Annotated in this window: 40 protein-coding genes (2 of these 40 cut by a window edge); 5 read left to right on the top strand and 35 right to left on the bottom strand. The window is 43.5% G+C overall.

Annotation, left to right across the window (positions count from 1 at the left end):
• Both LKX84_RS16030 and LKX84_RS16025 read left to right on the top strand, forming a co-directional pair.
• Nucleotides 1-597, top strand: the 3' portion of a protein-coding gene (locus LKX84_RS16030) for a sensor histidine kinase (RefSeq protein ID WP_228238385.1). The gene continues 486 nt to the left of window position 1, outside the view; the window shows 597 of its 1083 coding nt (coding positions 487-1083); its start codon lies beyond the left edge, outside the window; its stop codon occupies nucleotides 595-597.
• Entirely contained in the window at nucleotides 594-1286 is a 693-nt protein-coding gene (locus LKX84_RS16025; protein WP_228238383.1) for a LytR/AlgR family response regulator transcription factor, read from the top strand. The genes LKX84_RS16030 and LKX84_RS16025 overlap by 4 nt, the downstream gene beginning before the upstream one ends.
• A gap of 68 nt (nucleotides 1287-1354) precedes the next feature.
• Here the strand turns inward: LKX84_RS16025 and LKX84_RS16020 are convergent, their stop codons facing one another.
• The 16 genes from LKX84_RS16020 to LKX84_RS15945 form a co-directional block, all read right to left on the bottom strand.
• Entirely contained in the window at nucleotides 1355-2266 is a 912-nt protein-coding gene (locus LKX84_RS16020) for an alpha/beta hydrolase (RefSeq protein WP_228238381.1), read from the bottom strand.
• A 70-nt stretch (nucleotides 2267-2336) separates the two neighbouring features.
• A complete protein-coding gene (locus LKX84_RS16015; protein WP_228238379.1) occupies nucleotides 2337-3380 on the bottom strand; it encodes a UDP-glucose--hexose-1-phosphate uridylyltransferase in 1044 nt (347 codons plus the stop codon).
• A complete protein-coding gene (gene galK, locus LKX84_RS16010) occupies nucleotides 3373-4503 on the bottom strand; it encodes a galactokinase (protein ID WP_228238378.1) in 1131 nt (376 codons plus the stop codon). The genes LKX84_RS16015 and galK overlap by 8 nt, the downstream gene beginning before the upstream one ends.
• A gap of 39 nt (nucleotides 4504-4542) precedes the next feature.
• On the bottom strand, nucleotides 4543-6987 hold the full coding sequence (locus LKX84_RS16005) for a glutaminase family protein (protein ID WP_228238377.1): 2445 nt from the start codon (nucleotides 6985-6987) through the stop codon (nucleotides 4543-4545).
• A gap of 17 nt (nucleotides 6988-7004) precedes the next feature.
• Entirely contained in the window at nucleotides 7005-8192 is a 1188-nt protein-coding gene (locus LKX84_RS16000; protein ID WP_228238376.1) for an aldose epimerase family protein, read from the bottom strand.
• Between the two features lie 40 nt (nucleotides 8193-8232).
• A complete protein-coding gene (locus tag LKX84_RS15995) occupies nucleotides 8233-9291 on the bottom strand; it encodes a cellulase family glycosylhydrolase (RefSeq protein ID WP_228238374.1) in 1059 nt (352 codons plus the stop codon).
• A gap of 247 nt (nucleotides 9292-9538) precedes the next feature.
• Nucleotides 9539-11149 (bottom strand): DUF2961 domain-containing protein, encoded by a 1611-nt coding sequence (locus tag LKX84_RS15990; protein WP_228238372.1) that lies wholly within the window; start codon nucleotides 11147-11149, stop codon nucleotides 9539-9541.
• A 41-nt stretch (nucleotides 11150-11190) separates the two neighbouring features.
• Complete coding sequence (locus LKX84_RS15985; protein ID WP_228238370.1) at nucleotides 11191-12933, bottom strand: RagB/SusD family nutrient uptake outer membrane protein; 1743 nt, start codon at nucleotides 12931-12933, stop codon at nucleotides 11191-11193.
• Between the two features lie 9 nt (nucleotides 12934-12942).
• The gene (locus LKX84_RS15980) at nucleotides 12943-16086 is read right to left on the bottom strand and encodes a SusC/RagA family TonB-linked outer membrane protein (RefSeq protein ID WP_228238369.1); all 3144 of its coding nucleotides are present in this window, start codon (nucleotides 16084-16086) and stop codon (nucleotides 12943-12945) included.
• 11 nt (nucleotides 16087-16097) lie between these two features.
• Nucleotides 16098-17711: a glycoside hydrolase family 32 protein gene (locus LKX84_RS15975; RefSeq protein ID WP_228238368.1), complete on the bottom strand. Its 1614-nt coding sequence runs from the start codon at nucleotides 17709-17711 to the stop codon at nucleotides 16098-16100.
• Nucleotides 17712-17716: 5 nt separating this feature from the next.
• A complete protein-coding gene (locus LKX84_RS15970) occupies nucleotides 17717-19066 on the bottom strand; it encodes a sugar porter family MFS transporter (RefSeq protein ID WP_228238367.1) in 1350 nt (449 codons plus the stop codon).
• Nucleotides 19067-19368: 302 nt separating this feature from the next.
• Entirely contained in the window at nucleotides 19369-22137 is a 2769-nt protein-coding gene (locus LKX84_RS15965; RefSeq protein ID WP_228238366.1) for a substrate-binding domain-containing protein, read from the bottom strand.
• 331 nt (nucleotides 22138-22468) lie between these two features.
• Nucleotides 22469-23179 (bottom strand): galactosamine-6-phosphate isomerase, encoded by a 711-nt coding sequence (locus LKX84_RS15960; RefSeq protein ID WP_228238365.1) that lies wholly within the window; start codon nucleotides 23177-23179, stop codon nucleotides 22469-22471.
• On the bottom strand, nucleotides 23179-23730 hold the full coding sequence (locus LKX84_RS15955) for a gluconate 2-dehydrogenase subunit 3 family protein (RefSeq protein ID WP_228238363.1): 552 nt from the start codon (nucleotides 23728-23730) through the stop codon (nucleotides 23179-23181). The genes LKX84_RS15960 and LKX84_RS15955 overlap by 1 nt, the downstream gene beginning before the upstream one ends.
• Nucleotides 23731-23760: 30 nt before the next feature.
• Nucleotides 23761-24840: a Gfo/Idh/MocA family protein gene (locus LKX84_RS15950; protein ID WP_228238362.1), complete on the bottom strand. Its 1080-nt coding sequence runs from the start codon at nucleotides 24838-24840 to the stop codon at nucleotides 23761-23763.
• Nucleotides 24841-24858: 18 nt separating this feature from the next.
• Entirely contained in the window at nucleotides 24859-26550 is a 1692-nt protein-coding gene (locus LKX84_RS15945) for a GMC oxidoreductase (protein ID WP_228238360.1), read from the bottom strand.
• A gap of 338 nt (nucleotides 26551-26888) precedes the next feature.
• Between LKX84_RS15945 and LKX84_RS15940 the strand changes: the two genes are divergently transcribed.
• Nucleotides 26889-27947 carry a PAS domain-containing sensor histidine kinase gene (locus LKX84_RS15940; RefSeq protein ID WP_228238356.1) on the top strand — a complete coding sequence of 353 codons (1059 nt, stop codon included), beginning with the start codon at nucleotides 26889-26891 and terminating at the stop codon, nucleotides 27945-27947.
• A 163-nt stretch (nucleotides 27948-28110) separates the two neighbouring features.
• Here LKX84_RS15940 and LKX84_RS15935 read toward each other — a convergent pair whose 3' ends face one another.
• From LKX84_RS15935 to LKX84_RS15905, 7 genes are all read right to left on the bottom strand, one after another.
• Nucleotides 28111-29448, bottom strand: a complete 1338-nt coding sequence (locus LKX84_RS15935) for a family 16 glycosylhydrolase (RefSeq protein WP_228238355.1) — start codon at nucleotides 29446-29448, stop codon at nucleotides 28111-28113.
• Nucleotides 29426-31186 (bottom strand): cellulase family glycosylhydrolase, encoded by a 1761-nt coding sequence (locus LKX84_RS15930; RefSeq protein WP_228238353.1) that lies wholly within the window; start codon nucleotides 31184-31186, stop codon nucleotides 29426-29428. Before LKX84_RS15930 ends, LKX84_RS15935 begins: the two co-directional genes overlap by 23 nt.
• 12 nt (nucleotides 31187-31198) lie before the next feature.
• Nucleotides 31199-32668 (bottom strand): glycoside hydrolase family 30 protein, encoded by a 1470-nt coding sequence (locus LKX84_RS15925; RefSeq protein WP_228238351.1) that lies wholly within the window; start codon nucleotides 32666-32668, stop codon nucleotides 31199-31201.
• Between the two features lie 24 nt (nucleotides 32669-32692).
• The gene (locus LKX84_RS15920; protein WP_228238349.1) at nucleotides 32693-34177 is read right to left on the bottom strand and encodes a glycoside hydrolase family 30 protein; all 1485 of its coding nucleotides are present in this window, start codon (nucleotides 34175-34177) and stop codon (nucleotides 32693-32695) included.
• 107 nt (nucleotides 34178-34284) lie between these two features.
• Entirely contained in the window at nucleotides 34285-35142 is an 858-nt protein-coding gene (locus tag LKX84_RS15915) for a hypothetical protein (RefSeq protein WP_228238347.1), read from the bottom strand.
• A gap of 20 nt (nucleotides 35143-35162) precedes the next feature.
• Nucleotides 35163-36668 carry a RagB/SusD family nutrient uptake outer membrane protein gene (locus LKX84_RS15910; RefSeq protein WP_228238338.1) on the bottom strand — a complete coding sequence of 502 codons (1506 nt, stop codon included), beginning with the start codon at nucleotides 36666-36668 and terminating at the stop codon, nucleotides 35163-35165.
• Nucleotides 36669-36678: 10 nt separating this feature from the next.
• Nucleotides 36679-39801, bottom strand: coding sequence for a SusC/RagA family TonB-linked outer membrane protein (locus tag LKX84_RS15905; protein WP_228238336.1), 3123 nt, complete (start codon nucleotides 39799-39801; stop codon nucleotides 36679-36681).
• A 339-nt stretch (nucleotides 39802-40140) separates the two neighbouring features.
• Here LKX84_RS15905 and LKX84_RS15900 point away from each other — a divergent pair, with 339 nt between their 5' ends.
• Entirely contained in the window at nucleotides 40141-43005 is a 2865-nt protein-coding gene (locus tag LKX84_RS15900) for a triple tyrosine motif-containing protein (protein WP_228238334.1), read from the top strand.
• Between the two features lie 44 nt (nucleotides 43006-43049).
• On the opposite strand, the gene LKX84_RS15895 is transcribed toward LKX84_RS15900, so the two are convergent.
• The 5 genes from LKX84_RS15895 to LKX84_RS15875 all read right to left on the bottom strand — a co-directional run bounded on the left by LKX84_RS15895 (nucleotide 43050) and on the right by LKX84_RS15875 (nucleotide 52069).
• On the bottom strand, nucleotides 43050-44156 hold the full coding sequence (locus tag LKX84_RS15895) for a formylglycine-generating enzyme family protein (RefSeq protein WP_228238332.1): 1107 nt from the start codon (nucleotides 44154-44156) through the stop codon (nucleotides 43050-43052).
• A 508-nt stretch (nucleotides 44157-44664) separates the two neighbouring features.
• Nucleotides 44665-45555: a type IX secretion system membrane protein PorP/SprF gene (locus LKX84_RS15890; protein ID WP_228238330.1), complete on the bottom strand. Its 891-nt coding sequence runs from the start codon at nucleotides 45553-45555 to the stop codon at nucleotides 44665-44667.
• Nucleotides 45556-45585: 30 nt separating this feature from the next.
• Complete coding sequence (locus tag LKX84_RS15885; protein ID WP_228238328.1) at nucleotides 45586-50427, bottom strand: gliding motility-associated C-terminal domain-containing protein; 4842 nt, start codon at nucleotides 50425-50427, stop codon at nucleotides 45586-45588.
• A gap of 11 nt (nucleotides 50428-50438) precedes the next feature.
• Nucleotides 50439-50987 carry a DUF4347 domain-containing protein gene (locus LKX84_RS15880; RefSeq protein WP_228238326.1) on the bottom strand — a complete coding sequence of 183 codons (549 nt, stop codon included), beginning with the start codon at nucleotides 50985-50987 and terminating at the stop codon, nucleotides 50439-50441.
• A gap of 476 nt (nucleotides 50988-51463) precedes the next feature.
• On the bottom strand, nucleotides 51464-52069 hold the full coding sequence (locus LKX84_RS15875) for a Crp/Fnr family transcriptional regulator (protein WP_228238324.1): 606 nt from the start codon (nucleotides 52067-52069) through the stop codon (nucleotides 51464-51466).
• Nucleotides 52070-52247: 178 nt separating this feature from the next.
• Between LKX84_RS15875 and LKX84_RS15870 the strand changes: the two genes are divergently transcribed.
• Nucleotides 52248-52460 carry a response regulator gene (locus tag LKX84_RS15870; protein ID WP_228238322.1) on the top strand — a complete coding sequence of 71 codons (213 nt, stop codon included), beginning with the start codon at nucleotides 52248-52250 and terminating at the stop codon, nucleotides 52458-52460.
• Between the two features lie 193 nt (nucleotides 52461-52653).
• Here LKX84_RS15870 and LKX84_RS15865 read toward each other — a convergent pair whose 3' ends face one another.
• The 7 genes from LKX84_RS15865 to LKX84_RS15835 all read right to left on the bottom strand — a co-directional run.
• On the bottom strand, nucleotides 52654-53052 hold the full coding sequence (locus tag LKX84_RS15865; protein WP_228238320.1) for a hypothetical protein: 399 nt from the start codon (nucleotides 53050-53052) through the stop codon (nucleotides 52654-52656).
• 15 nt (nucleotides 53053-53067) lie between these two features.
• A complete protein-coding gene (locus tag LKX84_RS15860; RefSeq protein WP_228238318.1) occupies nucleotides 53068-53295 on the bottom strand; it encodes a hypothetical protein in 228 nt (75 codons plus the stop codon).
• Nucleotides 53292-53717: a response regulator gene (locus tag LKX84_RS15855; RefSeq protein WP_228238317.1), complete on the bottom strand. Its 426-nt coding sequence runs from the start codon at nucleotides 53715-53717 to the stop codon at nucleotides 53292-53294. The genes LKX84_RS15860 and LKX84_RS15855 overlap by 4 nt, the downstream gene beginning before the upstream one ends.
• An 11-nt stretch (nucleotides 53718-53728) precedes the next feature.
• The gene (locus LKX84_RS15850; protein ID WP_228238316.1) at nucleotides 53729-55186 is read right to left on the bottom strand and encodes a PAS domain S-box protein; all 1458 of its coding nucleotides are present in this window, start codon (nucleotides 55184-55186) and stop codon (nucleotides 53729-53731) included.
• A 33-nt stretch (nucleotides 55187-55219) separates the two neighbouring features.
• Nucleotides 55220-55618 carry a hypothetical protein gene (locus LKX84_RS15845; RefSeq protein ID WP_228238315.1) on the bottom strand — a complete coding sequence of 133 codons (399 nt, stop codon included), beginning with the start codon at nucleotides 55616-55618 and terminating at the stop codon, nucleotides 55220-55222.
• A gap of 10 nt (nucleotides 55619-55628) precedes the next feature.
• Nucleotides 55629-56042 (bottom strand): hypothetical protein, encoded by a 414-nt coding sequence (locus LKX84_RS15840; protein ID WP_228238314.1) that lies wholly within the window; start codon nucleotides 56040-56042, stop codon nucleotides 55629-55631.
• A gap of 183 nt (nucleotides 56043-56225) precedes the next feature.
• On the bottom strand, nucleotides 56226-57671 hold the end of the coding sequence (locus LKX84_RS15835; protein ID WP_228238313.1) for a PAS domain S-box protein. It continues 2502 nt past the right edge of the window; the window shows 1446 of its 3948 coding nt (coding positions 2503-3948); its start codon lies off the right edge, out of view — the gene reads right to left on this strand; its stop codon occupies nucleotides 56226-56228.

Genomic DNA, 57671 nt, shown 5'->3' with positions numbered 1-57671 from the left:
AAAGAACAATTGGAAACAGAATTACGATTTTTACGAGCGCAGATTTCTCCCCATTTTTTCTTCAACACATTGAACAATATATACTCTTTGAGTTTGGAGAAATCCGATCGCACCCCAGAGACCATCATTAAACTATCCGACCTGATGCGCTATGTACTCTACGAAACAAAGGAAAAAAACCAAAGCCTTAAAAAAGAGATCCATTTTATCCAAAACTATTTAGATCTGGAGCAAATCCGGTACAATGAAAACCTTGATCTTGAATTTAACGTAAAAGGCAATTCCAAAGGTCACAAAATTGCGCCGTTACTCTTGGTACAATTCATAGAAAATGCCTTTAAACATGGTGCCAACAAGAATATCGGAAAAGTTAAGATCCATATTGATATAAGTATTGAGGAAAAGTTTCTGTACTTTCAGGTCCGCAATACCAAACCCATGGAACACAATCCAGATACATCCAAAAAAGCGGGTGGAATTGGATTACCCAATGTGGAAAAAAGATTGAAATTGAGATATGCCGAAGACGAATATCAATTGAGCATACAGGACGAGTCAGATGAATATGTTGTTAATTTAATGCTCAAGCTTAGATGAATTTAAAATGTGTGATCATTGATGATGAACCCCTTGCGGTAAAAGTCATCGAAAACCATATTTCCCAGATCAAGGAACTCCAATCCGTCGCCGTGTTCAACAACGCCATAGACAGTTTGGAATATTTAAGGGAAAACAAACCGGATCTTCTGTTCTTGGATGTGAACATGCCGATCATTGATGGGTTCAGCTTTTTGGAAAGTTTGGACGATAAACCTCTGGTCATCATCACCAGTGCCCATGCCGAATATGCCGCCAAAGGTTTTGATCAGGAAGTACTTGATTATTTGGTAAAACCTATTTCGTTACCACGATTCATCAAGGCCATCAACAAGGCCATGGCCAAATTGAGGCACGACACAAAAGGGGATGCTACCAGGGAGCACATCTTTGTGAAAGTGGACAAGAAAAAGATGAAAAAAATCTATTTGGACGAAATCGTACTTATAGAAAGTTTAAAGGATTACATCAAGATCATCACGGCCAAAGAAAACCATATTGTTCACAAAACCCTGAGTGCTTTTACCGATGAACTTTCGGATGAAAAGTTTATCCGGATCCACCGTTCCTATACCGTTTCCATTGATAAAATTGATGCTTTGGAAGGCAACAGTGTGGAAATAAAGGGAAAACGATACGTAATCGGGCGTAGTTATTTGGAAGATGTGAAGGCACGGATCCTTGAATAGGACATTGGGTTCTCACCCCATGCATCTTTGTAGGTTTGGATTATTTGTACTGTCTATCAACAATTAGTTCAAAAACAATCATATAGCCATTTGATAAAATCATCAAGCCACCCTTTTAAATGATCGTTCTTCCTACCAATGGCATACCCATGCCCACCGAATGGATAAATATGCATCTCCACAGGTACTTTTTGCATTTTTAGGGCATTGAAAAAAAGCAAGGTATTTTCTACGGGCACAATGTCATCATCAACCGAATGGATTAAAAAAGTGGGTGGGGTGTTTTCGGTCACGTTCAGTTCATTGGAAAATTCTTGAACAAGTTTTTCGTTATCGCCCTCTCCTAAAAGTGCTGTTCTTGAGCCAAGATGTGTCAATGGTTTCTTCATTGTGATAACAGGATATACCAAGGCCATAAACGAGGGTTTTGCACTAACCGTATCGAGCTCATCCACAGGCAGATAAACTTTTTTGGAAAAGCGGGTTCCCAACGAGGAAGCCGCATGGCCACCGGCGGAGAAACCCATGATGCCTATTTTATCGGGGTTTATCCCGAATTCATCAGCTTTACCCCGAATAACCCTTATGGCTCGCTGTGCATCCTGCAACGGCACATTTTGTTGCTCTACCAAAGATGTTGATATGGGCAACCTATACTTGACCACAAAAGCAGCGATACCCTTGGCACTCAATGCCTTGGCCACATCGAGTCCCTCCCAGCCAATTACCAATTCCCGATAGCTTCCACCCGGAAAAATCAGAACGGCTTCACCCGTAGCACTTCGGCCACTTGGCAAATATCCCTCAATAGTGGGGTTTTGTACGTTAAAAACAGCCGAGTAATCTGTCTTTACCCGCCTCTCTTTTTCCGTTGATTCCAATTGGTTCGGAATCTTATCGTTCCAGAGTTGGATAATGGTGTCCTGGGCATGTAATCCCATTGAGAATACCAAAAGAAGGTATGGAGCAATTGATTTCATATTCGCATTTTCTTGTTTGAACGCATTCTTGATCACCACTGAACTCTTGGTCTTTCAGTTTCAACGCAGACTATTTCAACCTATAATGTGTATCTGACAGGTTTCTCAAAATATCCGCGGCATATTCGGCAGTTATGTCCCTTTGCGGATTGGCAAACATTTCGTAGCCAACCATAAATTTCTTGACTGTTGCAGACCGCAATAAAGGAGGATAAAATGACATGTGAAAATGCCATTCCGGATATTCCCCACCATCAGTAGGCCGTTGATGGATTCCAGAAGAATATGGAAAAGAGGTTTGGAACAGGTTGTCATACCTGACCGTCACATTTTTGACCATCTCGGCGAATCCCTTCTTTTCCACATTGTTCATTTCCAAGATATCCCGCCGGTGTTTTCGGGGTATGATCATGGTCTCATAGGGCCAAACTGCCCAATACGGAACCAATGCCACAAAATGTTCATTTTCCCAAATTATCCGTTCCCCTATCTCCAACTCCTGCTTCAAATAATCCCCCAAAAGGCTTTTATGGTTTTCTATCCAATAGTTTTTCTGGTACTTGGTTTTTTTCACCACTTCCTGCGGAATGGAACTTTGTGCCCAAATTTGCCCATGTGGATGTGGGTTACTGCACCCCATGATATCTCCTTTATTTTCAAAGATTTGGACATGATGGATATCTTCCTTCTTACCAAGTGTACGGTACTCTTGCTGCCAAACCTCAATGATCTTTTCAATATCCTGAACTTCCATTAAAGGGAGGGTCAGTGAATGATCGGGCGAAAAACACACCACCTTGCAAATTCCTTTTTCACCTTGGGCCTTTAAAAGCCCGTTTTGATGTGTTGAAATCGGGGTATCATCAAGCAGTGCGGAATAATCGTTTACAAAACTGAAAACCTGTCCATATTGGGGATTTAATTCCCCGCTCGCCCTCCTGTTTCCCGGACAGAGGTAGCAATTGGCATCATAGGAAGGCCTATCCAAGACAGGATGCCCTTCCTGTTTGCCCTGCCATGGCCTTTTGGTCCGATGGGGCGAAACCAAAACCCATTCCCCGGTCAGGATGTTGTACCTGCGATGGGGATTGTCATAAAATTCCCTTTCACCCATTTCTTTTTAAGATTGAGGTTCCTTTGCTTGGAACGGTCTGGAATGCCGAAAGTTCCAATGAAAATTTTTCCTTATACACTTTACCTGCCTCTTTGACAAAGGACGCTATGGCTTCTTTATGGACGATGTTCAAGGTGCATCCTCCAAATCCGCCACCCATCATTCGGGCCCCTAGGACTTCCTCCCAATTTTTGGAAAAATCCACCAAAAAATCGAGCTCGGGACAGCTGACCTCAAATTGTTCACTCAATCCTTTATGGGTCTGATACAACAACTCCCCAAAGGTCTCCATTTTATTGGCACGAAGGGCCGCAACAGCTTCAAGTACCCGTTGGTTCTCTTGTACCACATAGGAACATCTATTGTAGATTACGTCCTCCATTTCTTTTTTACAATCGTCCAACATCTGCATCGTCACATTTCTAAAGGTCCCTCCAATTTGAAATTTATTCCCTACAATGGTCAATCCTTGCTGGCACTGTTCCCTTCGAACATTGTATTCGCCAAAAGCCAGGTTGTGCTTTACATTCGTGTTCAACATTAAAATCCTGTATGGCTCAATATTAACTGGGATATATTCAAAAGCCAAGGTTTTGCAATCCAACAACATCACCTGTTCGTCCTTGCCCATCACGGATGCGAATTGATCCATAATCCCACATTTGGTCCCCACGTAATTGTGTTCTGCCCTTTGTGACAATTGAATGATGTCCCATTTTGTCAACCCAAGTCCAAACAGTTCATTCAATCCGAAAGCGAGGCCGCACTCCAATGCAGCGGACGAACTTACTCCCGATCCAATGGGAAGATGGCTCTCGATGGAACAATCAAAACCTCTTAGTTTATCCGTTAACAATATGAGTTCATGTAACACTCCAAGGATGTAGTTTTCCCAATCGTTGTTACTTTTAGCGATGTTGCCCAAATCAATATGCACAACCTCCCCAAATCCCTCACTTTGGATCCTGCATTCATTTGTAGTCCCATTTTTTCCCAATTTCAGGATAATGACCTTATCTATGGCCGCAGGAAGCACAAAACCGTCATTATAGTCTGTATGCTCGCCAATCAGGTTGATCCTTCCGGGGGAAGTGACCACCAAATCAGTTTTCAATTGATGCATTGAATTTTTCTTTACCACGTATTCATGATGATCACTCACCTACTTTTTCCATTTATCCTCCAACAATCTGATAAAGTACCCTCCGACCACACTTCTGGCCTGAAAGCCCCTTACCTCTCCACTACTTGTAAAATGCCAATCGCTCATGGGCACACGGTCAGGGGACTCCTTGGCAAAGGCCATGATTGGGTCCACCAACGCCTTAAATGCCTCGGCATCATCCGTTAAGGTAGCTGTCCATACGATCCAGTCGGATTTTGTGTAATCCGACCTGTTATCCAGGGGAAGGCCATACCTGTTCTGGTGGCTTAGGTAGTATGACATCTCGGTATCATACACTTTTTTGGGAAACAGACCGAATCCGAATATCTTGTCCCATACCAAATTATACTTTTGGCTCCAGGTATCAGGATCATCAAAAGTAAGGGCATAATGATCACCACCGTCTGCCAGTTGCATCCATTTTTGGGCCATCTCCCTTGCCATTACCATATATTTATCCCCTAATGCATCCTTGCCCAATTGCTTGGCCAAATAGCCATAACTACCAATGGCCACTATGGCCTTTATGGAAAGATTGGCATTCCTGGCCAAGTGTCCTGCAAAGTCATCTGTACACAACTGGTTGCCCGGATCAAAACCCTTGTCCGCCAAATATTCCGCCCACAGCGTAAGAGTTTCCCAGTGTTTTTCGGCATAATCCGCATTTCCTTCCGCCATGGCAATAGCTGCCGTTAAAATGATCATGTTCCCGGATTCCTCCACTGGCATGGGCTCGCCATAGGTTTGGCCATTTGCTTTAGGGTAGGTCCCCAGATCATGCGCCGCAAATGGTTCCTTGTGCCTTCCACTCTCTGAATAATAAAAAATACCGTTGAGCATTCCCTCCATTAGCTTTGGATTATACATAAGATATAGCGGGGACGAGGGATAGGTCACATCCACTGTATTGATACAGCCGTTGCTGAAGTTCTCTTTGGAAAGGAACAGAATTTCCCCATCTGGTCCTTGTACCAGTTTATGGGCCGCTATGCTCTGTCTGTATCCAATTTCACATAATTCTGCATAGGATGGTCCGCCAATTGCTGTTGCTTTGGCCTTTATTTCTTGGTCAAGGGCCACACACTTCGTCATAATGGCACTGTAATCCGTATTCGCCCTGTCCAACTCGGTAAGAATGGAATTATCCCCGTTACGGTTCCACCAAGGTCTCAGGTTCTGGCCAAAATATTGGATGCTCAAGATATCATCATAACCGACCAACACCCTATATTCCTTTTCAGAGGATATCGTTTCCTTTGGAAAAGTGATGCCCAAGACAAGTTCTTTTCCATTGTCCTTGAGGGGTTGAATGGTTCCTTGCTCAAAATCGGCCCGTGCTTCATCTGCCGATGTCACATTTTGTATGGCCCCGGCCTCATTGGGCGTTGCCACGTACAGATGGCCCCAATCAATCCGAAGGTTGTCCCCTTTCTTTTCCAAAATGGGTTGCGACTGGGTTCCCACTTTCAAATAGGACAATTGTTGTGTTGCGGCCTTTTCGGCGATAACGGATTGGGACGCATCATTGGTGGCCAAAGCTGTGGAGGCCCCAAAGAACAGCTTTACATCGTGCGGCTTGCCATCATTGGAAGTCGTTTTAAAATTGATATAAGATACCGGCCTTGACAAAAGGTCCAAATCGTCTAGTAACAAGGGTGAAGTGAAAGTAAGCTCAAGGTCGATGCCCCCACAGGAAAAGCCATAGCGGGTTCGGGTAGCCGTCATGTCCAGTTGGGTCTGTTGGGCCAATTTCATCTGTGATGTCGATTTCACCAAATCGGCCAGTCCCACATCAACAAACTGTTCCCCTCCGGTGTTCTTTACATGAACGGCCAATAGGTTATCCTTCTTTTTGAGCAATTTCAAAAAAGCATCCTCCATCTCCACATAGCGATATTGACTGGCACAACACGTGGCCCTAAAAATTTCCTGACCGTTGAGATACACCTCGATGTTATCGTCATAATATAACTTTAGAAAAAGTTTGTTGAAATCCAGTCCTTCCAGGTCAAATTTTCTCCGGTACCAAATATCGTCGGTCAACCATTGGGTCTTAGATCTGTAATCATTTCCAAAAGGGGCCGGTTTTGAAACCCATCCGGAATCATCAAAATCCCTCTGGTGCCAATTTCCTTTTGGGAGTTCCGTGGACATTTTTACGGAATATCCCGTTTCCCCACCTGTTGCCAATACTTCCTTGTAATTGGCAGCCTCCTTGCCCAGAAACCTATAACTTGTCCCATCCACCTGTATGAATCCCATCAACGGCTGATCGGTACCTGTCCAGTGTTTGGTGGGTGCTCCGTTCAGTTCGTCCGAAAAGGACCAAACGCTCAAATAGGGGTCGTGGGTGATCAAGGGATAGGCAGGTGCCTTCCTATCCTGCGGATACAGCAGGCCCGCCCACAGGGAAAGGACCCAAAAAACAATATTTTTTTTCATTTCTATTTTGGTTGGTTTTAGTTTCTTGTACTGAATTTGTAAACCGATTTGGTGGCATAGATCTCTCCGGGCTCCAGTGTTATCTGTGGAAAATTTGGATGATTGGGTGCATCGGGAAAATGTTGTGTCTCCAGGGCAAAGGCGGTCCTGTAAGTATCCGTTGCACCGGATTTGAACGTGTTTTTGCCCAACATAAAATTCCCGCTGTAAAACTGCACACCCGGTTCCTGGGTCATCACATCCATCACGATCCCAAATCGATCACCGATGATGGTCCCTACATGGTTCATCCCGTTCTTTTGGGTTCCGTTCAATACAAAATTATGGTCATAGCCCCCTCCATTCTTCAACTGGGGGTCGTCTACCATAATCCGCTCGCCAATGGTATGTGGGGAGGTAAAATCGAAGGGGGTACCGTTTACCGGGGCCAATTCACCTGTAGGAATCAACCCTGGATCAACAGGAGTGTAGGCATCCGCAAATAGCACCACTTCATGGTCCAGAATGGTCCCGCTTCCCTCACCGTTCAAGTTGAAAAAGGCATGATTGGTCAGGTTTACCACCGTTGTTCTGTCCGTATGGGCCTCATACTCCATCACGATCTCTCGATCTTCGGTGACCGAATAGGTCACTTTGACCGATAGATTACCGGGAAAGCCTTCTTCCATATCCGGGGAGTTGTATTGCAAGACCAAGGTCTGTCCATTGGGTTGTTGTACATCCCAGACCACATCTTGAAATCCTTTTTGGCCCCCATGTAGGGCGTTTTCCCCATTATTGACGGGAATATGGTATTCCTCTCCTTTCAACGTGAATTTTCCTTTGGCGATACGGTTGCCCACCCTGCCGATCGTGGCACCAAAATACGGTTCGGTAGAGGTGATGAAGCCCTTGGCACTGTTGAATCCGACCACAACATCGGTCATGATCCCATCCTTGTCCGGAACCCAAAGGCCCACTATGCGTCCACCATAATTGGTCATGGCCACTTCGATGCCCTTGTTCTTGATCCAGTACAGCCCCACTTTTTTTCCGTCGACAATGGTATCGAAATCCGAGAGCATCAGTTTGGAACTATATCCCATTTCCGTATCCTTTGGAATATTGGATTGCTTCGAGGTCACGTTACCCTGATCCTTGCAAGAACCTAATTGGTTCAACAGCAGTATGATCAAGACAATAGAAAAGATTTTTCGTTTTATCATTCTTAATAGGTAATGAAAACCTTTCAAAAGAAAGGATCCTTTATTTTTTACCGTTCAATTTCTTGATCAGGTCCACTTCGTCCTGACGATAAGGGGTACCATCCTTTCTGAAGATATCATGGAACCACTCCACGGGTTCCTCGCCACTATCGATCGGGGTGTCCCACTGATAGATGGTATTGGTCTTCCCTTTTACCAATCCCCAGTTAATGGCCCCAATGTTTTCTTCTTTCAACATCGGCATAATGTTGGAGAATCGACTATTGCGGGTACGTGCCATATATTCCGTACAGATCATGGGCCTTCCATGGGTCCTTAAGAGCTCTATGATCAGTTTATGGTCCTTTTCATCGCCGTAATGGTGATATGTGATGATATCCGATTGGAGCGCCTGAAAGGCATTTAGATCGACCAATCCCCAGGACCAGATTCCTGCCGAGATGGGTTGAGAAGGATTTACCTCCCTTGCCCATGAAAATACGGCTTGCAACAGGGGCATAGAGTCATTGATCTTGCCAGAATTGCCCGGTTCGTTGTACAGGTCCCAAAGCAATACCCTTTTATCGTCCTTGAAAGTCGTGAGGATATCCTTTACATACGTTTCCAAAAATGGAAAGTTGGCCTGGTCCTTAGAGGCCGGGTCACCCGGGTCCTGCATCCAACCCGAGTTGTGGGTTCCCGTAATGGGCTCCGGTTGTTTGCCTATCTTGGGCTCCTTGCCCCAAACATCGTCAAAGATCACGAACATGGTCTTGATGCCCTTACTTTCCGAAATATCTAAATATTGGTCCATCCTTTTCTTGAAACCCTTTGGATCCTGCTTGTATGCCAAGCTATGCAGGTACACGCGCATCACATTCATACCGATTCCCTGTGCATAACCCAGTTCGCGCTCAATGGTCTCCGGATCAAAAGTTTCCCCTTGCCACATTTCCAGCTGGTTGATCGCGGTACTCGGGATAAAATCGGCCCCATTGAGCCATTTGTACTGGGCATACCATTTTTCAGCTTTCTCTATGGACCATTTTTGGGAGGTGCCGGTTTGTGCCATGACCAATGTGCCGATCATGGACAAGGCAACCATTAATAGGTTTTTCATATTCATTCTATACTTTTTAATACTTTTTACTTTCATGTTTGTTTAGTTACAGATTGGGCAAGTTACATAAATCTTATGGTAAGAATGGCCAAACCTTTAAGGGTTTGGCCATTCATAAAAAAACTAACTCAAACTCACCCTTTCGGGAAAATGGTTTCCCGACCAATCGGTTAGATCGATCGGGGCATTAACTAAACTTGGCACACTAAATACCTCTATTCTTAGAATGCAAGTTTCTTACAATGCTTTATTTTAGATAATAATAAGCCACTACATCATATTCACAAATATTCTCATTTTGTTTTCCCCAGATTCTTCCTTTGTACCGCTCAATATAAGCTTCAAAAGATAGGTTAAACGGAACATTGTCAGCAATATGGAACCTATTGACAACCGTATGCCCCTTTCCTGTAATAGGTGTTGCGGGTTGTGAGGCAAATGGGCTTTGGAACGTTGGAAAAGGAGGTTCGGCGGACCATGCATAGCCAATATAGTCTTCGCTGCCCGTACCAAAGGTCGAGGGGAATTTTTCCCCATCCACGAAAAACTTCTCATCCCCTTCGCCCCACCACCAATCAATGGTTTTTTCACCGCCGATGCCGTACCACCATGAAGACGGTTCCTCTTTAGGTTCCTCCCAAAAATTGGCAATATGCAGGGTTACCCCACAGAATCTTCCCGTTCCCTTTACAGCAATCATGGGCCAATCAATCTCCCTCCCTTGGTTTTGAGTCAAGGAATCGTCAATTGGTTTATCCTTCTCACTGGAGTCGTCACCGTGCCATTTGGCGTTGAAATACAAAAAGTCATCCTCTTGTGCCCCTAATTGATGGCGCACCACTTTTAACGTTATTTTGTATGGCTTTTCCCCCGTATTCACTATTGCCATACTTCCTTTTTCATGAAAAGGCATATACCAATCGGAGTATAAAGTATTTCCCATTACGCCTATGGGCATCCCCCTGTAATTAGCAAGGTCTCGGCCCATTCCAAAAAACATTCCAATAGGAGAATGAACGGCGGACATGTGTTTATCATCCCATGAAAAATCGAACCAGAGATCCCCAAAAATATCAGAGGTTCGGTCCTTGTCCTGAAATGTAAGTTCCAGTCGGTTTATGGCCCATGGACCGAGAATTTTTGAAATTTCCCTCTTCTCGCCCGGACCGATCTCAATATCGATTCGATCTTCATGCTCATCAGGATATATCTTTCGCTGAAATCCTCGATTTTCAAGAATCCTGTCCGCATTGGCCAAAGCAATTTTCCCTTCGTTGCTGTAGGTTCCGTCAAAAGATTTATCAGGTATGGTACCATTGGGCAATTTGGAATAAATGACATGGTAATAATTACCCCAATCTCCGGACATGGTAATCTTGCAATGCTTCTGAAAAGGCATGGGAATGTAAAAATTGCGGCCGCGAGACAAAGTCATCACCAAATTTGGAAAGTTCAAGGGTGGGTATTCATCCTCAAATTTTTCGAACAGTTCCCTAAAAGGTTTATCCACACTTGGTTTTTGTTCCCCATCCATATAAATCTTGACGTGGCCTTCTTTGGCCAGGGCACTCCATATTCTCCATATCACACCAGGCCCATCTGCTTCAAAAATGACCATTTCATCCCCTTCTTTTCGAATAAAACCATTACCGTCCGAGTTGGCATCCCACCTCAAGTAAGTATCAGTCAACGAGTCGTAAACGGAACTCCTGTCATAACTTGAAAAATTCATGGTTCTCTCCCCTGTTTTGGGAACTTTTGACAAGGCCTCAAAATCATACAACCGATCTACAAGATCAGGATAAGCCAGCTTTGTCTGGGCCACAACCTGTGACATGGTCATGGGGAGAAGAAACATCAGTATTAAAAAACAGTTCCGAACCATCATATCTTTTGGCATTAATATCCTGGGTTTTGAACATATAGCCCACCCGTAAAGTCTATTTCGCGTTGGGGAATTGGATAAAACTCATCCCTTCCCGGAGTAAATGTTGCATTGATCAAGAAGTCCCTTTTGGTCTTCTCTTCATTCAAATAATCATTCAAAACCTCCGCGGCTTCTCCCCATCGCACCAAATCGAACCATCTTGGACCTTCCATGGCAAACTCCAATCTTCTTTCAAATTTAAGTGCCTTCCAAGCATATGCTTTGTCTGGAAACGAGGGATAGGGCTGTACATTATAGATATCGGATGCACCGGCCGCCAATGGTCTTTGGGTACTTGTTGCCGCCCTTGCTCGAATCTGGTTGATGATCGGTAATGCCTCATCCCAACGATTCAATTGTATAAGTGCCTCCGCCTTGAAGAGGAGTACATCTGCATAGCGAATAAAATCCACGTTTTTTGAAGTTCCATTAAAGGGTCCCTCTTTTACATAACAAGAACAATCTGGGCGTTGCTGCTCCTTCATATTTCCAAAATAACCGTAAACCCCAGGATCTCTGGCCCAACTGGAATTATATACAAAGTCACCTGTGTTTTGAACGGTATTGGTATATTTAAATGGTCTTCCCGGCACCCCGACCGTATGATCAAGTCTTGGATCAACCGTTAGGGAAGCGCCCGGTAAAACGGTGCCATCTCCCTGTAAATCAGTTAAAATATCTTGGTCATTGAAGTCATCCAAAAGGGGAAGTCCATTGGCATCGGTGCGAAAGGCGTTCACCAAGTTTTGACTGGCCAGGTGAAATCCGCAGCAGCCATACAAAGGGTTGCCATGGGGCGAATTCAAACCGGTAACAAAGCTTACCCTTCCCACTACGGTACCATCATTAATGGAGAACTGGGCGGCCCAAATGGATTCCGGTCCATTATCGAACCCATCCAAAAAATTGTTGCCATAATCGGGTTCCAAACTTGCCTGAACCTCATCGGCATATTGGATCACTTGTTCCAATCGACCGGTATTGATACCCGTTAATTGATGGTTCGCATCCTTTTCATAGGCTTGGTACAATCTTAGCTTGGCCAAATATGCAGCTGCAGCGGTACGATCGGCCCTTCCTACTTCTTCTTGGCTATCCGGTAGATTATTGTAGGCAAAAAGGAAGTCCTCGCCGATCAGGTTCCAAAGTTCTTCATCGGGCAAATCATTGCCGATCTGGGCAATTTCCTCCTGGGTCAAGCCTTCCGGTATATATGGAACCTTGTTGAACAACAACTTGAGCATGAAGTGTGAATGTCCGCGTAAAAAGCGAAGTTCGGCTTGACGCCTTGTTTTGTTCGGGTAATCCGCATCCGGGATATCATTGATAACGGATAGGGCAAAGTTTGCCCTAGAGATGGCCTTGTAAAAATCGGTCCATGTTCGTGGGGTAAAGAAATCCCCCATATCAGGTATGGTAAGGTTATACTGTTCGTACTTATCCACCCAGTCCAAATCTCCTCGGCCTCCACCGCCTTTATAGGCATCATCGGACCGGACGCTTCCATAGACCCACATGTGCGTAAGGGGCCCGATCATCTCATCATTGGCTATGCCGGCATATGCAGCAATGACCAAGGATTCGGCATTTTCGGCAGTAGCGACGTTATCATTTGAAAGTACCCCTTGTGGCTCGTACTCCAAAAAGTCGTTTGAGCAATTGATGGAGAGCATCAATGCGGTTCCACATAAAATGAAATATTTAAGTTTTTTCATGGCAATTGATTAAAAGTTAATATTTAGACCCAATGAAAGGATCGTTGGTACCGGAATCCTTGTTGCATCGGTCCTTTCCGGATCTTCCCCCACATACTCACTTGAAGTGAGCCAAAACAAGTTTTCACCCTGCGCATACACACGAAGGTTACTCATGCCGGCAATCGAATTGATAAGCTCTTTTGGAAAGCTATATCCCAACTGTAAACTCCTAAGTTTGAAATAGGAATTGTTCCTGAACAGGTAATCCGAAGTACGTGTTTCATTAAAGGCCAAGGAAAGTGATGGCACCTCTGTATTTGTGTTGTTTGGCGTCCATGCATTAAGCAATCCAGGAGAACCGTTGGCCCCTCCGCTTGCAAAAAAGTTCCTGAACAAGGCTTCGTCTGCACCGATTCTTCCCATAACACCGGAACCAAAAATGGACAGATCGAAGTTTTTCCATGCCATATCCACGCGGATACCGTATTCCAAATCTGGCAGTGTAACCCCAATAAAATCCCGATCGCCATCATCAATCACCCCATTATTGTTCAAATCCTTGAACTTTATGCTACCGGGCCGGGCCCCAACCTGATCTGGGCTGGAATCAACCTCGGCCTGGCTCTGGAACAGACCGTCTGACCTATAACCAAACACGGAAAATTGCGAATGTCCTAAAATGGAATTGTCCGCGGTGCCTGGAAATGCGGCCCTTACTTCTTCGGGCAAATAGGTGATTTCATCCTTAAAAGATGCAAAGTTTGTGGAAACATTGAGTGATAATCCATTATCCCATGTATTATTATATCCTATGGCAAATTCCCAACCTCTTGCTTCGGTAGTGGCACCATTCAATACTCGCTGCTGCCCCTCACCTATTACTGAAGCAATGGGTGGTGTAGTCAAAATGTCTTTGGTTTCCCTGGTATAAAAATCGAAGGAGCCGATAATTTTGTTGCCCAAGAACCCAAAATCCACTCCATAGTTCCATTCTGTTGTGGTCTCCCATTTCAAATCTGGGTTAGGTGCTTGGATGGACACAAAACCTGAAGGTAAGTTGCCCGTATTGTTCCCGTTGATGTCGTAAGCGGTTCCGATATTATAGTAAGTTTCCCAGAAACCAGGTTGAAAAACATTCAGGTTGGGTCCGTATCTTGACTCGTACAAACCAAATCGTGCCAGGTCACCGATTTCTTGGTTACCTACTTCCCCATAACCTGCACGTAATTTTAGATTGGTGATGAAATCCACGTCTTTGAGGAATTGCTCATTATTGATACGCCATCCCACAGTGGCTGCTGGAAAAATACCATATCTGTTGTTCTCACCGAATCTTGAAGAACCATCGCGGCGCAAGGTGAAAGAAGCCAAATAGCGATCTGAAAATGCATAGTTTAGTTTCCCGAACTGTGACAACAAGCGGCTTCCCGTTGTGGTTCCTGATGTAGTCCTTGCTCCAGTGGCTGCGTTGAGCACGAAATAGGACTCCTGTTCCACCGCAAAATCATCCGCCTGTGCATTCAAGGTGCTCAAGTCGTTCTGGATTGATTCAACCCCTAACAACACATTGAAACGGTGATTACCTAGTTCCAAGTCATAGTTCAGGGTATTCGAGAAGACCAAGCTGGTAAACTTATTGGTATTGTAAATGAGTCGGTTGTTGGTCCTGTTCACAAAGCCGTTGGAAACCTTTGGTTCGATATTCTTCTGTTTATAATCACTAAAATCAAGCCCAAGACTGGTCCTAAAGCTCAAATTATCCAATATTTTAAGATCAGCGAACACATTACCGAACAGTACATTTTTTTCTGCATTGTCCCAACGGTTGAGATATTGCATCAAAACTGGGTTGTTTCGGTCATTATAACCAGAACCCAATGGTCCGGCATAGTTTCCATTTGAATCGAAAACCGGAATAGTGGGTGCCATGATAATGGCCAATATAGGGGTACTTGCCAATCCTACGTCACGTGCAGCCAAGGTTTCATCCGATGTGGAAAATTGAGTATTGACACCGATCTTCAACTTATTGTTGAACAGGTTTGTACTTCCGTTTATTTTGGCCGTATACCTGTCGTAATTGGTATACTTCAGGATGCCTGTATTCTTCAAATATCCAAAGTTGATAAGCAAGGATGATTTTTCAGAACCTGCAGTAAGGGTCACCTCATTGTTATAGGCAAACCCGGTTTCGTAGGTCTCATCCTGCCAATCCGTATCCCCAACAGGCACATCGGGGTTACCACCAACAAACGGTTGCGGGGTAACACTGTTAAGCACGGGATTGCTGAAATCGCCGTTCCAGTCAAAATTGTAGATTTCCCCATAACCCCCGTTGGGATCTGTATTATCGTTTACGGATGCCTGCCAAAGCACTCTGCCTCTTTCAACGGAATTCAACACATCAAATCGTTGTGGCCTTTCCGACAAGACGGACACATTGGAGTTGATTGAAATTCCGACGCGATCACCTTTTTGTCCACCTTTTGTGGTAACAATGATTACCCCATTTGCCGCCCTGGATCCATAAATGGAAGAGGCAGAAGCATCTTTCAATACTTGTATGGATTCAATGGCCTCTGGGTTAAGACTGGCAAAAACCTCTTGGCGTTTGGTGGGTACACCATCAATCACATAGAGTGGATCGTTGTTTCCCAAAGTAGTGATCCCCCGAATCAGGATCCGGTTGTTCAGGCCGGTTGGATCTCCTGATTTTTCGATAAAAAGCCCTGGCACCCTTCCCTGCAATGCTTGCATGGGGTTACCGGAACTTAAACTCTGACCTTCGATCGGGGCGGTATCCACAACGGTCACTGCCCCAGTAAGATCCACCTTGCGTTCGGTGGTATACCCTGTTAGGACAACCTCATCCAATTGTTGGGTATCTGCCTGTAGAGAAACATTGACTGTAGATTTTCCGTTTACTGGAATCTCTACCCTAACAAAACCGATGTAGCTGAACATCAAGGTAGCATTGGGCGAAACCCCTTCCAGGACATAATTTCCGTCAAAATCCGTAGTGGTACCATTGGTGGTGCCCACCACGACTACCGAAGCTCCCGGCAAGGGCATACTGTCATCGGCCGAGGTAACGGTACCCGTGATTCTCCCCTGGGCCCATATGGCCAAAGGAGAACACAAGAGTAGCAATACTAATAGTTTACATTTCATAATAGTTTGTTTTAGTTAAATTTTAATTGGCGTATTTCTATGTGATCCAAAACCAAATCCCCGTTGTCGGATAGGACGGATAGTTTTGAATAAGGTGTTGTGGGGAAGAAAATTTCCGTCATCGGAGTTTCCCCATCATCAAAGAATATTTCTATGGAAGTCTTGTCTAAAAGTACATTTACGTTGTGCTGTTCTTTGTGCGACAATCGGGGGCCGACCGAAACCTTTTCGGCAAATTCCTCATGAAAATCAACCTTTCCTGATTTTCTACGATCCACAAAAAATTGGTCCTTGCCGTTGTCATAACCAAAAAGCAATGCTTCTCCTTTATCGTTGGATAGTTTGAACGTATATCCCTTGTTTTTCAGGGAAGTAACACTATAGATGATTTGGGCCTTGGTGAAATCAAAATCGGCATCGCTCAAGACTGTTTCTTGCCCGGCCCCAACGGATAGTTGATCCTTTTTGTACTTCTTGCCAACATAATTCGTGATTTCCTTTACCGGTTGAAAAGTTATCCTTGGAACCCCATTATCCGAAATCAATTTGATGGTCCTAGGTAGGCTTTGGCTGCTTCTCCATGCAGCGGTCGGAACTTTATTGGCATAATGGCCATCTACGATCCAACCGATAAAAATTTTACGGCCATCCTCAGCTGGAATATTGGACCAGGTGACCCCGGCATAGTTGTCCTTGCCAAAATCCACCCAAAAGTCATGCTTCTTGGCAAGGGCCTCGGCAAAATTCTTGTCCATGGTGAACTCTTTTCCATCAAAATCGCCAATGAAATATTGAGTGCCGTTTCCGCCGTTGGGGGCACCACCGCTAATACTGGCCAGCATTACCCATTTTACATCATCTGAACCTTCAACCTGCATGGGGAATAAATCCGGGCACTCCCAAACACCCTCATGGCTACCATCCTCTTTTCCGAACCGATCGGTCAATGTCCAATCTTTCAAGTTTTTGGAAGTGTAGATCATCATCTCAAAATCGGCGGCCAATATCATCACCCACTGCTCCCTTTCATTGTCCCATAGCACCTTGGGATCCCTAAAGTCCCTTACTCCTGGGTTTTCTATTACAGGGTTTTCTTCATATTTGGTCCATGAATTTCCTTCATCCAGAGAATAGGCAATGGCCTGTGTTTGGGCATCCAATTGTCCGGCATCTCCCTTTTTGGGATCGTGGTAGGTGTACATGGCCACGATAGGAATCTTCCCATCTTTTCCAAAGCCAGAGGTATTATCATAATCTACCACGGCACTACCCGAAAAAATGTATCCCAAATCGTCCGGATACAAGGCAATAGGCAAGTGTTTCCACTGTACCAGATCCGTACTTATGGCATGCCCCCAGTGCATTGGCCCCCATATGTTGTCCTTCGGATAATGTTGATAAAACAGATGATAGTACCCATTGTAATAGAACATTCCATTGGGATCGTTCATCCATCCTACTTTAGGGGTAAAATGGTAGTAGGGACGGTATGCCTGCTCCTCCGAAAAAGGGGTTGAGATGGTTTCTTCTTTGGCCATCCCTGTGTCCGTCTTCCCATTTTTGCACGAAAAATTCTGTAACGCAACGGCCACAGCCACTACCAAAAGGGTCAATTTGTTTTTCATATGATTTACTTTATAGCTGGTTTAGATATTTTATCAGGTATATTTTTTGTTTTGAAAGATGCCGTGATGGCTTCCAAGGATTTTCCCTTGGTCTCTGGCATGAGAAGGACCACAAAAAGGAGTTGCAACAACATCATGGCATCAAAGAACAGGAACACCGTACCCGGGCCTATCGATGAAAAAAGGCTGGGTATGAAGGAAGGGATTATGGCGGCAAGAATCCAATGGACGGAACTTCCAAAGGATTGGCCAGAAGCCCTCACCTGGGTTGGGAATATCTCGGAGATAAACACCCAGATCACCGTTCCCTGACCAATGGCATGTGATGCAATAAACAGGAATAGAAAGGGTGGAACCATGGTTCCTTCCCATTTCAACAAAAAAGCACATGCTGCCAGCGAGAGTGAAACCAGATAGCCAACCGAACCAATCAGCATAAGGCGTTTTCTTCCCAACCGATCGATCAAAAACAGACCTAAAAGTGTGAACAGCATGTTCACAACCCCAATGCCAATACTGCTCAACAGTGCCGTACTGTTCTCAAGGCCTGCCTCTTCAAAAAGTCGCGGAGCATAATAGAGAAATGCATTGATGCCCGAAAATTGATTGAAGAAAGCGATCAAAAAGGCCAAAACCAGGGGAAACCTAAACTGGCTTTGGTATATATTCTTGGAAGAAGAAGACATTTCCCCTTCTTCCCATGCTTGGATCTGTTCCGAAACATTGGTGTTGGGGTCGATCATTCTTAAAACGTTTTCCGCCTGTACCGATTGGTTTTTGGACAATAGCCATCTTGGACTTTCTGGAATGATGAAGGTCAACAAGGTGTAAAGTATGGCCGGCAGTGCCTCAACCCCCATCATCCAACGCCAAGCCTGTTCGCCGATACCACTCAATAGATAATTGGACAAAAAAGCCACCAGTATACCGAATACGATATTGAACTGGTACATGGCCACCAATTTTCCCCTGTTTTCCTTAGGTGATATTTCAGTAATGTAGGCGGGTGCGGCAATGGTAGAAGCTCCTACTCCCAGTCCTCCCAAAAAACGGAATGCTGAAAAGGTAATGGGATCATTGGCCAGGGCGGAACCAATAGCGGAAATGGTGTAGAGTACCCCAATGAACATCAAGGTTTTTTTTCTTCCCCATTTACCGGTCGGAATACCCCCAAATATTGCTCCCAGCACAGTTCCCCATAAAGCCATGGACATTACGACCACTCCATGGAACATATCCGAAGAATCCCAAATTTCCTGTAGCGTTCTATCCGCGCCAGAAATGACGACGGTATCAAATCCAAAAAGAAATCCTGCAAGGGCGGCCACAACAGACCACAACCATATTTTTTTCAAAAGCTTAAAAATTTTAGATAAATGCTAAAGTATCCTTAATTAAAGCCTTTGTATTTCATTGATGTTGCAATATCCTCCAGTTTTAAACCAATTATACAGCATAGTTATAAGCAACTGTATTTCAAATTGTTAATCACTTTTTTAGGAAACATGGTGATTGCAACATCTTCAATTTTGTTGCACCCATCTTTAAAATTGATGTATAAAAAATAAGCTGTGAAGGGGTGTTAATCCATTTTATAATGGATTCTCAAAATTTCGATATTGAAATTTTGCAAATCATAAAAAGCAATGCGCTAAAATCACTTTTTCCCAAATGTCCTTCTATAGGAATCCGGAGACTCGCCGTACTTTTGCTTGAATGCGGTGGAAAAATAATTAGGGGAAGAAAAACCGTTGGAATAGGCAATCTCCGAAACGGAAAGTGAAGTGGTCTCCAACATGGACTTTGCCCTTTGCAATTTAAAGTTGTTGATGTAATCACTGATGCTGATCCCGAGTATGGCCTTAACCTTTCTGTACAATTGTGAGCGTGAAATATTCAGGTTGTCGGCCAATTGCTCCACTGATAAATTCGGGCTGTCCAAATTATCCTTAATATTACTGTTCAACGCTTTTACAAATTCCTGCTCCGTATTCCCGAAAGAGGTGGTCTGTTCTATCTTGTAGATATTATTGGTGTAATACATTCTCAACTTTTCCCTATTGTACAACAAGGATTTTATGGACTGCATCAATATGGAATAACTGAAAGGCTTTGTCAAGTAAAGGTCCACACCCGAATTCAAACCCAACAAATAGGAATCCTTGTCCGATAAAGCAGTGAGCATAATCACCGGAACATGGGAGGTGCGCAGGTCTTTTTTGAGTATATCACAAATTTCGAAACCGTTCTGTTTGGGGAGATTCACATCACATATGATAATGTCCGGAACCATTTCAAAAGCCATTTCCACGGCATCCGTACCGTCTGAAACATGAATATCATAATCCAATCGCAATTTTTTCTCCAAAAACGAGGCAAGTTCCTTGTTGTCCTCTATAATAAGTAAAGTGTGCTTATCGGTTTCTGTACTTGGCTCGGCCCTTAGATATGACTCGTCATCAATAAGATCTTCGGTTGAATCGATAATATTGGCTTCCACCACATCCGGTTCATCAATGATCTGATCTTCGTTGAAATGGGTCTTGCCCTTAAAGAGTTCTATCTTAAATTCAGTGCCGTGAAGCGATCTTACCTCAATTTTACCCATGTGGAGTTCCACGAACAATTTACTTAGGTGAAGCCCGATTCCCGAACTGTTCTTTCTGTTGTTTGATCCCTTGAAAAAGGGCTTGAACACTTGGTCCAATTCATTTTTAGGTATTCCGATACCATTGTCCCTAAACAGAATGGTAACCAAATTGGATTCTTTTTTATCCTCGATCACCATTTCGATCTTACCGTTGTCCGGGGTAAACTTGAAAGCATTGGAGAGCAGGTTAAAGTAAACCTTGTCCATAAGGTTCCTGTCTAGGAACACTTCCAATTTTTCATCATTGCAGATAATCTTGAAATCGATGTTCCTTTTACTGGCCTCTTTCCTGAAATCATTGAAGATCTTTTTTGAAAACAGGTACAAATTGGTCTTTGACGCCCGTATATTGAACCGCTGATCCTCTACTTTTCTAAAGTCCAATAAATTGTTCACCAATCGTAAAAGCCTGTTGGAATTGTTTTGGATCAATTCAAATTCATATGCCATTTTAAGTCCTTTGCTTTTAAATGCCTCTTTCAACGATTCAATGGAACTTAAAATTAGTGTAATCGGTGTTTTGAACTCATGGGAAAGTCCAGTGAAAAAATTCAATTTGGCCTCATTGCTTTCCTTTACCTCATTGGCAATTTTTTCTATCTGGTTTCTTTGTACTATGATCTTCTCGTTGGTCAATTGAAGCTGTCTGTTCTTTTTTCTGATGGCGATCACAGAATATATACTATACAGGGCCAACCCTAAAATAATGGCCAAGGATACAATGGTAATCTTGAGGAGATTGTTCTGAAAATAATATTGGTCCTTTTGCTTTTCAATGACTTCAAACTGGTTTTCTATATCGATATGTTGTTCGTCTATGATATCAAATTGATCTTTCATGATATCTGCATTGAACCTATCGATTACCGTGGTGTTTAAAATGTTGTTCTTTGGAACATCTTCCCCGTTCAGAATCCGTATTGCCAGTTTTACGGCTTCGGATCCCCCTGTTGGGTAAAGAATGGTGGCATGCAAAACTCCGTTTCTTACCAATTCGATTCCTCCATCAGGGCCGTTCAACCCATCTGTGCCGATAAACTTGATCTGTTCCTGAAGACCTTTCCTTTTGGCCATTTGCCAGAGCAAATGGGCCGTATCGTCATTGAACGCGTATACATAATCAAAATCTACTTTGGCGGTATCTAAAATTTGTGAAAAGGACTCCACCATTTGATCCCCGGCCAGATCAATGACCTCTACCTGTTTAACATTTGGGGCGCGATCTATTACCTGATGGAGGCCTTGGCTACGTTCCACTCCCGGTGAAGCTTGGTCGGTAGCCTTTACCTCCACCACATTTATCGATTTTTCCCCGGACGACAATATAATGTTCCCGGCATTGCGACCCACCTCAAAATTATCGGCTCCTATGTAGGCGGTATATTTTTGCGAATTTATCTTTCGATCTATGAGAATCACGGGGATACCTTTGTCATAGGCCTTTTCAATAACGGGTACAATGCTCTCTGGTTGCAGGGGCGATACGATGATGGCATCCATGTTTTCGCGGATCATCTGCTCAATATCCTCAATTTGCTTTTCCACACTTTCCTGTGCCTCGTAAATTTTGAGACTCACCGAAGGATTCAACAATGCTTCCAGTTTCATGTTCTCATTCATCGCCTCTCGCCAAACATGGTTGCTGATACACTGTGAGAAACCAATCCTGATTTGGGGCGTTGCCTTTTCCCTGCAGGATGACAATACCAATAAAATGATGGTACAAATCGCAATTAAACTAGATGTGGAAAATGACGAGGCTACTCTTTTATTCAATACCCAAAATTTTGAAAGTTCGTTTGATCCTATTCTAAATGTAAGGAACCTGGACACGGCAATTAAATGTTCTCCAACCGGGCTCTTGAAGGTCAATTCTCCATACAACAAGGTATTCCATCTGGTCAACATTCTTTGTTGAATTGTAAACCGCAATTCCTAGTTGGGATCCAGGAAGATTATTTTTGGCAAAATAGTAAAATAAGAACATTTCTGAATACCCTGACAGGCATGTAAATCACAAAACCATGTTCTTTCGTTAAGCCAACAGGTAATTGCGGTGATAAAACCGGGAATGTGACCGATTATCTCCTTATTTTCTTGTAATTCCTTAAGACAAACCTTTTAATAACAAGCAATCCACTTTGGGATGAAGCCAAAGAAACGTTACCGGGAATTGCGGCGTGATCATTTTCTTCTTCAGCATAGCAATGGCATTATCCTTTCCTGTGCCAGAAATCAATAAGAGAATCCGTTTGGCAGAGAGGATGTTTTGCATCCCCAAGGTCATCCCATACTCCGGTTTTTGGTCCATATTCGCTACCATACCATGTTTTTTTGATTCTTCGGAAAGTTGGGCCACATGACAAAAGGGTTGTAGCATATCGGCAGGTTCGTTAAAACCAATATGGCCATTTTTACCCAAACCTAAAATACATAGGTCGATAGGTTCACTGCTTTCCATAATATGCTGAACCCTTTCACATTCATCTTCGGGATTTTCGGGATTGGGTCGGAATCCCATATATCTCCCACTCGGAATCTTAAGGGGTTCAAGAAGATGTTGATGTAGATAGTACTCACAAGAACCGGGATGATCCGCTGAAAGTCCACCCCATTCATCCAGTTTTAGAATGTGTAGACCATTGAAAATTTCAGGTCGGTCTTTGTAGGCTTGAGCCAATAGTCTATACATTCCTGTAGGTGAATTACCGGTAGCGGCACAGATTTTAAGGGTTCTCTTCCTTTCCAGTTCCCCAAGAACAATATCGGCCGCAAAGGCACTCATTTGTTCATAATCCCCAAAGACCTGTATATTCATTATGCCCAAGCTTTTTCACCGTTATAGGGAATACAGCCCTCATATCGACCAGGAACGGGATTATACCGAAGGGCTTGGGTTGCTCCCGGTTTAGAAGTAAAATATCCCCAAATGGTCAACTCTTTCATCATCCCAAAATAATGTGGTTTTTCCAATAGTTTATGTTGTCGTGCTTCTTGATCGAACTTGGTCAAAAGCTCCAGTCTTTGTTCCTTTGAAAGGTCAACAAACCCATGACCGTATGCTTCGATGGACTGCTCTTCTATGGTTTCCAATCCATTAATAAAGAGAGCAGCCTCTTCTTGGTCATAACAGTCATTGACCATGGTTTGCATGAAATTTCCAATATGGGCGGCCTTTGCCCCGGGCGATATATCGGTATCAGGTAGAATGGTCTCACCAATTTCATCAAGTAAGGGCACATCGGTGTCAACGATCAATTCCGACCTTTTCTTGGGCGGGGCAGCACAGCTGGATAAAAATAATTGGGATCCAATGATACTGCCTCCCAAAACTGTTGCGGTTAGTTTTAACGCTTCTCTTCTTTCCATTTTTGATTCGTTTAACTTATGATGGACTTCTTATTTCTTCCATAATTTATAGGGTTTATCAACATTGGGTTTGAAAGGCAGCATCACCTTTCTTCCCGTGCCCGCCGATTCATAGGCTGCATAGATCACCTCCAGAACTGCCTTCCCATCTTCCCCCGTCACCAAAGGTTGCTTGTCATTTTTGACACAATCCACAAAATGTTCAAACTCTTGGGGAAAACCATAATTCCAGCTTTCCTCGTACATGGTATAGCTCCACCCAATGGTATTTCCAGCTTTCTCCACGGCATATCCAACGCCCTTTGTGCTATAGGTTTGAATGGAGTTGCCTTGTAATAGATCGGCATAGGCCACGCCCTCCGTTCCATGAATTTCGGCCTTATCATCCATACCTCCAAGCTTGGTCCAACTTTCTTCCATCATCCCCACAACACCGTCATCAAATTCCATGATTACAATGGAATTGTCCTCTCCTTTGGTTTTATCGGTGTGTACACTGGTCATCATTTGTGCATATACCGATTTGATGGCCCTTCCTGGATGCAACCATCTAAAAAATTGAATGGCGTGGCAGCCCATATCCATAGTCACTCCGCCACCTGATCGTTCAACATCCCAAAAGTGATCGGCATGCGGACCATCATGTTTTTCCGATTGTTTGAAAAGTGTTGGTTTTCCCAAGGCCCCTTCATCCAACAAGGCTTTCATACGGACATATTTTGGAGCAAAGCACAACTCCTCGGCATACATGAGCTTTACGTTGGCCCGTTTGCAGGCTTCGATCATTAAATCAGCTTCTTCCAAATTCATGCACAACGGTTTTTCTACGACCACATGTTTGCCTGCCTTGGCTATCTTCAATGTTATTTCGCAATGAAGGTAATTGGGAGCGCCAATAACCACCATATCAATACCGGGCATGGCGAGCATTTCATCCAAATCCGTAAAATGATTGGGGATATGGAACCTTTCCGCAAAACTTTTGGCATTCCCTTTTGTGGGGGACATCACGGCTATGATTTCCGCATCTGCCACCCTACTCAATGCATCGGCATGTATACTCGAAATAAATTGTGAACCGATTAATCCAACGCCCACTTTCTTGTCCATATTCAGATGTTTTCTTTATTACAATACGTTATTTTTAAACTGTTCCGCGGCATAATTGGCCGCACGTGCCGTGAGTGCCATGTACAGAATGGAAGGGCTTTGATTGCCCGTACTGGTCATGCAGGCTCCATCGGTTACAAACACATTCTTGCACTGGTGCATTTGGTTGAACTCGTTCAACAATGAGGTTTTGGGATCTATGCCCATTCGTACACCGCCCATTTCGTGGATGTCCAGACCAGGTGCCTGTTTGCTATCATAGGAATACAGGTCGGCGCAACCCATTTGTTCAAGCATTTTCTGACTTTCCTCCAGAAAATCGGCGACCATTTTTTCATCATTCTCATCGTACCCCACATCGGTCACCAACAAAGGAATACCCCAATCATCGGTTTTGTCTTCGCTTAGATATACCCTATTCGAAGGTTTCGGAATGGTTTCTCCTTGCATGTACATATAGATTCGCCAATCCCCCGGCTTGCTTAGTCTGTGCTTGAAGTCCGCCCCAAGTTGAGGGGCATCTTCAGGCACTTCCTCCGCCCTATTGCGATAAGCTCCGGTAAAAATGGTATATCCACCCACAAAATCAGTATCCTGCTCCTTTAAATTGCGATAATTGGCTATGATGCACTCCGAAGGTCGTGAACCATAATAGTAGTGGTCCTCAAAACCTTTTATGGCTCCACCGGCCCCTGCCCTATAATTATGGAAGCTGACATACCTTCCCAATAGATCATGGTCATTGCCCAAACCATTCGGGAAGCGTTCCGACTTTGAATTGAGTAGAATCAGGTTGGAGTTTAGTGCCGATGCATTTACGAATATGATCCGGGCATTATAGACTATCTCCTCCTTCGTATTCGTATCAATTACCTTCACTCCCGATGCTTTTCCTGACGCTTCATCATATATAATGGAATGAACCACTGAGAATGGTCTTATGGTAAGGTTTCCTGTTTTTTCTGCCCAAGGCAATGTGGATGAATTGGAACTAAAATATCCACCGAACGGGCAACCACGCATGCACAGGTTCCTGCACTGACATTTTCCCCTGCCCTGATCTAAATGGACTTGTTCGGGTTTGCTCAAATGGGCCCATCTCCCTTGTACCAAATATCTTCCTGGAAAGTGCTCTTTGAGTGTGGCCTGCATATGTTCTTCCACACAATTCAATTCGAATGGAGGTAAAAATTCTCCATCCGGCATGGCTTCGATGCCATCCTTATTACCACAGACGCCGATGAATTTTTCAACGTGGGAATACCACGGGGCAATATCATTGTAATTAATAGGCCACTCTATGCCATAACCATATTTTTCGGGCGCCTTGAACTCATACTCGCTCCAACGCTGGCAGGCCCGACCCCAAATCAAGGACTTTCCGCCCACCTGATAACCACGGATCCAATCGAACGGTTTCTCCTGCACATAGGGATGATCCGCATCCTTTATAAAAAAATGGGCCGTGTCCTCTCCATAGCCAGCTGCTTTTGTAATCAATGGGTTTTCTTGGTAAAACGCTTTGGTCATCCTGCCCCTATGTTCAAAATCCCAAGGATTCATGGTCATGGTGGGATAATCCTTTATGTGCCTGACATCCCTTCCCCTTTCCAGTACCAAGGTTTTCAATCCTTTTTCGCAAAGCTCTTTGGCTGCCCAACCTCCTGATATACCCGATCCAATTACAATGGCATCAAATTGGTTTTCCATCTGCATCATTATATTTTGACCTTTAAATGTAAAAAAACCTTTGTCCAATTTCCCCTTAAAGGCTACTGAATTTGATCACACCCTATTATTTCAAATGAAACCTAACAGAAAAAAGACCTATATGGATGTGACCTTTATTCTAAGAATATGTCGCGGGAAACGACACATATGTTTTATTGTTCCCTAGAAATACTTTTTCCAAAACAACCTTATTTTGAATTGAATGTACCAATAGTTAAATTTATCCGTTAAAATATCTAAACCGTTCAATCCTTGGTCTGAAAATCCCTGTGAGATAGATCTTTTTCCCTTTTCCGTTTAAAAACCAACAACCTTCTATGAACCCCCAACTAGAGCCCTTTTTTGAACAATCCATGGATTGCCTATGTATTGCCCATTATGATGGCCATTTTGTAAAGATAAACCCTGCCTTTATGGAACTGTTAGGGTATTCCTACGAGGAACTGAGTTCTAAAATGATCTCCGAATTTATTCATCCTGAAGACAGGGAGCGTACGGCGGCACATAGGGAACGTCTCAAGAACAATGTACCCTTGATCAATTTTGAGAACAGATATGTTTGCAAATCGGGGGAAATTGTTTGGCTGCATTGGACCTCGATTCCCATGGAAAGGGAACAACTGATCTATGCCATTGCCAAGGACATTACCCATACAAAAAAACTTGAAAGTGAACGGAAAACACAATTAAGCCGACTTTCCGAGGTAAATGAAAAGCTCAAACAACAAACCTATTCTACCTCCCATGACCTAAGATCTCCTTTAAACAATTTGATTTCCTTGGTCAATTTGATCGATATGTCCAAAATTGAAGATGCGGACAATAAGGAAATACTGGGTCTCATTAAACTCTCTGCAGAAGGGTTGAAGACCACCATGAATTCTTATATCGAATCCTTCAAGGAGAACGACCATTCGGAATATCACACTGAGGATATCAATTTCAATGCTATTTTCCTAAAAGTGCAAAATTCAATCAGCACATTGACCCAAAAGGCAAATGCCAAATTCCATTTAAACTTTACGGGCTTGGAAAATATCCACTTCAACAGTACTTGCATGGAAAGTATTTTTCTGAATCTCATCACCAATTCCATCAAGTATGCAAAACCGGGCATTTCTCCCAACATCTCTATAATCAGCGAAGTGAGGGATGGACAAAAAAGACTGACTTACTCCGATAATGGCTTAGGAATGGACCTGGAAAAAGTAGGGCACCGCATTTTTCAATTGAACGAAAAATTCCATCATAATGAAGACAGTCAAGGAGTTGGTTTATACTTGGTGCATAGCCAAATAAGCAGACATGGTGGTCAAATAGAAGTGGACAGTACACTAAATGAGGGAACTACCTTTACAATTCGCTTTAGGGCATAGGATCAATGGCTCTTACGGAAAGAATTGAATTGTTAGGGCAAACGTTGCCAACCAATCCCTTATTATGGCTTCAGGGAAATACCAACGATATGCTTGTCTCATTTCAATTAACGATACTCATTTGATGACACAAATGCTTCCTAAAGAGTCGCTCAAAAAAGTACTACATTTTGTACACCCGGACCCAATCAATATAAACCGAACAGGGGAATTCCGCCTCCGGAACTATGGGACCCCCATAGGTATAATCACTACCGCCTACCCCTGCGCTTAGGATTACATACATTTTGTGTTCAAAAGGATGCCATTCCTGAAAATGGTTGGAATATTCGGAGACCGTTACCCTTCTTCCGTCCAAGGTTCTGACCGTTTTTTGGTCCTGTCCATCCACAGTGAATCCGCCACCATCATTCAAATAATGGATGTGATATACTTGATCATCCACAAAAAACTCAATCCGATCCTCATACCAGTCAATTCCATATTCGTGAAATGCAGAACTTCCGGCATTAGGGTCATTTTCCGGTGGAGGAAAGTTACCATATCCCGGTTCTTCAGGGTCCGGGGTTTGCAAGGTTTCATAGGAATAGTAGCCGCCCAAATGACCATGGTTCCAGTCCTGATATTGGTTGTTCTGCCATTCCCAAGCATAGTGAACGGTACCTAAATTGTGAAAGGGTATGGAACCCACATATTCCATGATGTCAATTTCACCACCTTGGGGCCACATGATTTCATCAACGGTAACAGGTTTTTCCTGGGGCATCATCCAAAAGGCAAAGCCTTGTCCTTGATGCCTCACATCTTGGGCCTTTACCCGGGCCACTATCCGGTGACCAGGTCCCCAAAATCCTTTGTTCCTGGTATTGATCCTTCCGCTGGTATATTCCCTATCGATGTAATTCTCCTTACGAGTAGTGATCACCAAGCATCCACCATCCGCATCGGTGATATCATTCTGGAAACTCACATTATCAGGTCTTTCGGTAGCACGATCTAACTGCCCCGTGCCCCAATTACCATTGATGCCCGTGCCTGTTTCAAAGTTCCATTTGGTGAGATCCAAGCTACCTGAATTAAACTCATCCGACCAAATCAGACCAGTCAATTCTTCTACATAAACATTAATGTTGATGGTCTTGCTCACAAACTGACCTTGATTATAGGCAGATACGGCAATATCGTATCCATGGGTACCTTCGTCCGTAAAGGTATGGGTGAGGGTATTGGAAGTGGTTTCTACCAATTCACCCTCAACAAGTACTTTGTAAAGTGTAGCATTGTCAGCTTGAAAAGTAAAATCGACCCTACCACTTCCATCTCCGTTGGGATTGCTTTCAGATTGCCCTACAATTTCCGCTTCAATGGTCAGATTAGTGGGCTTAACTATGGAAGTGCCACCACTTTCTTCCCCATCGCTGCTACCACTACATGAAATTATCACCATCGCAAAAATGCTGAAAATGGCCCAATTCATTTTAGAAGTGATTGTATTCAACATCTTCCTGTTTTACAAAATCCAGATAATTCAATTGAAACCCTCCCTTTTCAAAAACCACTTTTATTTGATGGGTACCTACCTCAAGGGAAATGTTTTTGAGTGTTACCGTTCCATAAACCGGTTCATCCCCTATTTTATTCAGCGGGATGCTTTGTGAAACCTTTTTACCGTCTTTTTCCAAATAAAGCAATCCAGCTTCGCCGGAGTTGGCATAACGAATTTCTACATTGTAAGTCCCCGTTTTTTCAACAGAAACGGTAAAGAGCAACCATTCCCCATCGTTGATATCAAAAACCTCGAATCCGTTTGTTTTGCCATCGGTACATGCTTGGATGTCCACCCCGTCATTGCGCATTTTTCTACCCTTGTTCCATGCGCTGCGTTCCCCAGTACTCACCCATAGGTTTATAAAATCAGCATCTTGGTAAGCAATCCCGTTGGTCCCCATATCGTACTCCGTCGCATATAAAAGTCCTGGAATCGCGTGTTTTTTAAACGCCTTTGGCTCATCATTCTGGACCTGTCTGAACATGGCATCGACTACACCGGGTTTTACGGTAACATGCTCCATGTTATAATTTTCCGCGAGTTGCATCAACGCATTTTTGGCAAATTCAACAGAAGGTTTTTCGCCTTCATTTTCCCAATAGTCCAGAAGCGTTTCGTAATCCTTTGTTTTGGTTACCGATGTGACACCGGCAATATTATCCACTTTTTTCATGGGCCAAAACGCCCAACCAATATTATGAGTTTCCATCAAAGTGAGGACTTCCTTGAACCACACATTGGAATTTTCACCACTCTCACCCAACCAAATTGGGGCATTGTAGGTTTCCCTATAATCCAACATTTGTTGAATGGATTCTTTGGTATTGTAGTTCCAATATTTATGAAAACTGATGACCGTGTTATCATCCCAAAGTGGAAAAACGCCATTGTAATTGTTTCCCCAACAATTGCCCTCAATAATGATGATGTGCTCCTTGTCCACTTTTCTAATGGCGTTCGTAATATCCACCATCAGTTTGCGCAAGGGAACATTGTTCATTTCATCACAACCATTAGGATTTTCGCCTTCAAAGTTCCAGTTAGGTTCATTGATGATGTCATATGCACCTATCCAAGGGCTATCTTTATAGCGTTCGGCCATCTTTTCCCATAAGGCGATCATTTTCTGTTGGTTGGCTTCACTTTCCCAAAGGGAAGGCTTTGCAGGGTCATAATCTGAAATATTGGCATCATGTCCTTGTCCACCCGGAGCGGCGTGAAGATCCAAGATCAAATACATTTCATTTGCAGCGCACCATTCCAAAAGTGCATCCGTCATGGCAAAACCTTTTTCCAACCAGGTGTTCTCCCCTTCCTTTTCTTCCTCTATGGGCAGGGTGTACAAATTATAGTGCATGGGCAATCTAACGGAATTGAAACCCCAAGCTTTAAGCGAATCAATATCACGTTTGGTAATCCCGTTAGCCAAATAGGCCTCATAGAACTCCTCCGTGTTTTCTTCCCCGATGAGTTCTGCAATTTTCTGTTTGATGGAATGCTGCGGTCCGGCAAAACCAGATGTCTGCAACATATAACCCTCCTGTACCATCCAGCCACCAAGACCTAGCCCTCTTAAAAGGACATTGTTACCTTCGGCATCCACAATTTTCTGTCCATCGGTATGTAAAAACTTTTGGCCAAAAACAGTTGAACTGACGACAAGAGTGATAATTAAAAAAAGATTTTTCATGTGTTCCTTTCGTTATTCTTCCCAGATATAGGTAGCAACGGCACCTGCGCTCAAAGAGGTGGAAGCCCATTTATTCCCAAATTTTATATTGAAGGTTTCCAAGGCATTCCCATCGTTTTCCACAATAAGAACAAAGGAACCATCGGGTGTTTTAAATGCCGCGTTTTGAAGATTTCCCGAAATATTGGAAGCAATCCGAACAGAACCTGCTGGTACAAATTTGGACGCATGGGCCACGATATAATACCCCACATTCCTAGTAATGTTCCCGCCAGAACTTATGGTCAATCCGCCCTTGCAAATGGTACAACCGCCATCAGTATGGGGACCGAACCCTTCATCATTGGCCAAATTCCATTCCAAGGCATTCTTGCTCCAGTTACGCATGGACCCAATGATCACATTTTTTACATGCCACTTTAAATCACCATCAAAAGAACCATTGGAAGAAGTATACTGCTCGGTAAAGTATAAGTTTTTATCAGGGAATGAATTATGCACCGTAGAAAGGGCACTGATATCCCCGTTGTAAAGGTGAAATGCCGAACCATCCACATAGGGGTTGGCATCGGAATCACTGAGAACCGTAATCGGGTATTGTGGATTATCACAGTTATGGTCCCAAACGATGATTTTGGTATTGATGTTCGCTGTCTCAAATGCCGGTCCCAAGTGATCCTTGATAAAGGTGGCCTGCTGCTCCGCAGTCATATACATACTGGGATTGTTACCGTCGTGCAAGGGTTCATTTTGAATGGTGATGGCATCAACGGTGATACCTTCCGCAGCCATCGCTTGGATATATTTTACAAAGTATTGCGCATAAACGCTATAATACTGAGATTGAAGACTACCGCCGATAAAACTGCCGTTGTCCTTCATCCAAACGGGTGCCGACCAAGGGGAGCCCATGATCTTGATATCTGGATTAATCTGTAAAATCTCTTTGAGCACAGCAATGACGCCTTCCCTGTCCGGGTCAATGCTGAAATTGGTCAGGGATTCGTCCGTTTCACCTGTCGGCATATCATCATAAGTGAAGGGTTCATCATTAAGGTCTGATGCACCAACGCTTATCCTCAAGTAGCTAATGGAAATATCATTTGCTTCATTTCCGAACAATTCCTGAAGTAACGCACCACGATCATTATCGCTTAACTGATTGATGACTTGAGCACTACCCCCTGTCAAAGTAAACCCGAAACCGTCAATGGTCTGATACGAAAGGGAGCCATTCACGTCTATGTTCGGATAATTATTGGAAGTAGTACTAAAAGGCAATGCATTGGCCTGTTTTTGCAACAATACACTCTGATCCGATTTTGTCAACCAAACCTCTACCGAACCAGTTACGGTTGGCGTTTCCGAAGTTGGGGGATTGGGTTTAGGGGTTTCCGTGCCATCATCCGAAGAGGAGGAACAATGTACCAATAACAGTCCCATTGCCAGCGATGCGGCAATCAGTATATTTTTTGTATTCATCAACAACAATTTCTTTCTAATTTATTAGTAGACAATAGTTTGAATGGCATGTGCCGGTATTTCAATTTGGGTCCGTTGGGTATCCACATAAAGGTAATAAAGAATGGGACCATCGGTTTGGTTCATGACCACAGTGGCCATTTTACCATCCGGATTTAGGAAGGAAGCACTTAAAAGAGCACTTCTACTCACCGCCGAAGCCACTCTTTTTGCCTCTGGCCTCACAAATTTTGAAAAATGGCCGATATAGTAATAAGAAGGGGTATAGATCAACTCTCCGGTCTGTGTATCCGCATGGATCGGGGCAAAGCAAAAATTACCCACATGGTTGGGCCCTCCATTTTCATCCAGAAGGATGTTCCAGTCGGTCCAACCCACGGTGCCGTTGTTAAAATCATTGATCATGCTTTTGCCATAACGTTCCGCATTGGGCCAAAACTGATACTTCGCCGCATCAAAATGATCATTGCAACCTTCAGTGAACAGCAGGTTTTTAGATGGATAGCTTTCCTGTACCTTTCTTACGTTTTCGTATTGTTGATCTCCACCAGACCAATCCTCATACCAATGGAATCCCATGCCCCAAATGTATTTTGATGCCTCCGGGTCCCCAAAAACAACATCTGCTCTTTGGTTCATCAGATCACGGTTGTGATCCCAAACCACAATGTTTTTATCGGTCAACCCATTCTTTTCCAAAGTGGGACCTAAATAGTTTTTCACAAAGTCGCGTTCCGCTTCTGAAGTGTAAATACAAGACTCCCAAGTTTGTTTGGCCATGGGTTCGTTTTGAACGGTCATTCCCCATATAGGGATGTTCTCCGCTTCATAAGCTTGAATGAACTTTACAAAGTAATTGGCCCAGTTTTGATAGTATTCAGGCAACAAAGTACCCCCTTGCAGCATGTTGTTATTGCTCTTCATAAATGCGGGCGGACTCCATGGAGATACATAGGTAACCAAAGACCCTCCTGCCCTATCAATGGCTTTTTTGATCATCGGGATTCGGTACTCCTGATCATGCTCGATTGAAAAAGTAGTCAAAGTGGTATCCCCTTCCTCAATATAAGTATAGCTTCCACTGCTAAAATCGCAGCTATGGATGTTGGTCCTGAGCAGGGTATAACCCAATCCTTCATCCTGACTGTAATAGGCATTCAATAATTCCTCTTGATGCGTTGGATCTAGCTTGGCGAATGTTTCCGCACTTGCATCGGTAATGGCGCCTCCTATTCCCAAAATAGTTTGAAATGTTTTCCTCGGTTCCACAAAAACGGATATTTCACTTTCAAGGGGTTGTTCAGCATCTAAAAATGTTGGGCCTTCCGAGGGTGTCAATCTAAGATTGGAACTGTCCGCAGTAGTGTAAATCGTTACTTGTTTTCCCTTTGCGGTAAACGGTATAGGTTCTTTTTCTTCTGCATTGGATGCTACAGTACTTTGTGTTCTTTCACAAGAAATACAGACAAAACAAAAAGCACTCAATATATAAACGGGGGTCAGTTTCATAGCTGTGGTATGGACTATGTCCAACGGTTTTTATGGCCCATGGTCGCCTTGTACCATGGGCCATTTAACAAAATCTAACTCAAAATTAAATTAACTAACTTTCATTTTTAATTGGTTCCGCGAAGTTCCACATTATCAATGGTTATGGCGCCTACATTTGCCCCACCACATTTAATGACCAGGTAAACGGTGGCATCCTCGTCAAAACTGACCACATTGCCACTTCCGGAACAGGTAAGCTGTGAAAGCTTACCGCTAAATGGTGCATTTCCACATCCTGCCCATGTATTCAACCCAATTCGGGTGCCATCTGCGGAATAATCATTGCCCTGGGTGGGAGCAGTAGTTGAAAGATATACTTCAAACCAAGTGTCCACGGATCCATCACCACGTACATTCATATCGATGGCGTAATTTTTGCCACCTTGTACATCAATGGCCTGAAAAAGACCCTGTTGGTTCCAATCGCTTGCAGTAACGGTAGCCGCACCCGAATCGAAAGTCCAACTTGCGCCAGAGGCACTAATGGTCAGTATGGTCCATTCCGCAATATCCTCATCGGTCTCGAACTTACCTCCCAAAACCAAATTACCTGCATTAGGATCGGACACTTCCACAACCAATTCTTGGGAAGTGCTTTTTGATTCCCCACCCCTGCCAATTGCAGTATGGGTGACGGTATATGTTCCAGCATCCGGTAAAAAGATTTCTTCCGTTGATTTTCCTTGATAAGCCCCTTCCCCAACATCCCATTTTGAGGAGACATAGTTAGAATTAAGGGCTTCCAATACAAATCGGTTAGCAGAACCACTTACGGCGGTTATACTGAAGGAAGCATCCAAATTGGGGTCCGTGAGTCCATTGTTCTCAAAGGAATCCTCTGGCTGACAACCAGCCAATACAACCATGCCCAGCATCCCAAACACGATCGACTTATTTATGTGTTTTATAAATTTCAGTCTCATGACAGCTATTTTATTGTTCATCAATAGTTAGGGTTTTGAACCAATTTGGTATTCTCCAATTCTTTTAATGGAATGGGCAACACTTCATTCTTTCCTGCCGTAAATCCACGGCCGGCCAATACGGTTGCGGCATTTCCTGTCCTTACCAAATCGAACCATCTGTGGCCCTCACCGGCCAATTCCAATCGACGTTCGTTCCAGATGGCCTGATTGGAAACCGGTACGGAAGTTAATCCTACCCTGGCCCTTACAGCATCCAATAATGCTTGGGCCCTTGTTCCAGAACCTCCTAAAGCCTCAGCTTCCAAAAGGTAGGTGTCGGCCAAACGGATCATGTACACGTGTTGTTGGTAGTTCAATTCCTTCACCCCACCACCAGTAGTAGCATCACTGTTGAGTGGCATGAACTTGTTCAAGTAGTAACCTGTATCCTGGTCACCATGTAAGTATTCGATCTCGCCACCTTCCTCAAAAGCCTTCAAGTTTGCAATGGTCTCATCAAACCTTGGGTCACCCACGATAGCGTTGTAAAAGTCATTGGTAAAAACATTGAAACTCCATCCCGGTGCATAATCAGGTGCTGTGGAACCCGCACTGCGCACATAGCTTCGTGGCCCCACCATGATGTTGATGCTGTTCCCCTCATCGGCCCCAGAACCCCAAAAGCCCCAATCCGCATTACTTTGGTTGGTATTGGTGGTTTCTAAAATAGATTCCGAATTAAAAGTGTTCCCAAAATCCCATAGATCGGCAAATTCATCCAAAAGCCTGTATCCATATTTGCTTGTGCTACCTGGGGTACCGTTCACCTCAGCAAGTTCTGCAGCCGCTTGGGCATTTTTACCATCGTACAGATATACTTTTCCCAATAAAGCCTGTGCGGCCCCTTTGGAGAAACGACCCGCTTCGGTAGCAGCGTTCACCATATCTGGCAAATCCAGTTTGGCTTCTTCCAAATCTGCCTCTATTTGGGCATAAACCGCCTCTTTGGAGGACTGTTCCACATTATAAATTTCTGCAGTTGGAAGTGGATCTACAATCAACGGAATGTTACCGAACATGCGTACCAATTGAAAATAGAAGTAGGCACGAAGCGCCTTGGCCTCTGCTGTAAACCTATCCCGTGTAGCATCGGACATGGGAACTTCGGGCAATTTTGCAATCAACACATTGGCCCTAAAAATCCCTTGAAAATAATCGTCCCAAAAGCTGGTCGGGATGGTTGAGGGTGTAATGCTGTAATTTGAAAAAGCGTGAATACCTGCACCATCATCAGGTCCACCACCACCTGCGTAATGATCGTCAGATCCCGCATTCATCATGGTCACCATGTTCTCAAATCCCCTGGCCTCTTTACCCAAGATGTCATAAACGGCGATCAAGCCTGAATACGCCTGGGTTTCGTTACTATAATAGTTTTCCTCCAGATACGTTCCTTTTGGTTCCACATCCAAATACTCCTTGCTGCAAGAGATGGATGTAAGTACTAAACCAAAAACCAAATATTTTATGTTTTCGAGTTTCATAATCGTTTTTTTAGAATTGTAAATTAACACCCAACATTCCTGTTCTTGCCTGTGGGTAATACCCCCTGTCAATACCGAATACATCACCACCGATCTCTGGGTCGAAGCCTGTGTATTTGGTAAAGGTGATCAGGTTCTCTGCAGTTACGTACAACCTCAATTTGGTAACGCCCACTTTGTTCATCACATCTTGTGGGAAGGTATATCCAAACTGAATGGTCTTGAATCTCAAATAGTCACCGTCTTCCAAATAGAAATCGGAAGGGTTGGTAAAGTTTTTATTGGTATCGTTGGTGGTGAGCCTTGGGAAGGAATTTGAGGTTCCTTCACCTGTCCATCTTCCCAAAGCGGAAGTCTGGAAGTTGGCACTACCGATATCCAATCTACGAAGTGCCTGGAAAAGTTTGTTACCGGCCGCACCTTGGGCAAACACCAACAGATCAAAGTTTTTATAGTTCAAATTCAGGTTGATACCAAAAGTGACCTTTGGAATGGAACTTCCCAAGAAATCACGATCACTATCGGTAATGACGCCATCGCCATCCACATCTTTCCATCTAAAGTCCCCTGGTTTGGCATTGGGCTGCATCATTACTCCTTCAGAATTGGTATACGCTTCCACCTCAGCCTGACTTTGGAAAATTCCTTGGGTCACAAAACCGTAGAAAGAGTTTACAGGTTGCCCCACTTGAGTACGGGTGATTGGGAACGTACTGGCCTGAACCGTGGTGCCTCCAGATAAAAAGTCGACCCCTGTACCCAAGAATGTTACTTCATTCTCCACGGTGGACATGTTTCCACTGATCGAGAAACCTAAATCCCCAAAATCCTTGTTGTATGATAATCCAAGGTCTATACCCCTGTTTTCCATGTCGGCCACATTACCTGCAGGACTACCGGTTGCTCCAACATAACCTGGAAGGGGAACATCCCTTAAGATACCAGTAGTTTTCTTGAGGTACCAATCAAAAGTAACGCTCAACCCTTGGAAGAGTGTTGCATCGAAACCTACGTTGGTCTGACTGGTTTCTTCCCATTTCAAATCTGGGTTGGCAGGTGCATCAGGGCTATTACCAATGGTAACCGAACCGGTTGTACCCACGGCATAGTTTCTTCCATCACCTATGGTTGATAGATATCTGAAATCCCCGATCTGATCGCTACCGGTAACTCCGTAGCTTCCACGGATCTTCAATTGGTTCACAATATCGTTCTCTGGCCAGAAGTTCTCACGATTGGCCACCCATCCCAAAGAAAAGGAAGGGAACACGCCATATTTGTTATTGGATCCAAATCGACTGGAACCATCACGCCTCACGATACCGGTAAAAAGATATTTTTCCATGTAAGCGTAGTTCAATCTTGCAAAAAGAGAGGTCACTTTATGGATAACACCGGTATAGGCGCTGGCATTGATCTGTTCCGTTGGGATATCAAAATTGAAGGATGCCAATTTATAATCGTTCACGGGAATATTGTTGTAGGTAATGGATTGCCCTTCGGTAATGTTATCCACATAAACACCCTGTCCCAATAGAGCAGTGAAATCATGCTCCCCGATTTCCTTGGTATAGGAAGCAGTATTTTCTATGTTCCAGCCAAAACCTTTATTGGTATTTCTAGATAGACTGTTCTGGGAGGTTACGAATGAAGAAGTTAAAAAAGCTACAGGATTGAACGATTGTCCGCCCCAATAAGCCAATTTTCCACCGAAAGTACTCCTAACCCTTAAATTTTTGATGGGTTCTACTTCAAAATAAGCATTACCTACAAAATTATCGGACCAGCTATGGTTACCCAATCTTGTTTGGGTGAAAGCCAATGGGTTGGTCATTTCCTGACCTACCAATGTGGAAATACCGTAGGGAAAACCGTTTGGAGCCAAGATCAAATCGGAACGAAGTCCACCAGTATCCCCAACATAAGGAACCCCACTTAAAGCGGTTGGGTCGGTTTCTATAGCTGGAGTTATAGGATCTAGGTTGACAGCAGAAGATAGCGGTCCACCGTAGAAAGTATTCCCATCAATAGCGGCATTCTTTTCGTTGGAATACCCAAATGTTTGCCCAAACCTTAAATAATCATTGATTTTGTGGGTTGAGTTCAAACGGAAGTTCTTTCGGATATAATGGGAGATGTCCGATACCACGATACCTTCTTGATCCAAGTAACCAAATGAAGCGTAGAAGGTTGACTTTTCATTACCACCACTGATGCTCAATTCATGGTTTTCACGTTTGGCACTTTTATTGAAAATCAATTCTTGCCAATCGGTTCCTTTACCGTAGGAAGCAGGATCAGCAAAAAGAATGCTTCCACCGGCTGCAACGGAAGCTTCGTTCCTTAAGCTTGCATATTCAGTGGCATTGAGCAGATCCAATTTTCTGGCAGGACCAGAAACACCGGTATATCCACTATAATTGACACTCAGTTTTCCAGATTTACCGCTTTTGGTCGTTACCAGAATAACCCCGGCTGCAGCACGAGATCCATAAATCGCCGCCGATGCCGCATCTTTCAAAACTTCAATGGAAGCAATATCGGACTGATTCAAGTAACCGATTCCCCCAGCATCTACAATTACCCCATCCACAACCCAAAGTGGTTCGTTGTTGTTAAGGGTGGTTATACCCCTAACCCTGATGGTGGACGATGCTCCTGGCTGACCGGTATTGGCAGCTATGGTAATACCCGAGGCCCTACCTTGTAAAGACTGTTCGATACGGGTAATAGGCAAATCCTCAAGGTCACTTTCCTTTACCCCTGAAATGGCACCGGTAACCACACTTTTCTTTTGGGTACCATACCCTACCACTACAATCTCATCCAATAGATTTACATCCGAAACCAGGGTTACATTGATCTCGGTTCTGCCGTTTATGGCTTCTTCAACGGGAACATACCCGATATAGCTGAAAACCAAAACACCATCGGTAGGTGCAGAAATTTCAAAATTTCCATCAAAATCCGTGGAAACTCCGGTATTGGTATTTTTGAGCACCACCGATGCTCCAGGAAGGGGAATTCCCCCATCATCTTTAACCAATCCACGGACCGTTATGCTTTGGGCCTGTACATACGCGGAAAAAATCAAAGATAAAGCGCATAGTACGAATGACTTAGTTAGCTTCATGCGTTTGTTAGTTTAAGTTAATTATTGTTAAAATATTATGCATTTGACAACGATATTAGATATCATTTTACCAATACAACAATTACATCCCACTACAAAAACACATCAAATCCAATTAAAATATTTACAAAAACACATCAAAAAAATAATTAAAACCTTGTTTTTCAATTATTTAATTTTTAATAACACTTACTTTTTCCTATATACATTTTGTAAAAAACACAACAATGGAATAACTTGCAGGAAAATCCCGGCAAACGCCCCGTAAAATGTGGATTTTGAAAGCTTTTTCGGATGACGAACCCTCCATTTTCATACACAGGAATTTCTTTTCCTTCCATGCTGAAATTGCTGCTGGCAATCGCTTTTTTGTTCGCTACAGCAGGTACCCATTCGCAGATAAAGGGAAATGGGTTGCCCAACATTAGAAACTTTACCAAGGCAGAATACCAAAGTGGAACCCAAAACTGGGATATTGACCAGGATTCGAATGGCAATATGTATTTCGCCAATAATAATGGCCTATTGCAGTTTGATGGTGCCACCTGGCGCACCTACACCATCCCCAACTCCACCAATATACGATCGGTGAAATTTGATTCCATTACCGGACGGATCTACGTTGGGGCGTATAATGAATTCGGGTATTTTGAATCCAATGACAAGGGAATGCTGGATTACGTTTCACTGATTCCGAAAGTTCCTGATGAAAAATACCGCTCAACTGACTTTATCTGGAGGATCCACATTGTTGACCAAGAAGTACTATTCCAATCCTTTACCGCTGGGTACGTTTTTAAAAATGGAACCATTTCTATATTGCCCGTAGAAGGAAGATTTCAATTTTCACATCAGGTGGACAACAAAATCTACTTTCAGGATATTACCAAGGGCATCACCGAATACAAAAATGGGGAATTGGTTCCTTTACCTGGCACCACAGTCCTCAACGGATATGAAATTTGGGGCATGTTTGCCATGGATCGCGATCAGTTGTTGATAGCCACATTGGAAGCGGGACTTTTTGTTTATGATGGACAAAATGTGTCGCCCTGGAACACAGAGGCAAATGAGTTTTTAAAAAAGAACAGCTCACTAGGTGGGGTAAGGATCAATAAAAATGCCATTGCGTTGAACTCCGTTTTGGGAGGAATCATTATTTGTGACAATAAAGGAGAGATCATTCAGCATGTAGACCTTAAGAAAGGGCTTAAGAACAACACGGTGCTCCATTCGTTCATAGACAACACCAACAATCTTTGGCTGGGTCTTGATAATGGTATTTCCTATCTGAACATCAATTCGCCTTTTACCTATTTCAGTTCCAGTCTTAATTTAAGTTCCGTATATGCCTCCATTACGCACAACGGAGTTTTATATGTGGCAACCAACCAAGGGGTTTTTTACCATTACTTGCAAGGGACTTTTACTGATGACACTTTCAGATTGGTAGAGGGAACTACTGCCCAATCATGGAATATTCAGGTGATTTCAGGGGAACTTATCTGTGCCAACAACAAGGGTGCCTTGATCATCAAAGATGGAAAAGTGGACCGGGTCCTTGACCATACGGGGTATTTTGGATTTAAAGCAATACCCGAACATCCTAATCTCTTTATTGGTTCCAATTATGGTGGGTTTACCATTTTTGAGCGAACAAAGAGTGGTATCAACTTTAAAAATAGGGTACAGGGATTTTACAACAGTTCCAAGGATTTTGAACTTGAATCAGGATATTTGTGGCTTCTTCGGGATCAGACGCTATATCAATTGGCCTTCAATGATGGATTTGATACGTTCACGGTCAAGAACAAATTCCAAACCCTTGAAGAGAATGCTATCCATACCCTTCAAAAAATAAACAACACCTTATATTTCGTTGCCAACAACCATTTTTATACATATTCCAAAAATTTTGATGCCTTTCAGGAAGAAACCGCACTAAGTGGATTGTTCCAAGACATACCTCCCATTAATTCCGTATTGCAGGATACGTATGGAAATCTTTGGTATTCCTATGACAACTCAGAATCGTTGGGCGTTTTGATGAAATCTGAAAGTGGTGGCTATTCCAATGTTATGGAACCTTTTTCTATCCTTAAGGGCAATTTTGTTTTCAATTATCTATCCGTGAACACCTTGGATCCCAAAAATATCTTTATTGGAATGATCAATGGCCTGGCACATTACAATTCCGAGTTTTCCAGCGAGAACATTTCCAAACCCAAGGTATTCATTCGGACCTTCGCGTTTGGCGATCAATCCTATGTTCAGGGTAATCCACAACTAAAAGAATCGAACTTGGAACTGCCCTATGCCAAAAACAATGTGAAATTCACCTTCTCCTCCCCCGATTTTGAAAATCAGGACAACATTCAATATGCGTATCAATTAGAACCCTTTGACCTGCAATGGAGTCCTTGGTCCAAACAATCGATCAAGGAATATACCAACCTAAAGGAAGGTACCTACACCATGTGGTTGAAAGAAAAAAACAGTTATGGTCTTGAATCCGAGCCTGCTACCCTGACCTTTACCGTTAGTCCGCCATGGTACAGACATATCATTGCCTATATCGGATACTTTTTGTTGGGTTGCCTGGCCATTTTTTTAGTACGCCTTCAAATTAAGGCCAAAATAAGAAAGAACAGGTATTACGAAACCATTGAACAACGTAGGATCTATCTGGAAAAAGAATCCAAAATACGTCTGGAACAATACAAATTGGAGAAGAAGATCCAAAAGTTGAACAGGGATAGATTAAAGACCAAAATATTGGCCAAGGACAAGGAATTGGTCAACAATTCCCTTCAAGTGGTGAAAAAGAACAAAATATTGAACACGATCATTCAAAAGTTGAAGGAAATGGACACGGAATCCATGAACGATCAAAGTAAGGCCCAATTGACTACTTTAAAGAAAAGTATCATGAAGGAAATCAATGGCAACAGTTGGAACGATCTGGAGAAACACATCAAGAACGTGCACTTTGATTTTTTAAAAAGACTCAAGGAAAAATATCCCGATATTTCTTCAAGGGAACTCGATCTTTCCACTTATTTACTGATGAACATGTCCACAAAGGAAATCGCGGAAGTCATGAACATTTCCAACGGCGGTGTGGAGTTGGCTCGTTATAGGCTACGAAAAAAACTGGGTCTGGGTCGAAAAGAAAACCTCAACGGATTTTTAATGAACATTTGATCAGATCAAATTCAGTACAACCATACAAAAAATGTGTTTGGATCTTATTCCGATGGAGGGGACAAAACGGTTCTAAATCCCAAATGTTCCATGCCAGAATCGGGACTTGTGCCCATTCGGGCACTGATCCTATAACTTGCACAGTACGAGGCACTGCACAGGAACGAACCGCCTTTGATGACCTTTTCTTCCGCATATGGATTGGATGGATTAAAGGCTTTGGATGCCCCTTTGGGATTTTGGGCCGTTTCATTTTGGTCCGCCAGCTGCTTATAATACTTTGTATTATACCAGTCATCGGTCCATTCCCAAACATTTCCTGCCATGTCATAAAGGCCAAAATCGTTTGGAGGATAACTCATCACTGGGGCACGACGCTCAAATCCGTCCTCTTGGGTGTTGGTCACGGGGAACTCCCCTTCCCAAGAATTGGCATGTTTACTGAGTTGCCCCACATCGTTACCCCAGAAAAACAGGTCGTTCTTCTTTCCGGCCCTTGCCGCATATTCCCATTCGGCCTCAGTAGGCAATCTTCTCCCCGCCCATTTGCAATACGCCAATGCATCTTCCAACGCAATATGTATCACAGGATTATTTTCCTTGCCCATTATATCACTTTCTGGTCCATTGGGGTGTTCCCAACTTGCGCCGATTTTCCATTCCCACCACTGTGAATAATCATAGAGGTTGGGTACAGTGGACTTGGTTTTTTTAAATATGAGAGATCCTGGTTGTAAAATGGAGTCATGCGGTTTGGGTGTTCCTTGGGGCAATTGTTTTTTCATTTCTTCCCAATCTATTGCACGCTCGGCAATCGTCACGTAAGCGGTTTCCTTTACAAATTGAGCAAATTGGGCATTGGTCACCTCATGAACATCCATATAAAATCCATCAACGAACACCGGGTGAGCGGGCTTTTCATGTCCCATGGCCATTTTATCCGAAGAAACGGCACCTTGCATAAATTCCCCACTTGGAATCCATACCATTCCTTCTGGTGTAGGATGATCGGTTGGATCAAAAACGGTAGAGGACCTACTCTCCGAAGTTTGGATTTCTGAGTCCGTTGCGGATTCTTTTTTACCATTATTGGGTTTGCAATGCACAAATACAATGCACAACGGCAAGAACAGCCATCCTGAAATCTTCATGGTCGAATTTTTAAAAAATTAGTTGACGGATTATATTCGAAATAAAGGATTCTTCCCATGTATCGGATAACTAAAATAAGCATTATCCCTATAGCCATTGCATTTAAAACTTGAAACCCCCGATTGAAAAATGAGAAACAAATTATAAGACCCTTATAATGCGGACACCTATCCTTTTACTTGACCGACTACGCTTGGACAACGCTTATAAATGACTTAAAACCAGCAGCCCGTGGACTGCCAATCTTAAATTTCTTGTTTGGAATGTAGTATATGATAGCATATTATCACATAAAAAAAATATGCTTAAACCCTAAAATTTACAATTGATTGCCTTATTGGATTCTGTTTGAATTTGGCGGGCTGTATCATTTAAAAATTATGAATCGGGACGATGTACATAAAAACCGTTTAAAGCCTTAACCATAATAATAGATAAGGGAAAGCCCCTCAAATAAGGGGCTTTAACCAAAAAATTATATGTTTTAACCATCGAATTCTAAAAATACTACAGACTCATCCTCATGAACAACTCGTGGGTATTGTTGTCCAGCCCGTCAATGGGACTCTGCAATGCCGTTTCATAGGCATACCCTATGTTCAGGCCATTGCTGATCTTGAAAAGCACCAATCCACTGACACTTTCCTCGAAACGGTAAGAGGCACCAAACTCGAACCGCTCCCCGAAATCCAAGAGGCTGGTTAGTTCCACCGACACCGGTGAGGCGTCCACATAGCGGAACATTCCCATGGTCTTCAAATCTAGGGTCTTGCCGAGGAGAAAAGTGTACCCACCGCTCAGGTAAGCGTGCATGCGGTCCACGCCCAAATAGGCATTGCCGTCCCGTTCCTGCAAGCGGTCGGGGGTCAACAATTTCGGTGCAGACAACGACACGAAGTACCTGTCGTGCTTCAGGAACGCCCCTGCTCCTACATTGGGGGTGAAACGGCTCTCGTAGCCTACAAGTGCTCCATCTTGCCCCACTCCGTAGGTAATCAGTCCATCGGTATTGGCATCATAGGAGTTCGCACTCCCCTTAATACCAAAGTACAATGTGTGATCCTCATCCAACTGTATGTGGTAGGACACATCGATGGCCACCCAAGTCTGCCTTTCGATAAAGGTTTTGTCGTTCAGGATGGAAACCCCAAGCCCCAGTTTCCTGCCCACGGGCATCCCGAATATGGCACTCTGGCTCTCCGGGGCGCCTTCCACCCCGGCCCACTGACTCCTGATGCCCAACGAGAGCTCCGCCCCCTCCGAGCTGCCAGCAAAGGCGGGGTTGTAGATGTTCATGTTATACCTATAAAAGGTATAGTTCGGGTCCTGTTGTGCCTTTGCCGATACCGAAAGTACCAATGCCATGGCCAGTATTGTGATTCTATATATTGTATTCATGATCTTGATAGGTTTTTGTTGTGTTGGTTTTTAATAGTTGATGAAGATCCAGCCCTGTAACGGTGCACTACCATTGCCCAGGTCGATGATGTACAGATAAGATCCTGCAGGGAGCTTTTCATTCCTGCTTTTGTAGAATCCTCCCCAATCGTTGCGGTACGATCTGGTGGCGAACACCTCATGCCCCCATCGGTTGTACACTTTCACCACGTTGTTAGGGTAATTATCGATCCCCGGAATAATCCAAGTATCGTTGTTGCCATCCCCGTTGGGCGTGAAGGCCTGGGCCGGCACCAAAGAAGGCTCCTCGCTGGTTGGGAATGCATCGTCCCTGTCCGCAACCCCATCATTGTCATCATCGTCATCCAAACTATCGGGTATACCATCACCGTCCGTATCGACAGGAGTACTTGAAGCATCCGTCGGGTCCGTGCCCTCGTCCAGTTCCACTTCATCGGAGTAACCGTCGCCATCATCATCATCATCTGCATTGTTCCCTATGCCGTCACCGTCCGTATCGGTATCCTCTCCTGCATCTGTTGGAAAGGCATCTTCGTTGTCAGGTATGCCATCGTTGTCGTCATCGTTGTCCACATTATCTCCAAGACCATCACCATCATTGTCCACGTCTTCCACTCCATCATTATCATCATCATTATCGGCGTTGTCACCAATTCCGTCACCATCAACATCGGCACTTTCATTGGGGTCCGTTGGAAAGGCATCCTCATCATCGGGCACCCCATCGTTATCGGCATCGTTGTCCGCATTGTCCCCAGTACCGTCACCATCCGTGTCGGAATCCTCCGAATCATCTAGCGGGAAGGCATCCTCATTATCCGGAGTGCCGTCATTGTCATCGTCGTCATCGGCGTTGTCACCAGTGCCGTCACCATCGGTATCGGTATCCTCCGAATCATCTAGCGGGAAGGCATCCTCGTTATCCGGAGTGCCGTCATTGTCATCGTCGTCATCGGCGTTATCGCCAGTTCCGTCCCCATCGGTATCGGTATCCTCCGAATCATCTAGCGGGAAGGCATCCTCGTTATCCGGAGTGCCGTCATTGTCATCGTCGTCATCGGCATTGTCCCCGGTTCCGTCTCCATCCGTGTCGGTATCCTCCGAATCATCTAACGGGAAGGCATCCTCGTTATCCGGAGTGCCGTCATTGTCATCGTCGTCATCGGCGTTGTCACCAGTCCCGTCCCCATCGGTGTCGGTATCCTCCGAATCATCTAGCGGGAAGGCATCCTCGTTATCCGGAGTGCCGTCATTGTCATCGTCGTCATCGGCATTATCGCCAGTCCCGTCCCCATCGGTGTCGGTATCCTCCGAATCATCTAGCGGGAAGGCATCCTCGTTATCCGGAGTGCCGTCATTGTCATCGTCATCATCGGCATTGTCACCAGTCCCGTCACCATCGGTATCGGTATCCTCGGTGGGGTCTTTTGGGAAATCGTCATTGATGTCCAAAGTACCGTCATTATCATCATCGTCGTCAGAATCATCCGGGATTCCATCACCATCGGTATCTTGGGCCGCTGTAATATTTGCACTATAGGTAGTGCTGCTCAATGCATCGTCCCCATCTTTCACTTTAAATGAAAAGGAAGTGTAGCTTTCCCCAAATTCGCCACTTTCCGTGGTATATACCAATAAGGTCACATCATCAATCATATCATTGACCGATACGGGGTTACCATTATATGTCAATGTTCCTTTGGAGGGAAGCGAAATAATCTGGATTCCGTTAAATGCATCACTGGGGTCATCATCAGCAAAAGTGAAATCGCTTACAGCAAAGCCATATCCTATATCTTGAATCACATCCAAAGTAATATTACCTCCCTGAGGCGCATCATTCACATTGTTGATACTAAAGGAAACCGTTACGGTTCCAGAGAAGGAAACGGCATCCTCAAAATTATAGGTGAAACTGTCCGTTCCTGACTCGTCACCATCATGCTCATAGGAAAAAGTACCATCAGCATTAAACGTAAACGATGCGGCATGAGATGGGTTCGTAATAATGTGGTATACCAAATCATCCCCATCAATCTCAACATCATTGGTGGAAACATCCTCGTTCAACGTTGCGTTTTCATCCAAATTGAAGCTATCCGCATTTGCCACGGGGGCATCATCCGCAGGAAGAATGGAAAGCGTGATGTTGGCCGTTACCTTTTGGCCTTGATCGTCCAGTTCATAAGTGACAGTATCGGTGCCATTTTTGTTGGAGTCGGGAGTATATACTACTTGATTGCTTCCGTTGACCACGGCAGTCCCCTTGGTTCCTTGTACCGTGATGGTCACTGTTGGGGTAACACCGGTATCGTACACGTCGTTGTAGAGTACATCAATGGGGTCCGATACTGTATCTTCATCCAAAATGGCCAAGTCGTCATCGGCGCTTACCACCAAGGTAATATCATAAGGTCCAAAAGTGGCCGTACCCACATTACCTGCATTGTCCATGACCTCAGCGTGGATATACCATCCTGAACCTCCAGAATTGAATGAAGTCGTTTTGGATTGGCTATTGCTCCATGAGGTCCAAGCCGCATTGTCCGTTGCCGGCGGCGTGGCACTTTGCACTTTTGCAAAACGCTGTACATCAAAACCACTACCTCCATTCTCATCCTGAAAAACCAGTTGGATATCGGTATTGGTATCCAAGTTTCCGCTGGATGGATTTGCCGTAATGGTCGGCAAGGTATTATCATCAACAATGGTAAGCGTTCGGTAGAACGGTTCTGACCAAACCCCTGTATCAGTCTGGGTACGCAAACTGATGATATAATCCGCGGATAGGTTATTATATGCCGAGAAATCAGTCATCGGGGTCGAAGCGTTGTAAATCTGGGTATCTGTTGGGTCACCGTCACCATCATAAGTTCGTTGAGTCACGATCCATTCTTGGGTGGACAAGGTTCTTCCATAAGGATCAACCGAGTTGTCCTCAATGGCAATGGTCATGTTCCCGGTATAGGTATTGATCAAATCCGGTTGTATGTTGAACTGGGCAATGGGCAGGTCGGTACTGCCACCAGCACCTGATGTCTTTTCTACATAGATACTGGTAGGACTACTCCAGGTACCCTGATGATCCTGGACCCTTAGCATTACTAAATATTGACCATCGGAAACAGCGTTCTTATCAAATTGGCCATCAACCCAATCGTTGGTGGAAGCAGCGTCAACAGCTTTCCATTTCCATTCGGATTGGTTAATCCCATTATTGGAACCACCATCCAAATCGTAGGAGGTATTGTTGATAAAACCTGTGGCACTGCTATAAGTGAAACTTGCCACTGGCCTACGATGGAAATACAAGGTAGTTGGTGCCGTGGGCATTTCTTCAAAAGTGAAGGTATACTTACCAGGCTTTTCATAATACTCGGGCACATCTTCCAAGTAGAGTCCGCTCCAAGAAACACGCCCCGTGTTGTTCTGAAAATAAGTCTCGTCATGGGTGATCTTCCAGCGTCCGCTTGGGTAACTTGCATTTGCCGTATTGTTCTTCAACTGTGCTGGATCCACATCGATCTCTACAGAAGTACCCGCAATAAAGAACTCCCCGGCACTCACTGTACCAAATTGATATTGTTCGTAAATGTATTGGGCCATATCGTCTATCCAAGTGGACCAACTACCAGCATCCCTGTTAATAAAGGTTCCTTGACTGTTGTTTTGGGTAATAAACCGTTCAAACTGTGTCTCATTGGCATTGGTTCCCCAGCCGATGTAATGGATATCCTCATTGATGGTTCGCATCAAGATTTCGGAAAGATCGGTATCCACATCAAAATCAGCTACCTCTATATCGTCCAGGTTTACGTTGAATCTCAACGCACTGTTTCTCCATTGCGGTTCGCGCAAAACATCCTTAAAGGCACGCAGCTCCAGTTTTTCTATGTTGATATCCTTGAAATAGGCATTTTGCTGTTCGTGTACATAAAAGCCATAACTTCCGGAAGAAAAGGTTGTATCCGTTATATCAAAAGCTTCGATCCAATCGGTGCCGGCATTGCCTCCACCTCCCCGTCGAGAAATCTTGATATCATTACCCGACATTTCTATTTTAAAATCAATCTGCTGTCCGTTATAGAATGCGGAGAACATATCAGCCCTATTTTCATCCCAACCGTAAGTTGCCGTACCGGTTCTACCACTATTGGTGTTCACTGCCAAAATGGTGGTCACCCCATTTTCCCGTTTAAGGATCGCCTCTGCAGGATACCCATCCCCTGGCGCATAGTTCATAAGGTTACCGCACGCCGTATGGTTATCGATAATGTAGGCGTAAAAATTGTTGTTGTCCACTTTCTTGAAAATGAAACCAACTTCTGCATGTGTGTAGGGTGCCCCTGAAAGTCCGAAGGTTGCGGAAATGGTCCCATCGGAAACATCTCCTGTTGGATCGTACATGGCCACGCCATAGTTGCCCGAATTTCGAGCCACTGGATCTGCCAGGATCTGGTTTGTTCCTGAATCAAAGGAAAAGTAAGGACCTGAATAAGCACCGCCACCAGCACTGCCTAAGTAGTTATGGGCATTTGGGGGTTCGGCTCCATTAAAATCCATAATGTTCCAGCTATTGAAAATATCGCTGGCATCGGCTTGATCGGAAGAAATGGAGCTTCTTTGAAAAGCTTCCACACGGAGTTTTCCCAAAGGAATTCCCTTAAGGTGCATGGCCTGTTCAAGATCGGCCTCAAACGTGGAAAGATCCACATTGGCCGAACCAACAGTTACCATGACATCCACATTGGGTCCCTGTTTTACGGTCATATCCACGGTTTGGGCCTTTACGGCTCCAAACAGAAGAAATAACAAAAAGAATGATAAGGTATTTGTTATGGTTTGTTTCATGGCTGGTAGCTCTATTTAAATATTGAATTATTGACTGGTTGGTTCATTGTGGTATGATCAAAGTCCACGTCGGTACTAAAAACCGAGCTGCAGTTTGTAGGCACGGCTATGTTGAAATAGGATTTCTCACTTATTTTTTGGATCAATGAAAGGCCTTCAATGTCCGAACCCAGTGTACAATCATAAATAAGGAGTTGAATGTTTGTTCCTTGGTATAGCCCCTCCAACATGGAAAGTTCGAACTCTTCATCCACCTTGGCAGAATCATAAGATATATTGGAAAGTTCCAAGGATCCATGGCCCGAATTGGCAAATAAATGAAGGGTCAGCACCTCACGGTTCCGTTCCAAATATTCCCTAATGGACTCCCAAGGATTTTTGGACGCATCAACTTCAAAAACAGGTATCCCCGATGCCAAACGATCGAGTACTTGTTGTTTTTGGGAATAGTTGGAATCGATGACAACCAATTCATTGGATTGCGCCATAGTTCTGGTAACAAATAGGATGATCAGCATCAAAAAAAAGGATGAAGATTTCCTGTTAACTTGATTTTTCATTGTTTTGTTGATTTTTATTTATTGGTTAAAAAGTGATTTGCTTTTGCATTTTCCTTCAGCCCAAAAAAGGCATGGAACGGTCAGGCCGCCCAATGGGCAGCAATTTTCATGGATGCCCAAAACGTCATTTCTGACCAGGAATCCGTTCAATAAGCCTGTGATAGTTTACTCGGGAGTGTTTAGTAGATTTCTTTCATGACAAGGGAATCTTTTAATTGTTTCTTTTTTACTTGGATGGAACTTCTCCTACTTTATAAAAAATAAAATGTAGTTCTTTTCCTATTCGTTGTTTAAGAAACGGGGGCATATGCGTCTTATTTCAAGAAATCTTTCGGAGAATTGACAAAAATCAATTTTAGGTTATTTTCTTACAAAAAAGAAGGATATTCTTCCAATATATCCATATCAATCAGTGCAGTACGGATATCAGCAGGACAAATTATTTTAGTACCAACCGTTTTGGAAACAGATAGATCTTATGCTATAATTTTCTTTTCTTTCAATAACCGAGATAAGGTCTCTGGCCTCATAGCCAGGTAAGAAGCCAAATATTTTTTTGGTATTCTATTGATGATGTGTGGGTTGAGGTTTTCAATAAAAAAATTCAAGCGGTTTCCTGCATTGGGGATTCTTGCCAAATACACCCTATGTTCTGCCAGCATATAGTACTCCTCAAGTAATATCCTGTTGATCTGCCGCATTTCGGCAAAATTGTTGAGACAGTACTTGTAGTCCTCGTACTCCAAATAATCGCAGTGGGTTTCTTCTAGACTTTGAATGTACTCTTTGGTAGGCTCGTTCCTAAAAAAACCGGTAATGGAAGTAAACACTTCATTCTCACTATCGATCCATGTGGTAATTTCGGCAGAGTCACTTTTAAAATACCCTCTTACCATACCCGTTTTGATAAAGTAGAGTCTATTGCATACCTCGCCTTTATTACTAACCATCTCATTCTTGGCAAAGGAACAGCTCTTTATTTTTCCGGATAGATAGGATTTTATCCCGGACCCGAGTGGATAAATGGAATTAAGATAAAAAAGAACGAAAAGGTTTTTCTCTGGGTTTGGCTTGGCAATCATATTTTCTTACAGCATAAATAGTATTCCTTCAAAAATAATGTTTTGCTATCATTTACCACTTAATCAATATTAAGGAATTATATATTATGCCGATGGATCAAGGTACTGAAACATATTAGGAGCAAGCATTTCTCCCAAAAGGGGCATTTTCGAAAAAAAAGATTTCCAACATACTTTTTTGGATGGGTGGGGCTTTTTGGCCGAGTTCAAAAAACTGAAGCCTCAGTTGCCCAATGAACATGTGAACCTTTTTATGGTCACCTCCTCCAACGATTCCAACGACCTAAAACGGGCACAGGAGTTTGAGGAACTCACCGGATATGTGGTAAAACCTGTTTATGAGGATAAATTGACCGAGATCCTTACCGGGGTTTTTGATAGTTTGCAGTGACCGGTAAAGAACTGAGTGGGTGTTTGCCCGATCATTCGTTTAAAGCCGATGATTCTATTGACTTAATCAGTAAAGTCTGGACAATCCCCAAGCAAAATGGTGTAAATATCTTTTAAATAGCACCTTGCCTTTACCAGTACCAAAGATTGACAAGTATCTGGTTTTTTTGGTCTTGATCGGTAGTACCATGAGCCTATATCTCTACCAACTCCTGGTCCGCACTATATTCTATTATTGCCATGACCAAGGGTTTTCTACCAATGTTCTGAACATCATGGATATATTCCTTGGTCCCCAAAGTATGGTGTACATGCTCCCCTTTGTCATACATGATCAGGGATATTCCCCCATTGGAGAAACTGGAAATGGCCAACCCTCCTGACAGACATATGAGATCAAAACTGTTTCTCATGATCCTAAAAGGTAGTCTTTCATATGGTTCAAGCCCAAAAAAGCTAAGTTTATAGGATTGATTTTGATAAATGACATTGTCCGGTCCGGACTGGTTCTTTCCCAAATTCCTTAACTCATCCAATTTGGCTTGATCCCACCGATCAAAATCACCTACGCTGTTCAATTCAATACATTTCATGGCCAAGACTTCCTGTTATCGTTTTCGCTTTTTAATACACACAATCCAGACAACCACCAGCGTCACCATTATATAACTGGGCATGAGGATCAAGTCAAACCGAACAAGTTTTTTTCTTACTGCCCCATCCAATCCGCTGATGTCCAACTCCCAAATAATAAAATAGGCCCACATTACGATAAGTAGCATCGACAGAAAAACATCAATCGGTGTCATTTGCCCACAAAGTTTTCTACATTTCATTTTTGTACTATTTTGGTAGAGACGTCATTTATCATCTGTTGAACCCTTTCACCTGTCAAGGGTTTGGTTATAAACCCGCTGCAAGCCTTATGCCTATCCGCATCCATGACATCTTTGATATTGGTGGAGGATGACAACAGATAGATCCTTATGTCCCGCAACACCTCGCTGTCCAAGCCACTAAACTCGTCGAGAAATTCAAATCCGTTCATCTCGGGCATGTTGATATCGAGCAAAATGATATCTGGAATAAACTTGAAATCGGCATTGGAGCGTTGTCCCATGGATTCTAAATATTCAATGGCCTTTTTTGCCCTTATAAAGGTTATTATTTCCGCATCTTCTACTATCTTCTCGATGTATTTCTGATTGACGAAAAGATCTATCTCGTTATCATCGACCAGCATAAAATTTACTCTCATATATTTTTTGTTCACTTCTTGTTCGGGAACCTCACGGTAAAACTGGTCCCCTTGTTCACCTTGCTCTCCACCTTTATGGTACCGTTCAGGTCTTCAACAATCTTTTTAACAATGTACAGTCCCAGACCACGGGTCCCAGGCGTGTTCTCCACCTCTGCCCTATAGTACAGTTCAAATACCCTGTCCATGTTTTCTTTCTTTATGCCCTTTCCGTTGTCACTCACCTGTACCAACAATTCATTTTCTTCGGAACGAATCTCGATCTTGACCATAGGGGTATGCCCATCATTGGGCTTTATCACATATTTTATGGCATTCTGTATGAGGTTTTGAAAAACCGTAGAGATAAGATCTGGGCACGAAACAAAACTTATGGAATCCTGTATCCCTATCTTGAATTGGATACTTTCAAAATTCTCCTCCTCCTTCAGCAATTGCAATACGCCCTGAATGATTTTTGCAAAATCTATTTCTTTTGAATCATGGGCATGGGAAGACAACAAGGATGCATTTGCCAGTCCTTTTGATAGTACCTTGGCATGACCAATGGTTCTTTCAAGCATTTCTATGTAGACCTGCATCCCTTCAACGGTCTTCTCATCCTTCATAAGGTTGATCAAACCTTGGGCAGATGAGAACGGGGCATTTAGATCGTGGGCAGAGCGGTACATGAACAGTTCCAGTTCTTTGGTTTTTTGCTTCAATCGGTTCTCAAACGCAATCCTTTTGGAAATATCCAGCATTTTGAAACCATAAAAGTCCTCACCCTTGATGGTCCAGTTGCTCAGAACAAATTCAACAGGAAACTCTTTGCCATTGTTATCTATACAGTTCAGTTCCAGTATTTCTTGATTTCGGAGTCTTTTCAATCGATGCACCAATCCCAAAAAGTCGGTAAACGTTGCCCTTTTGTATCTTTTGACCATCAAGGTGGAAAGTGGTTTGCCAAGAATATCGAACGGAGGGTAACCAAATGCCCTTTCTGCCCCTTTGTTCCATTTAATGATAGTTCCCCTATGATCCGTGACGATCACAATCCCAATTTTTACCGACTCATAAATATGATGGTACATGGCGGTATCATTCTTTATGGTCTCCACCCTGGATTTTATGTTGGTGATATCCTCGTGCACGGAAAGAAACTTGAATGAATTTTCATTGTGGGTTTTGATCGGTACGATCTTGGTCCTTAACCAAATGGTATTTTCATTTTTGGATTTGCCCACCAAGATTCCCTTCCACTCTTTGCCTTGCTTAATGGTCTGCCATAGTTTGAGGTATTTTATAGAGTCTTGGGGTTCTGATTTTAAAAAATGGTTGGGCTTGCCCACCAGTTCGCCAAGATCGCTCCCTAAAAGTTCACAAAATCTTGTATTGGCATATTCAATCCGTCCATAGGAATCCATCACGGTATAAATGGTACTTGTTTCCAGAATACCTTTTATCCTTTCCTCCATCCACTTGTTCATATGTGGCCATAAGTATTTTAAGGTTGCCATAGCTCAATTATTATGTGATAAGCAATACTCTGTGGCCTTATTCAGATTATTGAATATGCCAAAAGGAATTTTTGTTTTGTAGATGCGCTTATATGCCTGAACCAGTAGTTTTACGGAAAGGGTACTCACCACATACCCTTCACAAAGCACGGAGGGCATGTTGTCCAAACTCTTTGCGAGCAACTGGGCTGCGGCACTGGAAAATGTACCCTTGGTACTCCTTAGGTCTATAAGAAGGGGCATTGGCCTTCCTTTTGACAGGGTCTCGATGGCCTCCAAGTATAACTGAGCCGTTTTATAATCGAGTTTTTTATCCATGTTCGAATTGCTGAGTTTGCAATGAAGGATGCCTTCCTCCCCAATCCAGAATTTGGCATGGCCCTGAATCTTTATTTCTTCCATGGTATTTGGTTTAGTGTACAAGTTCAAATTCCCTTGCTCTTTTTTGACAATATTCCAAAGCCTCCTTACGGTTGTAAAAAATGGTGTCCCAAAAGGCATTCCCATTGGTGATGCAGCTTATAGACATCATCATCTTCACAAAGAAGGACTTGACCAAAAAAATGCGGAACGGTGCAAAACAATCGACATATGAGGACGGTGACAAAAATTCAAACAGTTGTTTTGCCTTATAGCTCCCCACATCGGTCAAATGGATCAATAATGGAAGGTTTTTACCTTTGGATACGACCCTTATTTTTTCAAAAAGGGCCAAATAGGTCTTTCTATCCAAAACCTGATGCTCAAAATCCGTAGTGATAAGACAATGGACCATATTCGAATCCAACCAAATCAACACCCCTTCCATACCAATCTTGTCTTCCATGATTTCTATTTGGATTTGGAAGTCAATGGATGTGCCAAACGGGATTCAGTTGAATATTAAACTTGCAAACAACTGAATATCAATAAAATAAATGTTTTTAAATTTTATATCAATTGGAAAGCTACACGGTATACCGTGTTTTTGGCGGTTGATAAAGAAGCGTTTTCACGGTATACCGTGTTTTTAATCGTTTTTTTGGATGCCCAGTTTCAGCATCTTATCCCTCAAGGTGCTGGGTTTAAGCTCTAGGATGACAGAGGCACTATTGGGTCCGGAAATTTTCCAGTTGCATTTTTCCAAGACCCCAATGATATGGTTTCTTTGAATGGTTTCGAGTGACATGTTCTTTTCCTTGATGGGCATTTTGGCTTTTTGGGCTTCGGACTCAAAACCGGGTATAACAAGGGTCTCCCCGTTGGATAGAATGGATGCCCGCTCTATTAGGTTTTCCAGTTCCCTTATATTTCCCGGCCAATCGTAGCTTTTCAGCTTGTCCATAGCCGCGTCGGTAACATATTTGATATTTTTATTATAGTGTTTGTTGAACTTGTCCACAAAGTGTTCCACCAATAATGGAATGTCTTCTTTTCTGTCCCTAAGCGCGGGCACCATGATCGGAAAAACATTCAACCTAAAGTAAAGGTCCTCCCTAAACCGTTTTTTTTCTATTTCTTCCTTTAGATTTCTATTGGTGGCGGCAATGACCCTCACATCCACTTTCTTTATTTCGGTTCCACCTACCACTTCTATTTCACCTTCTTGCAGGAACCGCAATATTTTTGGCTGCATATCTATGGGTAATTCCCCTATTTCATCCAAAAAAAGGGTACCCCCGTTTGCCAGTTCAAATTTGCCCACCTTATCCGTTACGGCACCGGTAAACGACCCCTTTTTATGTCCAAATAATTCACTCTCGATCAATTCCCTTGGAATGGCCGAGCAATTTACCTTGATCAACGGTTTGGTATTTCGTGAACCGATGTTGTGAATGGCCCTCGCCAACAACTCCTTTCCAGTACCGGATTCTCCCAAGAGCAACACTGTTGCATTGGTGGGGGCCACTTTTTCCACTTCGGTAAGAACATTGCTGAAAGCCGCACTGCCATAGACCATTTCCTCAAAATTGAAGACCAGGTCCAATTCGTTTCTCAGATAAATGTTCTCCAGTTCCAGTTTGGTCCTGAGTTCGTTCAGTTCGGAATTGGCATTCGCCAGTTCTTCATTAGATCGGATGAGCTTTTCTTCCGCTATCTTACGCTCAGTACTTTCTACCATCAGGGAAACAATATTGGCGATCGAGGTGGCAAATTCCTGTTCGTCCGCACTCCACTCCCTGCTATCGTTCCCCACATGTTCAAAACAAATGATGCCATAATAACCGTCTGCACTGTTCACAAATACATCCATTAGTGACTTGATATTGTTGGGCACCAAATAATCTTTCAAGAACATTTTGGTAATGTCATCCGTTTGAATGTTATTGACCAAAACGGTCTGTTTTTTCTCCAGGGCTTCAAAATACTTGGGGTTATCGATTTTGGAAATCACCATTCCTTCGGAATGCTCCATTTTGCCTAGACTATAAAGGTTTTCACACGAAATGGTCGTTCCCTCTACATTGAATTTCCA

Source organism: Allomuricauda sp. M10 (assembly GCF_020782875.1).
In the GTDB taxonomy this organism is placed as follows: Bacteria; Bacteroidota; Bacteroidia; order Flavobacteriales; family Flavobacteriaceae; genus Flagellimonas.
The sequence above is the reverse complement of the archived record's forward strand: the minus strand, read 5'-3'. Positions and strand labels throughout refer to the sequence as shown.

Bases quoted from the DNA above. Each gene is read 5' to 3' on its own strand.
- LKX84_RS15930 (WP_228238353.1), bottom strand. From the start codon at position 31,186: ATGAAAAATCTTTTTTTAATTATCACTCTTGTCGTCAGTTCAACTGTT.
- LKX84_RS15850 (WP_228238316.1), bottom strand. From the start codon at position 55,186: ATGAACAAGTGGATGGAGGAAAGGATAAAAGGTATTCTGGAAACAAGT.
- LKX84_RS15995 (WP_228238374.1), bottom strand. From the start codon at position 9,291: ATGAAAAACCTATTAATGGTTGCCTTGTCCATGATCGGCACATTGGTC.
- LKX84_RS15975 (WP_228238368.1), bottom strand. From the start codon at position 17,711: ATGAAAAACAAATTGACCCTTTTGGTAGTGGCTGTGGCCGTTGCGTTA.
- galK (WP_228238378.1), bottom strand. From the start codon at position 4,503: ATGCATCAATTGAAAACTGATTTGGTGGTCACTTCCCCCGGAAGGATC.
- LKX84_RS15845 (WP_228238315.1), bottom strand. From the start codon at position 55,618: ATGGAAGAAATAAAGATTCAGGGCCATGCCAAATTCTGGATTGGGGAG.
- LKX84_RS15905 (WP_228238336.1), bottom strand. From the start codon at position 39,801: ATGAAGCTAACTAAGTCATTCGTACTATGCGCTTTATCTTTGATTTTT.
- LKX84_RS15920 (WP_228238349.1), bottom strand. From the start codon at position 34,177: ATGAAACTGACCCCCGTTTATATATTGAGTGCTTTTTGTTTTGTCTGT.
- LKX84_RS15840 (WP_228238314.1), bottom strand. From the start codon at position 56,042: ATGGAAGACAAGATTGGTATGGAAGGGGTGTTGATTTGGTTGGATTCG.
- LKX84_RS15980 (WP_228238369.1), bottom strand. From the start codon at position 16,086: ATGAAATGTAAACTATTAGTATTGCTACTCTTGTGTTCTCCTTTGGCC.
- LKX84_RS16000 (WP_228238376.1), bottom strand. From the start codon at position 8,192: ATGATAAAACGAAAAATCTTTTCTATTGTCTTGATCATACTGCTGTTG.
- LKX84_RS15940 (WP_228238356.1), top strand. From the start codon at position 26,889: ATGAACCCCCAACTAGAGCCCTTTTTTGAACAATCCATGGATTGCCTA.
- LKX84_RS15955 (WP_228238363.1), bottom strand. From the start codon at position 23,730: ATGGAAAGAAGAGAAGCGTTAAAACTAACCGCAACAGTTTTGGGAGGC.
- LKX84_RS15945 (WP_228238360.1), bottom strand. From the start codon at position 26,550: ATGGAAAACCAATTTGATGCCATTGTAATTGGATCGGGTATATCAGGA.
- LKX84_RS16015 (WP_228238379.1), bottom strand. From the start codon at position 3,380: ATGGGTGAAAGGGAATTTTATGACAATCCCCATCGCAGGTACAACATC.
- LKX84_RS15935 (WP_228238355.1), bottom strand. From the start codon at position 29,448: ATGTTGAATACAATCACTTCTAAAATGAATTGGGCCATTTTCAGCATT.
- LKX84_RS15860 (WP_228238318.1), bottom strand. From the start codon at position 53,295: ATGAAATGTAGAAAACTTTGTGGGCAAATGACACCGATTGATGTTTTT.
- LKX84_RS15885 (WP_228238328.1), bottom strand. From the start codon at position 50,427: ATGAAACAAACCATAACAAATACCTTATCATTCTTTTTGTTATTTCTT.
- LKX84_RS15925 (WP_228238351.1), bottom strand. From the start codon at position 32,668: ATGAATACAAAAAATATACTGATTGCCGCATCGCTGGCAATGGGACTG.
- LKX84_RS16005 (WP_228238377.1), bottom strand. From the start codon at position 6,987: ATGAAAAAAAATATTGTTTTTTGGGTCCTTTCCCTGTGGGCGGGCCTG.
- LKX84_RS15910 (WP_228238338.1), bottom strand. From the start codon at position 36,668: ATGAAACTCGAAAACATAAAATATTTGGTTTTTGGTTTAGTACTTACA.
- LKX84_RS15890 (WP_228238330.1), bottom strand. From the start codon at position 45,555: ATGAATACAATATATAGAATCACAATACTGGCCATGGCATTGGTACTT.
- LKX84_RS16025 (WP_228238383.1), top strand. From the start codon at position 594: ATGAATTTAAAATGTGTGATCATTGATGATGAACCCCTTGCGGTAAAA.
- LKX84_RS15900 (WP_228238334.1), top strand. From the start codon at position 40,141: ATGCTGAAATTGCTGCTGGCAATCGCTTTTTTGTTCGCTACAGCAGGT.
- LKX84_RS16020 (WP_228238381.1), bottom strand. From the start codon at position 2,266: ATGAAATCAATTGCTCCATACCTTCTTTTGGTATTCTCAATGGGATTA.
- LKX84_RS15985 (WP_228238370.1), bottom strand. From the start codon at position 12,933: ATGAAAAAACTTAAATATTTCATTTTATGTGGAACCGCATTGATGCTC.
- LKX84_RS15895 (WP_228238332.1), bottom strand. From the start codon at position 44,156: ATGAAGATTTCAGGATGGCTGTTCTTGCCGTTGTGCATTGTATTTGTG.
- LKX84_RS15855 (WP_228238317.1), bottom strand. From the start codon at position 53,717: ATGAGAGTAAATTTTATGCTGGTCGATGATAACGAGATAGATCTTTTC.
- LKX84_RS15990 (WP_228238372.1), bottom strand. From the start codon at position 11,149: ATGTTTCTTCTCCCCATGACCATGTCACAGGTTGTGGCCCAGACAAAG.
- LKX84_RS15960 (WP_228238365.1), bottom strand. From the start codon at position 23,179: ATGAATATACAGGTCTTTGGGGATTATGAACAAATGAGTGCCTTTGCG.
- LKX84_RS15950 (WP_228238362.1), bottom strand. From the start codon at position 24,840: ATGGACAAGAAAGTGGGCGTTGGATTAATCGGTTCACAATTTATTTCG.
- LKX84_RS15865 (WP_228238320.1), bottom strand. From the start codon at position 53,052: ATGAAATGTATTGAATTGAACAGCGTAGGTGATTTTGATCGGTGGGAT.
- LKX84_RS15880 (WP_228238326.1), bottom strand. From the start codon at position 50,987: ATGAAAAATCAAGTTAACAGGAAATCTTCATCCTTTTTTTTGATGCTG.
- LKX84_RS15915 (WP_228238347.1), bottom strand. From the start codon at position 35,142: ATGAGACTGAAATTTATAAAACACATAAATAAGTCGATCGTGTTTGGG.
- LKX84_RS15875 (WP_228238324.1), bottom strand. From the start codon at position 52,069: ATGATTGCCAAGCCAAACCCAGAGAAAAACCTTTTCGTTCTTTTTTAT.